The sequence below is a fragment of the Haloferula sp. BvORR071 genome, assembly GCF_000739615.1.
Classification (GTDB): Bacteria; Verrucomicrobiota; Verrucomicrobiia; order Verrucomicrobiales; family Akkermansiaceae; genus Haloferula.
On record NZ_BATP01000060.1, the window covers coordinates 230687 to 281435 of the forward strand.

Annotated in this window: 37 protein-coding genes (1 of these 37 only partly in view); 12 read left to right on the forward strand and 25 right to left on the reverse strand. The window is 63.5% G+C overall.

Annotated elements, in window-relative coordinates; all coding sequences use genetic code 11:
• The 3 genes from BV071_RS31310 to BV071_RS31320 all read left to right on the forward strand — a co-directional run.
• Positions 1–276 carry the 3' portion of a cyclic nucleotide-binding domain-containing protein gene (locus BV071_RS31310; RefSeq protein WP_035615980.1) on the forward strand. The gene continues 216 nt to the left of window position 1, outside the view, so 276 of the gene's 492 nt are visible here — the last part of the coding sequence; the start codon falls outside the window, past its left edge; its stop codon occupies positions 274–276.
• Complete coding sequence (locus BV071_RS31315; protein ID WP_052574103.1) at positions 273–632, forward strand: DUF3307 domain-containing protein; 360 nt, start codon at positions 273–275, stop codon at positions 630–632. The genes BV071_RS31310 and BV071_RS31315 overlap by 4 nt, the downstream gene beginning before the upstream one ends.
• 75 nt (positions 633–707) lie before the next feature.
• A complete protein-coding gene (locus BV071_RS31320; protein ID WP_052574104.1) occupies positions 708–1157 on the forward strand; it encodes a cyclic nucleotide-binding domain-containing protein in 450 nt (149 codons plus the stop codon).
• A gap of 13 nt (positions 1158–1170) precedes the next feature.
• On the opposite strand, the gene BV071_RS31325 is transcribed toward BV071_RS31320, so the two are convergent.
• Both BV071_RS31325 and BV071_RS31330 read right to left on the reverse strand, forming a co-directional pair.
• Complete coding sequence (locus BV071_RS31325; protein ID WP_052574105.1) at positions 1171–1890, reverse strand: metallophosphoesterase; 720 nt, start codon at positions 1888–1890, stop codon at positions 1171–1173.
• A 46-nt stretch (positions 1891–1936) separates the two neighbouring features.
• The gene (locus BV071_RS31330; protein ID WP_035615981.1) at positions 1937–3649 is read right to left on the reverse strand and encodes a cation:proton antiporter; all 1713 of its coding nucleotides are present in this window, start codon (positions 3647–3649) and stop codon (positions 1937–1939) included.
• 137 nt (positions 3650–3786) lie between these two features.
• Here BV071_RS31330 and BV071_RS31335 point away from each other — a divergent pair, with 137 nt between their 5' ends.
• Complete coding sequence (locus tag BV071_RS31335) at positions 3787–4146, forward strand: cyclic nucleotide-binding domain-containing protein (RefSeq protein WP_035615982.1); 360 nt, start codon at positions 3787–3789, stop codon at positions 4144–4146.
• Positions 4147–4155: 9 nt separating this feature from the next.
• Here BV071_RS31335 and BV071_RS31340 read toward each other — a convergent pair whose 3' ends face one another.
• Both BV071_RS31340 and BV071_RS31345 read right to left on the reverse strand, forming a co-directional pair.
• Complete coding sequence (locus BV071_RS31340; RefSeq protein ID WP_052574106.1) at positions 4156–5187, reverse strand: hypothetical protein; 1032 nt, start codon at positions 5185–5187, stop codon at positions 4156–4158.
• A 188-nt stretch (positions 5188–5375) separates the two neighbouring features.
• Positions 5376–6224, reverse strand: a complete 849-nt coding sequence (locus tag BV071_RS31345) for a hypothetical protein (RefSeq protein ID WP_075091058.1) — start codon at positions 6222–6224, stop codon at positions 5376–5378.
• A 166-nt stretch (positions 6225–6390) separates the two neighbouring features.
• Here BV071_RS31345 and BV071_RS31350 point away from each other — a divergent pair, with 166 nt between their 5' ends.
• Together BV071_RS31350 and BV071_RS34030 are read left to right on the forward strand one after the other, a co-directional pair.
• Positions 6391–7041 (forward strand): response regulator transcription factor, encoded by a 651-nt coding sequence (locus BV071_RS31350; protein ID WP_035615983.1) that lies wholly within the window; start codon positions 6391–6393, stop codon positions 7039–7041.
• A gap of 6 nt (positions 7042–7047) precedes the next feature.
• The gene (locus BV071_RS34030) at positions 7048–8655 is read left to right on the forward strand and encodes an ATP-binding protein (RefSeq protein WP_052574107.1); all 1608 of its coding nucleotides are present in this window, start codon (positions 7048–7050) and stop codon (positions 8653–8655) included.
• 53 nt (positions 8656–8708) lie between these two features.
• Here the strand turns inward: BV071_RS34030 and BV071_RS31360 are convergent, their stop codons facing one another.
• The 5 genes from BV071_RS31360 to BV071_RS31380 form a co-directional block, all read right to left on the reverse strand.
• A complete protein-coding gene (locus tag BV071_RS31360; protein ID WP_035615986.1) occupies positions 8709–9662 on the reverse strand; it encodes an ROK family protein in 954 nt (317 codons plus the stop codon).
• 49 nt (positions 9663–9711) lie between these two features.
• On the reverse strand, positions 9712–10449 hold the full coding sequence (locus tag BV071_RS31365; RefSeq protein WP_035615988.1) for a type III pantothenate kinase: 738 nt from the start codon (positions 10447–10449) through the stop codon (positions 9712–9714).
• Between the two features lie 11 nt (positions 10450–10460).
• Positions 10461–10940, reverse strand: coding sequence for a hypothetical protein (locus BV071_RS31370; protein ID WP_035615993.1), 480 nt, complete (start codon positions 10938–10940; stop codon positions 10461–10463).
• A gap of 112 nt (positions 10941–11052) precedes the next feature.
• Positions 11053–12561 (reverse strand): ammonium transporter, encoded by a 1509-nt coding sequence (locus tag BV071_RS31375; RefSeq protein ID WP_075091059.1) that lies wholly within the window; start codon positions 12559–12561, stop codon positions 11053–11055.
• 299 nt (positions 12562–12860) lie between these two features.
• Positions 12861–13775: a hypothetical protein gene (locus tag BV071_RS31380; protein WP_035615996.1), complete on the reverse strand. Its 915-nt coding sequence runs from the start codon at positions 13773–13775 to the stop codon at positions 12861–12863.
• Between the two features lie 162 nt (positions 13776–13937).
• On the opposite strand from BV071_RS31380, the gene BV071_RS34035 reads away from it, so the two are divergent.
• Together BV071_RS34035 and BV071_RS31390 are read left to right on the forward strand one after the other, a co-directional pair.
• Positions 13938–14696: an N-acetylmuramoyl-L-alanine amidase gene (locus BV071_RS34035; protein ID WP_052574108.1), complete on the forward strand. Its 759-nt coding sequence runs from the start codon at positions 13938–13940 to the stop codon at positions 14694–14696.
• Positions 14697–14700: 4 nt separating this feature from the next.
• Positions 14701–15126 (forward strand): YkgJ family cysteine cluster protein, encoded by a 426-nt coding sequence (locus BV071_RS31390; RefSeq protein ID WP_081886365.1) that lies wholly within the window; start codon positions 14701–14703, stop codon positions 15124–15126.
• Positions 15127–15195: 69 nt separating this feature from the next.
• Here BV071_RS31390 and BV071_RS31395 read toward each other — a convergent pair whose 3' ends face one another.
• The 6 genes from BV071_RS31395 to BV071_RS31420 form a co-directional block, all read right to left on the reverse strand.
• Positions 15196–15996, reverse strand: a complete 801-nt coding sequence (locus tag BV071_RS31395; protein WP_035615998.1) for a hypothetical protein — start codon at positions 15994–15996, stop codon at positions 15196–15198.
• 399 nt (positions 15997–16395) lie between these two features.
• Positions 16396–16938 carry an acetolactate synthase small subunit gene (ilvN, locus tag BV071_RS31400; RefSeq protein WP_265595133.1) on the reverse strand — a complete coding sequence of 181 codons (543 nt, stop codon included), beginning with the start codon at positions 16936–16938 and terminating at the stop codon, positions 16396–16398.
• A 14-nt stretch (positions 16939–16952) separates the two neighbouring features.
• A complete protein-coding gene (locus BV071_RS31405; RefSeq protein ID WP_035616001.1) occupies positions 16953–17768 on the reverse strand; it encodes a hypothetical protein in 816 nt (271 codons plus the stop codon).
• On the reverse strand, positions 17765–18613 hold the full coding sequence (locus BV071_RS31410) for a hypothetical protein (protein ID WP_035616003.1): 849 nt from the start codon (positions 18611–18613) through the stop codon (positions 17765–17767). Before BV071_RS31410 ends, BV071_RS31405 begins: the two co-directional genes overlap by 4 nt.
• A 71-nt stretch (positions 18614–18684) precedes the next feature.
• Positions 18685–20412 carry a biosynthetic-type acetolactate synthase large subunit gene (gene ilvB, locus BV071_RS31415; protein ID WP_035616006.1) on the reverse strand — a complete coding sequence of 576 codons (1728 nt, stop codon included), beginning with the start codon at positions 20410–20412 and terminating at the stop codon, positions 18685–18687.
• Between the two features lie 203 nt (positions 20413–20615).
• A complete protein-coding gene (locus BV071_RS31420) occupies positions 20616–22361 on the reverse strand; it encodes an alkaline phosphatase (protein WP_265595134.1) in 1746 nt (581 codons plus the stop codon).
• 315 nt (positions 22362–22676) lie between these two features.
• Here BV071_RS31420 and BV071_RS34040 point away from each other — a divergent pair, with 315 nt between their 5' ends.
• Positions 22677–23117 (forward strand): hypothetical protein, encoded by a 441-nt coding sequence (locus tag BV071_RS34040; RefSeq protein WP_052574109.1) that lies wholly within the window; start codon positions 22677–22679, stop codon positions 23115–23117.
• 82 nt (positions 23118–23199) lie between these two features.
• Positions 23200–23829: a DUF4272 domain-containing protein gene (locus BV071_RS31430; RefSeq protein ID WP_265595135.1), complete on the forward strand. Its 630-nt coding sequence runs from the start codon at positions 23200–23202 to the stop codon at positions 23827–23829.
• Positions 23830–23843: 14 nt separating this feature from the next.
• On the opposite strand, the gene BV071_RS31435 is transcribed toward BV071_RS31430, so the two are convergent.
• From BV071_RS31435 to BV071_RS31445, 3 genes are all read right to left on the reverse strand, one after another.
• On the reverse strand, positions 23844–25286 hold the full coding sequence (locus BV071_RS31435) for a hypothetical protein (protein ID WP_035616012.1): 1443 nt from the start codon (positions 25284–25286) through the stop codon (positions 23844–23846).
• A 161-nt stretch (positions 25287–25447) separates the two neighbouring features.
• Positions 25448–26203 carry a glucosamine-6-phosphate deaminase gene (nagB, locus tag BV071_RS31440; RefSeq protein WP_035616014.1) on the reverse strand — a complete coding sequence of 252 codons (756 nt, stop codon included), beginning with the start codon at positions 26201–26203 and terminating at the stop codon, positions 25448–25450.
• Positions 26204–26280: 77 nt separating this feature from the next.
• Positions 26281–28521, reverse strand: a complete 2241-nt coding sequence (locus tag BV071_RS31445) for a tetratricopeptide repeat protein (protein ID WP_265595136.1) — start codon at positions 28519–28521, stop codon at positions 26281–26283.
• Between the two features lie 745 nt (positions 28522–29266).
• On the opposite strand from BV071_RS31445, the gene BV071_RS31450 reads away from it, so the two are divergent.
• Complete coding sequence (locus tag BV071_RS31450) at positions 29267–33508, forward strand: PVC-type heme-binding CxxCH protein (RefSeq protein WP_052574110.1); 4242 nt, start codon at positions 29267–29269, stop codon at positions 33506–33508.
• A gap of 373 nt (positions 33509–33881) precedes the next feature.
• On the opposite strand, the gene BV071_RS31455 is transcribed toward BV071_RS31450, so the two are convergent.
• Complete coding sequence (locus BV071_RS31455) at positions 33882–34742, reverse strand: SDR family oxidoreductase (protein ID WP_035616019.1); 861 nt, start codon at positions 34740–34742, stop codon at positions 33882–33884.
• 138 nt (positions 34743–34880) lie between these two features.
• Here BV071_RS31455 and BV071_RS31460 point away from each other — a divergent pair, with 138 nt between their 5' ends.
• Positions 34881–35276 (forward strand): helix-turn-helix domain-containing protein, encoded by a 396-nt coding sequence (locus BV071_RS31460; RefSeq protein ID WP_035616021.1) that lies wholly within the window; start codon positions 34881–34883, stop codon positions 35274–35276.
• Here the strand turns inward: BV071_RS31460 and BV071_RS34045 are convergent.
• The 6 genes from BV071_RS34045 to BV071_RS31490 form a co-directional block, all read right to left on the reverse strand.
• Entirely contained in the window at positions 35243–35767 is a 525-nt protein-coding gene (locus tag BV071_RS34045; protein ID WP_052574111.1) for a type II secretion system protein GspG, read from the reverse strand. The two genes, BV071_RS31460 and BV071_RS34045, sit on opposite strands and share 34 nt — an antisense overlap.
• Positions 35768–35883: 116 nt before the next feature.
• Positions 35884–44706: a Calx-beta domain-containing protein gene (locus tag BV071_RS31470; RefSeq protein WP_035616024.1), complete on the reverse strand. Its 8823-nt coding sequence runs from the start codon at positions 44704–44706 to the stop codon at positions 35884–35886.
• A 457-nt stretch (positions 44707–45163) separates the two neighbouring features.
• Positions 45164–48295, reverse strand: coding sequence for a hypothetical protein (locus BV071_RS31475; protein ID WP_265595137.1), 3132 nt, complete (start codon positions 48293–48295; stop codon positions 45164–45166).
• A 278-nt stretch (positions 48296–48573) separates the two neighbouring features.
• Positions 48574–49023 carry a hypothetical protein gene (locus tag BV071_RS31480; protein ID WP_035616028.1) on the reverse strand — a complete coding sequence of 150 codons (450 nt, stop codon included), beginning with the start codon at positions 49021–49023 and terminating at the stop codon, positions 48574–48576.
• Positions 49024–49035: 12 nt separating this feature from the next.
• On the reverse strand, positions 49036–49599 hold the full coding sequence (locus tag BV071_RS34050) for an RNA polymerase sigma factor (protein ID WP_265595138.1): 564 nt from the start codon (positions 49597–49599) through the stop codon (positions 49036–49038).
• An 89-nt stretch (positions 49600–49688) separates the two neighbouring features.
• Positions 49689–50465, reverse strand: coding sequence for a hypothetical protein (locus BV071_RS31490; RefSeq protein ID WP_035616030.1), 777 nt, complete (start codon positions 50463–50465; stop codon positions 49689–49691).
• Positions 50466–50749: the final 284 nt, after the last annotated feature.

The following is a 50749-nucleotide window of genomic DNA, read 5'->3' on the forward strand; positions in this document are numbered from 1 at the left end:
GCCACCCTTGGCGCGGGAGATTCCTTGGGCGAGGTTAATGTTTTCGATCCCGCCACCGCCAGCGCCTCGGTCCTTGCCCGCAGCGAATGCCTGATTTGGCGGATTTCAGCTTCGGAACTGGAAGGCTTCTTCGAGAGCGATCCAGTGGCGGGCGTTGCCTTCATGAAGGGCCTGCTCCGCTTGGTGGGGCATCGCATTCGCGCCATGAATTCCAAGCTCGCCGAGTCGGAAGAGAAATCGACCGCGCTGCATAGCTTCTGGAAGCCCCACGCGTGAGCATCTTTCTCCAGCACGGCCCGCTTGGCCTGTTCTTCGCATTCGCGATTGCACATGCCTTGGCGGACTTCCCACTTCAGGGGGATTACTTGGCTCGGACCAAGCAGCGCAAAAATGCGTCCACGACCTTCGAGTGGATCGCCGCCCTCAGCGCCCACTCGCTGATCCATGCGGGGGCCATGTGGATCGTCTCGGGAAGCATGGTCATCGGTGCGATCGAGTTGGTCTTGCATTGGCTGATCGATCTCGGAAAGGGCGAGGGGAGATACGGCTACGCCACGGATCAAGCTCTCCATCTCTCTTGCAAGGTTGTCTACACCATCGCGTTCGCGATGCGGATTGATGGACTGTATTGAAGGCCGCCCTGCTATTCTTCCCGTGCTGGCCTCCGGCCTGCTGCACCCGATGGTGAACCTCCCGCGCTTCTCGCCATGAATCCCTTTCTTGAGATCGTTGCAGGACATCCAGTCCGCGAGTTCGCCGCGGGGGATTACATCCTGCGACAGGATGGTCCCTGCGACGAACTTTACGTTTTGCTTGAAGGCGAGGTGGAAGTAATGCGGGACGACGTCCGGGTGGCGAAGATCTCGGAATCGGGTTCGGTTTTCGGCGAGATGTCGCTGCTGCTGGGTGGGCCCTGCACCGCCAGTGTGCGTGCCTTGGGGGCCGCCCGTGTCACCACGGTCTATGAACCACGCGCCTTCCTCGCTTCATCACCGGTGGCCAGTCTGCACATCGCGGAACTGCTCGCTCACCGGATTGATGCCCTCAACCGCTATCTGGTGGACGTGAAGCACCAGTATGAAGGCCACGATCACATCGGCATGGTGGATGATGTGCTCAGCACCCTCATGCACCGCCAACGGAAAAAGAAGCACTGAGGGGCGCCAGACCTCAGGCGCTCAAGCTCTTCTGCTCCACCCCGGTATCGGAATACCAGGTGACCTCCTGCTCATCGAAATCGAAGAGCAGCGCGGTCGGGCTGCTTCCGATCTGCCGCCCAGGATTGAAGGCCCACGTCTGGCCGAGGCGATCAACCCAAGCACCCTTGTCATAGAAGGGCGCGTTGTGGATGTGACCGGAAAGGACGATCCGCGGGGAGAAGCGATCGATCCACCCGGTGAGCGTGGCATCTCCGGCGAACTGCTTGCCAGTCCAGCTTAGGGGGCCTTCCGGTGCTGCATGATAGACCCACAGCCACGGTGTGCCCTCTGGCGGAATGGCGGCGCTCAGTTGCTCTTCGACCTCGGCACATGAGACCGGGCCATCCCACCACGGACAGATGGTGATGCGCATGCCCGCGAAGTCGATCGACTCGCCATCCACGTGAAGGCGCTCGTTCTTCACATCGCCCAGCCAGCGGGCCCGCGACTCGCCGGCAGCATCGCGATGATCCCCGTCATGATTGCCCGAGCTGACGATCACCAGGGTCAGCTCGCGCAGCCGCCGCAAATACTTTTCGATCACCACGATCTGGATGTCGATCTCCAGTGCGCTGCCGAGGTCGAGCAGATCCCCGCCGATGATGATCGCATCGCAGCCGCTCGCCTGGGCGGTGAGCCAGTCGAACTGCTTGAGCGTATAGTGCAGGTCGGCGACGAAGAGCAGCTTCATGCGAGCGAGGGGAGCACTCCGAAGCTGGAGTGTTCCGCGCCAAGTTTCAAGGAATCACCTCGCGGCGCTCCTCGAGCCGGGCCAATTGCTCGCCGCGCTTTTGGCCGGTCAGGTCCTTGTCAATGGCGTCGAGAAGACCGAGCAGGTCACCGGCCTCCAGCAGGCGCGGGGTGATCACGTAACTGGCCCCATCGGCATACAGGGCGTGAACATCGCTGATCTTGTCCGCGTGGACGACGACTTCCGCGTCCGGATTGAGGGCGCGGAGTTGGAGCAGCATTTTGCGGTTGGTGGAGCCGCGCAGCACGCCGTCGCCCAGCGAGCAGATGATCACCTTGGCGTGGGAGATCCCCGCGTGTTCCAGGACATCCGGACGGCTGATGTCGCCATACATAACCTGGATGTCGCGGTCGCGCAGCTTGTTCGCAGTCTCCGGGTTGAAGTCCACCACCATCAGGCGCGGCAGCAAGGTCGGCTTCTCCCGGGTGATCTCTTCCAGTAGCGAGCTGGCCGTCCAACAGAAGCCGAGGATGAAGACATCCGGCGCCTCCTCACCGTGGCCCGCATCGTGGGTGCCCGCCGGTAGGTCGGGGAAGCCCAGTTTGTCCAAGATCGGACCCGCGCGGCGCACCACAGAATCGCTGCGCAGGATGCCATAGGTCGAGAGCACCGCGAGGAAGGCGAAGGCAAACGCAGTGATGCTGATCGTCTTGTCCGAGACATCACCGGCCGTCTTGCCAATCGCAAGCAGCACCAGCGAGAGCTCGCTGAGCTGCCCGAGATTGACCGCTGGAAGCAGGCTCATTCGTTGGCCCAGTCCCATGCGGAAGAGGGTGGGAAAGACCGTGATGAAGCGGGTCAGCAGTAGCACCGCGCTGACGACCAGCATCCAAAAGAGGTAATCCCAAGTTGGCATCGGGATGATCATTCCCAGCGACACAAAGAACAGCGTGACGAAGAAATCCCGGATACTCGTGACCCGCGCCACCACGTCCAGAGTATAGGGGAAGGTGGATACCATCACCCCGGCGAGCAGTGCGCCCATCTCCCGCGACAGGCCCAGATAGCTGGCGAAGCCCGCCATCGCGAAACACCAGGCCAGTGCGCCCACCAGCACCAGTTCCGGCCGACGAGCGACCAACTTGAACACTGGCGGCAGGATGAAGCGGCCAGCGAAATAGGCGGCACCCACCAATTGGAGCACCCGGCCAAGCGCCTCCACCAGCGGTCCAAGGGCAGGCTCCTTGAGGGTGGGTTGGATCGCTAGAAAGAGAATCGCCGCCACGTCCTGGATCACCAGGATGCCCATGGTGACCCGGCCGGCCAAGGTCTCGAGCTCGCGCTTCTCGTGCAGCAGCTTCACGATGATGACCGTGCTGCTCATCGCCGCGGCCACCGCGAGATAAAGCGCTTCCAAGCTGCCACCGGCGGGCCCCACCGAGCGGAAGATCAACCAGCCTAAAGCAATGCCGCCGCTGATCTGGACCAAGGCCGTGACCGTAATCGCTCCGCCCGACCCGAGCATCTTCTTCAGGTCCATTTCCAGACCGATCATGAAGAGCAGCAGGGCCAGCCCGATCTCGGACATGGTCCGGATCGAGTCCGCATTCGTTACGACTTCAAAGCCTTGCGGCCCGATCGCGAAGCCCGCCACCAGATAGGCGATCAGCAGCGGTTGTCGCGCCACCTGGCACACAACTCCGACCACCCACGCGGCGATGATGCACCATGCGATGTCCGTGACGATTCCATGATCCACGCGTGCGGAACCTATCAGCCCGGACCTCGGCGTCGATGCGGGAGTGATGGCGCGGTGGCGGAATTGTCACCTCTTCCCCTTGGCTTGACCCGTCAAGGCCAGCTTGCTAAGGCGAGGTCAATTCCGCCCCCTTTTTCATGAAGTTGCCGAATCTCTTTACCGATCCCTCACGTCTGCGAACCTTCAAGGTCGGAGATACTATCTTCAAAGCCGGCGATCCGGGTAACGAAATGTTCATCGTCGACGAGGGCGAGGTGGATATCGTTATCAACGGGACAGTTGTCGAAACGGTCGGCCCGGAGCACTTCTTCGGCGAGCTCGCGCTGATCGATGAGGCGCCGCGCAGCGCCGATGCCGTGGCCCGCACGGACTGTAAGCTTGCAGCGCTCGATCAACGCCAGTTCACCTTCCTGGTGGACGAGATTCCATTCTTCGCGCTGCGGGTCATGAAGGTGCTGGCCGACCGCTTGCGGCGCGCCGACCGGGCTAGCAAATAGGGACCTGTCTCACGGCATTCCTGTATTCGCCCCCGGCACCCGGAACGAGACTTTATAGAATCCCTTCTCCGCGGCAGCAGCGACATAAAGGCTAAGGCTGCCCTCCGCGGTCGCCACGTGCTTGTGACGGTCGATGCTGCCGGTCTGGCTCAGCGAGAAGGGCAGCGCCTTCCACTCCAAGTCTGCCATGGTCGGATTACCATAGATCTCGTAGCAGTAGTTCGCGTAGGCCGGGATGGTCAGCTTGTAGCGCACCGTGCCATTCGGCCCGGCCACCGGTTCGCCCTGTGCCAGGAAGCCACCGGGGGCAGGGTAAGTAGGTTCGACTGGGGTGTAGCCGCTGACGAAGTCCCAGTTCGCTGCGACCTCACCCGTGGTGGTGCCAGCGACGGGCGTGAAGTCCAGCAGGATGGACGCCTTCTGTGCCGCAGAGAGCGGGGAGAAGACGTTGTCGTTCGAGTTCTGCGTGGCCCACACCGCACCGTTGTTCCCGTAGGCGACTTCATTCCAGCCGGTCTGTGTGCAGGTACGCGTGGTTTTCCCGGGAATCGTCACGCCCCAGTGGAAGTGCCGCGTCCGTCCGGTATAGAGTCCGGCCTTGATGGTGCGGAAGCGGAAGGCTCCCGTGGATCCTGTTAGAAACTGGCCGAAGCCCGCGAAGTTCGCGTCGCAGGCGCTGTTGCGCCCGGTGCCGGTGGAGTAAAGGTAGTCGCCTTCATTGTCAGCATGCCAGCACTCGACCAGCGCGTTCCTGATCGGATTGCCGCTGCTATCCAGCACGCGTCCCGTGATGTAGGTCACGATCCCGGTGGCCGCGGTGAGATTGTCGCCGAGTTGGACCAGGTCATTGTCCTTGTCCAAGGGGATGTCATCGGACAGCGGATAGTAGGGACCTTGGGTGACCACGGGTGATGCGGTCAGGGTCAGGGCTTCGGCCAGGAATCCCGGCAGCGTGAAGCCTGCGGAAGCCGCGGCCATGCTCTTGAAGAAGCGGCGGCGGTTCACCGGTATGTAGACCGGCAGCGGTTTGGACTCTTTCATGTTGGCAAGAGAGGCGGGTTGATGCCTCCGGAAAAGAGCTTCCGGACTCTAACAGATCCTGTGCGGGGCAGGCTGTCGGTCGCGTCGTTGGGGAAAAGGGGAGCCCGCCTGTTCCTCCGCCGTCCGTATCCTCACGTCCGGCCAGGCGGGCCCCATGGTTCCTGGAAATCTATCAGTGGGAGAACCTGCTACTCGGGCGGCGGGCTCCCGGGTGGACGGCCTCCCGGCGGTGGGGGAGGAGATCCGCCTGCTCCTCTGCCGGGGCTAGGGCCCCGGCCAGGCGGACCTCCGAATCCACGGGCACCGGACTTGCCGATGCCGCCTAAAAGCTTGTGATCGTCGCCCTCTTCCAAGGTGCGGCCGATGATCAGGTCGAACTTCGCGGTCAGCTCACCGAGCGGCGAGCCCGGGACCGGCAGGAAGTCGACCAGGATGGTGTTCCGTTCCGCTGCGTCCTCGATCTCGCCGAGGACATGGTCGCGGGTGTTGTCGGCATGACCCTTCACCATCATCTGGGTGGTGAAGATCCGGCGGCCATTGCGGCTCACCGCGAAGTGAATGTGCGGCGCGCGGAACATGCCATTCAGTTCGTAAGACACCGGCTTGATGGTGCGGAACTGGTAGCGCCCGGTAGAATCCGTCTGGTAGCGGCCGTAACCTTGGAAGTTACCGTCCAGGCCATTCTCATTGCGGCCGCGGCTGTGGATGTAGGACGACTTGCTGTCGCACTGCCAGATCTCTACCGTCGCGTTGCGGATCGGTTGGCCGGAGGCATTCATCACGCAGCCGCTCACCCAGGAGATCTCGCCCACGGCGGGAGTGATCGCATCATTGATGATCAGAAGATCGTTGTCCGTATCCAGCGGCATCTTGTCGGGGTAGTAGGGCCCCTCGGTCATTTCCGGGGTCAGGATGCGCTTGGTGTCGGCGAGCTGCTCGGCCATCAGACCCCGCACGCTGAAGAGCGAGGCACTCAGGCCTAGGCCCGTGAGAAAACCGCGGCGGCCGGTGGATGCTGGATGGATGATGCGGCTCATGGATTGCTGGATCGACTTTCGATGGGGGCACCTTAGCCCGCGGTCGATTAAGCCCGCGTTAAGCCGGGGAAAATCCGTGGGAAATTTCGCAGCCCTGCTTTCATGTTCGCTTAATCTAGGCTCTGCTAACCTCGTCTCCGGGCACCGCGCGCGCCCGTGAACCCTCATGAGATTGCTGATCGTCGAAGATGAACCCCGGCTCCTGCGCTCGCTGGCGAAAGCCCTGCGCGAGGAAGGCTACGCCGTGGATACCGCAGAAGAAGGCGAGGATGGTCTCTTCAAGGCCACGACCTGCGACTACGATGCGGTGGTGCTCGATGTGATGCTGCCGAATCTCGATGGTTGGCAGATACTCAGCAAGCTGCGCGAAAGCAAGAGCACGCCGGTGCTAATGCTTACTGCCCGCGATGCCACCAGTGACCGCGTGAAGGGCCTTGATGGCGGGGCGGATGACTATCTGGTAAAGCCCTTCGAACTCGATGAACTCTTCGCCCGCATCCGCGCCATCATTCGCCGCCACGCTGGCAAGTCCCATCCCACCGTGGTGGTGGGTGACGTGGAGATCGATACCCGTGCGCGCCGCGTGACCATGGGTGGCAAGGCGGTGACCCTTACCGCCCGCGAATTCTCGATCCTCGAATACCTCGCACTGCACCGTGGCGAAGTCATCAGTCGCACGGAACTCTACGAGCACCTCTTCGATGAAAATGAGGACACCCTTTCCAATCTCCTAGACGTCCACGTCCATGGCATTCGCCGCAAGCTCCGCGCGGATCTGATCGCAACGCGGCGCGGCGAAGGCTACATTATCCAGTAAGAAATCATGTTCACGGACTCCATCCGCTGGCGCATGCAACTGTGGCTGGGCATCCTGCTGCTGGGGCTGCTCGTGGCCTTCGGCGGAACCTCGTGGCAGTTGGAGAAGACCCAGCGGATCCGGCGCTTGGACGATGAGCTGGCCAAGCGCGCTGCAGCCCTCGGGGTGGGAGTGCGTGGTGGTTCACAGCCCTTCGAGCCGGGACGGATGAATCGCCCGGACGGGGGACCCGGCGGTGGGCCGGATGACCTCGCCCCCTTTGTCGATTTTGGCCCAGGTTCGGATTCCGGGCCAGGACCAGGGCCAGGCCCGGGCAGTGGCCGTGGTGGCCCGAACAGCAAGCGCCCGCCGCGGCCGCCGGAGATGGACGATGAATATCGCGGCGAGTTCTCCGAGGACTTCGGCGATAGCGGTCGGCGCGGCCCATCGCGGAGCTCAGGGAAGAAGATCCCTACAGAAGTGGAAGCGATGTTCCCGGCTGACGGAGCGGAGGGGTATTACTATGCTGTGTGGATCGGAAGGTCGGGCACGCAGAAGAATTCCGCCAATGCCCCGGCGGGCATCCCTTTGCCAGCCTCGGACGGACGCAACACTCAGACCCAGTTCCGCGACCGCGCTGGCGTGCGCGAGGCCTTTCACTTCACCGAGCGTGGTGAATGCGTGCTCGCGGGACGGCCGGTTCACAGTGACTTGGCCGGAATGAAGGCCTACGGGCTGAGGCTCTCAATTACGGGGCTCGCCGTACTTGTGGTAGGTTTGGGCGGGGGCTGGATCTTGACCAGCCGCTCGATGCGGCCGATCCAGCGGATCTCCGCTTCCGCTCGCAGGATCTCGGAGGGCAATCTTTCCGAGCGCATCCCGGTAGGGAGTTCGGGCAACGAATTGAACCAACTCGCCGGGGTGCTCAATTCTACCTTCTCTCGCTTGGAGGATAGCTTCGCTCAGCAGAAGCGCTTCACCGCGGATGCCTCCCACGAACTGCGCACGCCGTTGGCAGTGCTCATCACCGAGACCCAGTCAGCCTTGTCGCGCGAGCGCAGCGCGGAGGACTACCGCGAGGTGCTCACGGGAAACCTCGAGACCGCGCGCCAGATGAAACGGCTGGCAGAGGCCCTGTTAGAGCTGGCGCGCGTCGATGCCGGCAGCGATCCCTCCGGCGGCCTTCCCTTCGATCTCTCGGAAGTTGCCACGAGTGTGGTGACCAAGCTCAAACCCCTGGCCGAGGCGCGGGCGACCAAGCTCTCCACCAGCCTGAAGGCTGCCAACACGAGCGGCAGCCCCGAGCGCCTCACCTTGGTCGCGTCCAACCTGATCGAGAACGCCATCCACCACGGCAAGCACGGCGGCCACATCGATGTCGCTACTTTTGAAGAAGATGGCCGCGTGATCCTCAAGGTGAGCGACGACGGTCCCGGAATCTCCGCGGAGGACCTGCCGCATCTCTTCGAGCGCTTCTACCGCGCGGACAAATCGCGCACCGGTGCGAACGGCCGCTATGGCCTGGGCCTCGCGATCTGCAAGGGCTTGGTCGAAGCGGAAGGGGGAACGATCTCGGTAGAGAGCCGGAAGGGCGAGGGTGCCAGCTTCACCGTGAGCCTGCCGCTCGCTTCATAGGTCCTATAGGATTTATAGGACCTATGACTTTGAGGGCGGCTCGAAGCGGTTCCTCACGGCTGCAGCACCACGCCAGCCTCTTCCAAAGCCATCGCTGCTGCTCCCACCATCCCAGCCTCGTTGCCGAAGCGGGCGGGCAAGATCATCAGGTGCTCCTTGAAGGGCGCGGAAAGTTGCGCGTAGAGGTGCGCGGTTAGCGGATTGAAGAGGATGTCGCCGGCCTTCGCCACACCGCCACCGATGATGATGGCCTGCGGGTTGAGCAGCCAGCAGCAGTTCATGATCGCCGTCGCCAGCTTCGCGCCGATGCTGTCCCAGATGCCAAGGGCGATCTCGTCGCCCAGCATGGCCGACTTTGCCAAGGCTGCGGGGGTGCACTCCGCCAGGTGGCGCTCGATTCCAGCATCCAGATAGACCTGTCGGGCATCCGCCGCGATCTCGTTGTTGCCGGTGTAATCTTCCAGCGCACCGAGGTTGCCGTAGGCACCGCGTCGGCCCTGCCAGTCGATCGACATCTGGCCGACCTCGCCGGCACCGAATTGGGCGCCCCGGACCATCTTGCCATTCGCCACCACGCCGCCGCCGACGCCGGTGCCGAGGGTCAGGGCCACCAGGTGATTCAGCCCGCGGCCCGCGCCGCGCTTCCACTCGGCGTAGGCCATGCAGTTCGCGTCATTCTCCACCACCACCGGCAGGCCGGTCGCGTCCGCCAGCTTCTTCTTCAGCGGAATAGCCACCCAGCCGGGGACATTTGTCAGGTTATGGACAATGCCCTTTTCGAAGTGGACGAAGCCGGGGACGCCGACACCGATGGCTTCGATTCGGGGGTGTCGCTCTCGAAGATCCTCGATGACCCGCAGCATCGCATCGATCAAGGCATCCGGACCATCAAAGTCCGGTGTCGAGACCGGCGGTGCCTGGTCAATGATGTTGCTCCGATAGAGAACGCCGAATTTGACGGAGGTTCCGCCGAAATCGACACCAATTGCGAGAGGGGTATCTGCCATGGCTTAGCAACTACTTTGTATCCACTTCAAACGGTCTTGGCACGTACTTTTATGCAAGATTTCTTAAAGCTACGAGTCTCAAGCCTTCCAAGGTGAGGTCTGGATCGACCGTAGCGATCTCCGGAAGGCCCCTCGCGATCAGCGCCGCATCGCCGCCCGTTGCTACAATGGCGGGCTTTCCGGCCATCTCGTCAGACAACTTTGCGAGGATCTCCCGGACCAGTCCGCGATACCCGTAGACCGCTCCGGCGCGCATCGCCTCCACGGTCGATTTTCCGATCGCCGAGACTGGTTCCTCCAGCTCGATCTGGGGTAGGAGAGCTGTTCGCTTTCCCAAATAATCCTGCATCGCTCCGAGGCCGGGGGCAATCACCCCGCCACAGTAGGCTGGGCCGGCGGCCACCACGTCGAAAGTCACCGCCGTGCCGAAATCAATCACGATCGCCGGGGCTCCGTGGCGGGCACTCACGCCCACCGCATTGGCCAGACGATCGGCGCCAATCTGCTCGGGATTCGGGTAGTCGATGGTCAGCCCCATGTCGCTGCGCCAGGAGAGGGGATGCAGCGGCCCGCGGGTCACCAGATGATCGCGCAGGATCCGCGCCTTCTCCGGCACCACCGAGCAGAGCAAGGTGCCCTCAAACTCGAAACCCGCCAGCACCCGGTCCAGCGCCGCGGGGGAGATCTCTGCGGTCGGTAGCCAGGCGCGCTGCTCTAACAGAGACGCCGCATCGCCCAGCGCGAACTTCGTGCGGGTGTTGGAGTTATCGACCAGCAGCCAAGCCATCGGAATGTGTTTTACCAGTTCGTGGAATTGAAGACCCGCACGCCGCCGTCGGCCACTTGGGGAAGAGTATTGTTGCTGCGGATCTGCAGCGTGCCGCCATTGAGTTCCAGCTTGAAAGGTCCTCCGAAATCCGAGGTTTCCAGCCAGAAGCTGAGGACCACGGCATCGACCGGTCCGGGTCCGGCCTTGTTAGGATCGGTTTGGCCCGGGGCATCGCTGTCCGCATTGTCTCGGCCCATCTGGTCCATCTGCGCGGGCTCGAGCTGCCTGCCTGAGCCCGTGGTCAGGCGGATCGGCTTGAGGTAGTCCATCTCCTGGCCGTCGCGCGGCTTGAGGAAGACGCGCAGCCAGAGGTTGGCATGGTCGCGTTCCACCATGCATTCCGTGACCCTGTAGCGGGCCGCCGGATCCGGGCTCCACTCGTAGGGCCGGAACCACTGCCACCCCGCAAACAGCACCGACACCCCGAGGGCAAGGAGGAGAAGCTTCATGCGGCGCGTCACGGCCGCAGGCTGTAGCGGACCTCTACCTGTGGGCAAACGAAAACGGGCGGACCCTTCCGGATCCGCCCGCTGTGAGATGTTGTTGGGAATCTTTCGGTGATTAGTGCTCGTAGCCCGCTTCGCCGTGGTCGGCGAGGTCGAGGCCGGCGGTTTCGGTCTCCACATCCGGACGGAGGCCGAAGATCACCTTCACGATCGTCGCGATCACCGCGGTGGCCACCACGCTCCAGACGATGGTCAGGCCGACTGCCTTGAGCTGGTTCATCACCAGGCCATCCATCAGGTTCATGCCCTTGTCGCCGAGCACCGGGTTCACGTTCGGATCGGCGAAGACGCCGGTCAGGATCGCACCCATGGTGCCGCCGATGCCGTGCACACCGAAGGTGTCGAGCGCATCGTCATAGCCAAGAGCCTTCTTGAGGTAGGCGCAGGCGGAGAAGCAAACCACACCAGCCAGCACACCCATGATCACCGAGGAGGTGAAGGAGACGAAGCCGCAAGCGGGAGTGATCACCACCAGGCCGGCCACGATACCGGAGCAGAAACCAAGCACGCTCGGCTTGCCCTTGATGACCCACTCGGCGAGGGCCCAGAAGAGGCCCGCGGTGCCAGCGGCGAGGGTGGTGGTCACGAAGGCATTCGAAGCGATGCCGTCAGCAGCAAGAGCGGAACCGGCGTTGAAGCCATACCAGCCGACCCACAGCATGCCAGTGCCGACCATGCAGAGAACCATGCTGTGCGGGCTCATCGGCTCCTTGCCGAAGCCGTAGCGCTTGCCGAGCATCAGGCAGAGGACGAGGGCGCTCCAACCGGAGGTCATGTGCACCACAGTGCCGCCAGCGAAGTCGATCGCCTTGATCGCGGCATCCTTGTTCAGCGGACCGCACATCAGGCCGGTGCCGCCCCACACCATGTGGGCGAAGGGGAAGTAAACGGCGAACATCCAGATGAGGATGAAGACCATGATCGAGATGTACTTCATGCGCTCGGCGATCGCGCCAACGATCAGGGCCGGAGTGATGATCGCGAAGGTCAGCTGGAACATGGCCCAGATGCCGTCGGAGATCCACGCGAAGCCAGCCCCCACGTTACCCGGGGAGATGCCCTTCAGCATGAAGTTCTCCTTGATGTCACCGATGATAGCACCAGCAGGAGCGGCTGCATTCGAGCCGAAGCACAGCGAGTAACCGCAGAGCCACCAGAGCGGCGTGATCAAGCAGGCGCAACCGAGACACTGGGCCATCACGGAGAGCACGTTCTTGCGGCGGACCAGACCGCCGTAGAAAAGAGCCAGACCCGGCAAGGTCATGAAAAGCACCAGCGCGGTGCTCATCATCTGCCAAGCGTTGTGTCCCGGACCGGGGCCGGCCACCAGGGAAGCGGCTCCGCTCTCCATCTTCGGCCGGCTGACGTTGTTCATGTAGGCCTCGATGTCGGCAAGGCGCTCTTCCACGGTTGGCGTGGGGGCGGCGGCGGCGGGGGCCTCGGCTGCTGCCGGGGCCGGAGGTGGTGTCTCCTGCGCGCGGGCACTCTGTGCCAGTGGCAGGACCATCATTGCTGCGGCAGCCAGTGCAAATGCACCGCTTGCCATTCGTGTTTTCAGGCTCATGTCGACTCGGTTTCGGATGGATTGGGGCGAGCTGGGCCCGATCCGGCCCTAACTGCTTGGAGACCGCGAAAAGCAGACGCCGTGCCAATGCCGATTTGAGTCAATTCATCGTTGGTGATGAATGAGATGTGAAAATTGAGGTCGCAATTTCGCGGAGCTGCGAGCCACTCCCGTCTCAGCAGCCTCAAGGGGCCTTGGATTCCATCGCCCAATGGCACGAGGCGCTGAACGCAGGGCGTTCGCCGCTTGTCTCAACGCCTTCCCTCCGACCTTGGAAACTTGGTCGATCCGCCGGCCCCTCAGGGCCCCACCGGGGGAGTGACGAAGGACGTATAGATCGGATCGTAGCTCACCCGGAAGATCTCGCGCACCTGGGTTGTGTCGATCGGAGTGCTGTAGGTGAAGGGTGTCGTGCCGGTGACGTCGAAGGCCTCGGCGATGACGCTCCAACCAAACAAAGGCGCGGGATCTTGTTTCTCGACTGAGCAGGTAACTCCCTTGCCGGGTGTGAAGCTCATGGAGAAGTTGCCGCCCGTGGTGGCGGTGGTGATCGGCGGCGGGGTGAGCTTCGGCTCCAGCTTGATGTTGTCGATCGCTGCCACCAACTCGCCCGTGGCGCTCGTCTTGGGAAAGAACCGGAATCCGACGACCTCAATGTTTGCGAGCATCTGCGGTGTCACGCTTACCGCCGTGAAGGCTCCGAGCGTATTGATGTAGTACCATTTGTCGGTGAAGCTGAATCGCAGCGAATACCAGCCGCTCTCCGGGAAGTCCGTGTCGAAGAAGACTTCGCTGTAGTAGACCCTCTCGCCCGCCGGGCCGTTCGCGTAGACGATGCAGTCGACGCCATCGAAGTCTGGCAGCGAGTCGATCAGGATATCCGCGTGGATCGCCGCAATGTTCTCGGTCAAGTAGTTGCCCACCAGTTTGCCACCACCAGCGTTGTTTGCCACGTCGGTGAAGAAGATCAAAGGGGCGTTGTTGGTGTGATAAAAGTACGCGAAGCCGTCGCCTTGATCGTCGAACCACTGCGGGTAGAAGAAATCTCCGTCAGGCTGCACGGAGTAGTCCAAGACAGTCCAGGCGTCCGAGTTGTCCTTGGAGGGAAAGGCTTCCCAGGCACCCGCTTCAGCAGCGCGGGCGGGACTGGCGATCAGGAGGCACAGGCAGGCAGAGGCTATGGCCTGCGGGAGGGCAGGAAGTCGGGAGACCATCCCTTGTTCTTAGCAGGAAATGCGCCTTCGTGAAATGCATAAATGTTCCACACCACAATTGCCGGCAGGTGGGCCTTCGGGCAGCGTTGGCGGGCCGCATTCTTAAGGATTGCTGACTCTTCGGGCTTCACGCGGAAACCGCTCCATGCTAAGAGCCGCGCCATGAAGTTCCCGTTCGTGGTGGCCATGCTGGCCTTGTCGATGGTCTGCTTCCACTGCACCCAAATCGAGCCGCTGCCGGGCTACCAGGATGGGGCGGTGGGCATCCGGGGCGGCGCGCCGCTGGTCTCCGGCGGCTCGCACACGGTCTCCGCGCCCTCCGGTGGCGGTGGCGACATCGCCCGGAAAATCAACCTGAAGGTGGACATGGTCGCGCGCGGCACCCACGGGCGGAGGGTCGTGAGGCCGATGAGGCCCCAGTACATCACCATCCACTCCACCCAGAATTACAGCGCGGATGCGGAGCGCCATTCGCTGGCGCTCAAGCGCGGCGCACTGCGTTCGGCGATGCGGCCCGGCGGCAACCGCATCGGCTACTTGATCTGGCACTTCACGGTGGATGACCACGTGGCGATCCAGCACATGCCAGTGACAGAGCAGGGCGAGCACGCCGACTTCGCGGGTCCCGGCAACCGTCTCTCAATCGGTATCGAGATGTGCGAGAACCGCGGCAACAACCGCGCCGTGACCATCGAGCACACGGCCATGCTCACCGCCAAGCTGATGCACGAGAACGGCATCCCACTGAGCCATGTGGTGCCGCACTACCACTGGCCGCGCGCCGGCAAGAATCCGCCGAACAAGAATTGCCCCCACTTCCTGATGGACAACGGTCGGCCGGGCGCGAAGTGGCGCTGGTTCCTCAGCCGCGTGAACTTCTACTACAAGAACGCCTACCAGGCGAGCTATGCCTCCCGCTGACGCCATGGATAGGGAGGGCGGGCCGCGGCGCGAACCGCCGGCCTCGCACGGCAGTCCGGGCAACCGCGACACCTTGTTAGACCCGGAGCGCTTCTACGTCTGCCAGCGCTGCACCGCCTGCTGCAAGTGGCCGGGCGACGTGCGGCTGGAGGAGGATGAGATCGCGCCGATCGCGAGCTTCCTCGGCATGGCTGAGGAAGAGTTCATTGCCACCTACACCCGCCTGCGCACGAATCGCAATGGCCTCTCCCTGATCGAAAAGGATAACCACGAGTGCATCATGCTGGAAGCCGGCGGCTGCCGCATCCACCCGGTCAAGCCCGAGCAGTGCCGCGGCTTCCCGAACAAGTGGAACTTCGCCGGCTGGCGCGAGGTCTGCGAGGCCAAGCCGATCCCGATGGCCGAGGCGCGGGCGAGGGGACTGGTCTAGTCGGAAAAAAGAAACCCGGACCGCGAGTTGCGAGCCGGGTCTCCCGCGGAGCTTGTTTGGAGCTTCGGTTCAGCGGCGGCGGCGCAGTAGGCCCAGCAGGCCGAGGGCCCCCAGGAGCGCGGCAGCCGGCTCGGGGACGACCGTCGTGAAGCTCACCGTCATGTTGTCGAGAGCGAGACCTGCGTCGTTGCCTGCCTCATTGGCATCCGTCCAGCGGATGAAGAATGACTCGCCGGGAGCAATGTCGAGACCAGTGATGGTTGCGAGGTAGCTGCCCTGGTTGGTGGCATTGTTGCCGTCCAGCGCGCCATTGCTGGCGACGAAAGCCGGGCCATTCAGCGTGGTGGTGGCAGTCAGGCCCGCCGCAGTGAGGAAGTTGGCCGAAGTGACGCCAGCAGAGTCGCTGCTTCCCGCTGCCGCCACGAAGACATTCTGGGCGCTGGTGGAGCTCCGCCAAAATTCAGCAGTGAGCGAAATCTGGACCTCGGTGATCGTGAGCGTGCTGCTGTTCGTCACCTCGAAACCGAGAGCCATGATCTGGGTGCCTGAGGCAAGCATGCCCAAGGCTCTCTCGGTGGTGGCCGTCGTTCCATAGCTGTAAATGGCCCCGCCGTTTCCGCTGCCATTGTCCGCAGTGAAATTGGGACCGGTAGTCGCGGTTCCTCCAACCTTGGTTCCGACGAAGCCAGTTCCCGTGATCGCTGTCTGCACCCCGACCGTTCCGGAGAAAAAGGTGGCAGTGCTGGTGGTCGGCAGGGCGTCGAAATTCTCGGTGATCGTCGCTCCGGTGAAAACGTAAGCGGCGTTTGCCAGGCTTGGCAGCAGGAGGCAGGCGGTAGCTATCAGCGGGGAAATCCTTCGGGCAGTCATCGCGGGGAGTTGGGGAGTGGGTTGCTGGGGTGGCAAAAAAGCGATTGATACTGGTGTTCAACAAAGCAGTGCCGGTGCCACGGGGAAGGAAAAATAGGCTTTGTGACGAAACCGTTGGGGCCTTCAGTCCGCAAAGGAAGCCCTCCGGCTCATGGCGGAAAAACCTTCGCGAACTGAGTGCAAAGACGCCCAAGCCGGCTTCACGCCACCAGGGCGGGACGGCCCGCGGATCGCTCCGAAAATAACTTGTTCGAGTTGCGTCTTCTTATCTAACCAAATCGCCATGGTATTTTCCATGGAGCGCGTGAGAGCAATTTGCCGCTCGTATTCGCACATAAAAACGGCCTTCCGTCGGAGACGGAAGGCCGCATGAGAAAAACGGACGCCAACCAGGCTGGATCAGGTCGCCTGCTCGCCGCGGGCCATCACCACCTTGCCGGTGCGCACGGTCTCGATGATCTCAAACTGCGAGAACATGCCGACTGCGGCGTCCACCTTCGGGCTGTCGCCGGTGATCATCACGATCATCGAGGAGGGGGTCAGGTCCACGGTCTTGCCGCCGAAGTGCTCGGTGATCTGCAGCGCCTGGGAGCGGTCGTCCGGGGAGCACTTGATCTTGATCAGGATCATCTCCTTGGTGACCGAGTCCGCCGAGGTGTGCTCGAAGCAGTGGATCACGTCGATCAGCTTGGAGACCTGCTTGATGATCTGGTCGAGCCCCTGTGGATCACCGCTGATGCCGATGGTCATCCGCGAGAAGTTCGCGTTGCGGCCTTCGGAGACCACCAGCGAGTCGATGTTGAAGCCGCGGCGCGAGAAGACCTGGCAAATCCGCATCAGGACGCCGGGCTCGTTGTTCACGAGGATCGAGAGCGTGTGCATGGCGCCGCGGCGCGGGATCATGCCGCTGCCGGGGGCTTCGGTGGTAACGATGGTTTGCATGGATTCAGATCAGGTCAGGATTCGGGCGTGACCGGGACCGCTTGGTCCTCGGCAAAGGGTGGAATGAGTAGGTCGGCCTTGCGGCCATCATTGAAGACGATCGGCGCCTGCTTGGGCCTGCCGCGGATGATCAGCATGTAGTCGGAGTGCCCGCGCAGCCCCACGATCATCGTCTTCTTGCCTTCCATATCGATGCTGCGGGCCTGGATGACGGCAAGATTCCATACGTCCTTGATCAGGGCGCTGCGCGCCTGCTCGGACTTGAGGTTGATCAATTCCGGCACGTGGATCAGGAAGACGATGAAGTCTTTGGCCTCGTGGCAGTAAGTCAGGAACTCGCCATTGTTCTCCGGCTCGACCATTTCGTCGGCACCGCTGCGCTTGTTCATTGCGCGGTTCATTCGGATGGTCTGTGAGAAAACGTGGGCGGCTGCTTCGGCGGGCAGGGTATTGCCGTGGGCCTTGCCCTGCTTGAGATCGTCGATCTTGTCGTCCGCGGCCTTGAAGGCGGTATAGCCCGGCAGCTTCGACTCCTCCCACTGGGCATGCCAGCCCACCGCTGCCATTGCCAGTGCCGGTGCGAGCAGCCCGGTGTAAACCCAAGTCCACAGCGGCAGCGGAATGAAGAAGGCGACGTGGCGGGTACCCGGCGGACCCTTCCGTTCGAGCTGCTTGTGGAAGGACCAAGTCAGGCCCGCCGCCGTGGCCAGCCCCGCGCACAGGGCCAAGCCTTTGTTCTCCGTGACCCAATAGAGGATCCAGCACGCCACCATCACGCCGGCGAAGCCAGCCGCGAGGGCGAGGATACCTTGTCCTTTCCAGAAGGTCATGGGGATGGCGGTGTTGGCGGAGTGAGCGCAGCCACAGGAGCGGTTTCCGCGAAGATGCGAAACAGCATGTCGGGACGTCCGGAGCTGTCAGCGCGGGCCGGGGTTTCGTCGGAAGCTTGGCCGTGGAGGATGAAGCCGTAGGTGGTGACACCCCGCAGGCCGACCACGACCCGTGGATTCTCGTTGCCGAGGTGTGGTGCGATCGTGCGGGCCATGGCCCAAGCGATCTCCACCAGAGTATTCTTGGTGTCCGCGTCCGCATACTTGCGGAGATCCGGGACATGGCAGAGGAAGAGAACGGTGTCCTTGCCCTGATGGCAGTAGGTGAGGAATTGTCCCTGGGTCAGCAGCGGCTTCTTGCTGCCACCGCTGAAGGCAATCTCGCGCGTCATCCGCATCTGCTTCGAGAAGTCCTCGGCCGCTTGGATGGCCTGAGCGTTGTTGCCATGCGCGGTACCGGATTTAGCGGAGAAGATCTTGTCGTCGGCGGCCTTGAATTCCGCATAGCCCGGGGTGGCGGCGAGTTCCCTATCTGCGCTGGCGGCAAGGTATTCAAGCCCGATGGCGGGCAGGATCATGAGCGCGAAGATCCAAGTCCATGCTTTCGCCGGGATGAAGAAGAGGCTGTGCCGGCGCGGTGCTTGCAGCGGCGGCGGGCTGCCTGCGAGCCTGGGCTTCGGCCCGAAGCGCTGCCATATGGCAGCGTTCAGCAGAGCCGCCAGCGCGAAGCCGAGCACGAAGCCACCGGGAATCTTGAAGGCTGCCCCGGTCACAAGTCCCAAGATCATCGCCAGTCCGAAAACCGGGATGATCAGGATGCCGAATCCTCTCCAGATGACGATCATCGCGACGAGATGTGAAGGTCAGAGGGTCCGGGCGAAGCAAGGCTGTCGCCCGGACCGAAAGCAAACATACCTCACGTGGAACCCACCGGCTTCTCCATCTTGGTCTTCGGCGCTTCCGTGATCATATCCTCCAGCGCAGCGCCGGCGGGGATCATCGGGAAGACGTTGTCCGTCTTCACGCACTCGGCGTGGATCAGGATCGGACCATCGTTGTAGGCCAAGGCCTTCTCAAGCTGCTTGGTCACGTCGGCCGGGCGCTTGATGAAGACGCTGGGGATGCCGTAGGCGGCGGCCAGCTTGCAGAAGTCCGGGTTGCCGATCAGGTCCACACCGCTCTCGCGGTTCTCGAAGAAGAGCTCCTGCCACTGGCGCACCATGCCGAGGTAGTGGTTGTTGAGCACCACGATCTTCACCGGCAGCTTGTGGATCGCTGCGGTCGCCAGTTCGAAGAGGGTCATCTGGAAGCCACCGTCACCGGAGATCGAGATCACGGTCTTCTTCGGGTGGGCGAGTTGGGCGCCGATCGCGGCGGGGAAGCCGAAGCCCATGGTCCCGGCTCCGCCGGAGGACAGCCAGTGGAAGGACTCGCTGTTCTTGTAGAACTGCGCGGCCCACATCTGGTGCTGCCCCACGTCGGTCGAGACGATCGCCTTGCCTTCGGTCAGCTCATAGAGCTCGTCGATCACCTGCTGCATGCGCAGGCCGCCCTGCTTCTTGTAGGTAAGCGGGAACTTCTTCTTGTAGCCGTCCAGCTTGGCCAGCCAGTCGCCGGTTTCAATCGGGCCGATCTTCTCGTTGATCTCGGCCAGCGCGGCCTTGGCATCGCCCACGATCATCACGTCGGGCTTCACCATCTTGTTGCCTTCCGCGGGGTCGATGTCGATGTGGATGATCTTGGCATCCTTGCAGAATTTAGCCGGGTTGCCGATGATCCGGTCGTCGAAGCGCGAGCCGATGTTGATCAGCAGGTCGCACTCGACCATCGCCTTGTTGGCATAGGCGGTGCCGTGCATGCCGAGCATGCCGAGCGACAGCGCGTGGGTCTCCGGGAAGACGCCCTTGCCCAGCAGGGTGGAAGTCACCGGTGCGCCGAGGGTTTCGGCCAGGTAGCGCAGCTCCTTGTCGGCACGGGCGATCATCGCACCTTGGCCGGCCAGGATCACCGGGCGCTTGGCCTTCATGATCAGCGCGGCAGCTTCCTTCACCTGCTCGCGGTCAATCTTGAAGGCTCCGCTCGGATCGTAGCCCGGCAGGTTGAAAGGCGGATTCATCGGGCCGTTGAAGGGGCCTTGGGAAATGTCCTTCGGGATGTCGATCAGCACCGGGCCGGGACGGCCGGTGGTGGCGATGTGGTAAGCTTCGCGGGCGATCCGCGGCAGCGAGTTGGCGTCCTTCACCAGGTAGTTGTGCTTCACCACCGGCATCGTGATGCCGAAGATGTCCGCCTCTTGGAAGGCATCCTTGCCGAGCATCCAAGTCACCGTCTGGCCGGAGATCACGATCATCGGCACGGAGTCCATCATCGCGGTCATCAGACCGGTGACGGTGTTGCCAGCGCCGGGTCCGGATGTCACCAGCACCGCCGCCGGCTTGCCGGTCGCGCGGGCATAGCCATCAGCCATGTGGACCGCGCCTTGCTCGTGGCGGACGAGAATGAACTTCATCTTCGTCTTGACCGTCTCGAGTGCATCGAAGATCGGGATGGCTGCTCCGCCGGAGTAGCCGAAGATGTACTCGATACCGAGGTCATCGAGTGTTTTGATCAGGGCCTGGGCACCGTCGAGTTTCTCTTTGCTCATGGTGAAAAACGGGTTGGGAGAGGGAAAGTGGGGTCTTTTCGTCTGTCGGGCAATGCGAAAATGGCGATTTCTGGGGTGAATTTGCGAAATTTTCAGAAGTGCTCTCTCAAAAATGGCCGTTTGAGTGACAAAACTAACTCATTGGGTCAAGTTGCGCCGGAGAAAATCCCACCTTGGTTAGCCCCGCCTTCCGCCTTCCTCTATCACTCTCCCTCCCCATAATTCTGCCCGACGATCTTCAACCTCGCCCGCTCCTTCTCCAGTCGGTCCAGCTTCGCGGTATCCGAGTCCAGCACCCGCGCCATTTTAAAGAACAGATCCGTCTGGTCGTACATCCCGGTAAAAAGACCCGCCCCGGGGCCCTCGGCCGTGATCGGCACTGCGGAGCCGGTGTGTTGGTAGCTAAAGAGCCCCACCTGCAACTGGAAGCGGTTGTCGTTCCGCGGATAGCCGGTGGCGGGATCGATGCTGTAGTCGGGGAAGAGCCCCGCGCCCGGGGGGATCGGGCTGCCGCTGGCGAGATCCTTGATGCCTAGGATCTGCAAGGACTGGGTGTGGTCCGCCGTGACCAGCACAAGGGTCTTCCGCTTCGGGTTCGCCTTGGCAAAGTCCCGGCCCACGCCCACCGCCCGGTCCAGCTCGATCACATCCCAGATTGTCCCCGCGGCTTGCCCGGCATGCGACTGCTTGTCGATCGATGCCCCCTCGATCATCAGGATGAAAGGCGCATCGCCCTTCGATAGAGTCGCGATTGCCTTCGCGGTCATCTCTTCGAGGAAGGGCTGGTCAGGAAGATCCGACTGATAGGTGGAGGACTCGTCCGGCGGCCGCTGGTAGCCCAGCTTGTCGTAGGCCACCGTCATGTTGCTCTGGCTGAACAGCCCGAACAATTTGCCCGGCGGGTTCGCCGGGCTCAGCGCCTTCAGCTCGCTGCGCGTTCCCACCTGCGTGAAGCCCTTCGCCACCAGCTCCTGGCTGAGGTTCCGCCCGTCGCTGCGCGACTCGAAGAATTGCCTGCCGCCACCGAGCATCACATCGAAGGCCGGGCCGCCCGTGAAGACGCCATCCACGTAGTGCCGCGCGATGTCTTCCCACCGTCCCCGATCGGCCACATAGGCCCCCTCCGCCGCTGGCGTCGCATCAGTGATGTAGGCCGTGGTCACGATCCCGGTCTTATAACCGTGCAGCCGCCGCAGGTAGCTCCACAGCGTCTCCACCCGCGGGTTGTCCAGCGGATCGCTGTTATTGTCCGGGAAAACATTCAGCGCGCTGGTCACCGTCTTGTTGCCCATCGCCCAAGCCGTCGCGGTATTCGCCGAGTCCGGTACCACCGCGTTCTCCGCATGCGTCAGGATCATCCCCGCGTAGGGCATTCGATCCATCTCCATCAGCTGATCGTAAAAGCCTCCGCGCAGATGATCCCCGGCGCTCTGCGCCACCAGCCGCCCCGCATCGCGATGCCCCGCGCTCATCGCATCGCCGATGTAGAGAATGATACTCTTATTGCCACCGCGCTTCGGCGTCCGGAAGCGCTGCACTCCGATCTCCTGCAGCGCACTGCTGGCCGTCGTACCGGCTCCCGGATCGCGGACCTCTGCCACCAGAGTCTTCACTCCCTCTGTGGCAAAACTCCGGCGGCGGAATACCCAGGCCTTATCACCATCGTTGGTGTTCCAATCGTTGTTCGTCGTCACCTCATCCGCCTGGCCGAATTGCGCCACCAGATCCTTGCCATTGGTATCCCGCAGCACCAGCGAGGCCGCATTCGCATCCCTCAGCCCCGTCACCTCCACCCGCAGATCGAAGTACTGCCCCGTCAGCAAACGGCAGCGCTCCGGCAAATCGATCCGCACCTCCGGTGCCGCAGACAGCGGCAAGGGGGCGGCCGCCAGCGTCAACAGGGCAGGGGAGAGCAAGCGGCGGAAGCGCAGCGCTCGGGATAAGGCCAAGGGCAGAGACAAGGACCAGGGCATGACAGGTTTGGGTTTTGGTCCGCACGGATTGGCTTGGGTTCCCAAACCACGCGATGGATCAGCATGCGCCCCCACCGGCATCTTGCCCATCCGAAAACCTCCGCATCCAGTGAACGCCCTCCCTGCATCAGACCTCCACTTCGAAAGGGCCAAAGGCCCATTCCATACCAGCCTATGGGCGCAAGCCCTAGGACCCGGACCACCGAAAACGCGGAGGGCTGAAGGCCTGTCCCAACTTGCTCCGGTTCCTTCCATGCTGACTTCACCACCGCCGCCTGCTAGCAACACCCCATGGAGCGCCGCTACGAGAAGATCCATCCGGTCACGGAGACCGAGGTCCTCGCGGCGATCGCGCGCGACGATGTCGAGCGCCTGCGGCTGATCCCGATCGAACTCGGAATGCATCACCAGAACTGGAAGTTCATCCAGGACATCGCGGTGAGACTCTCCGAGCACCCGGATCCATCGGTCCGCCACAACGCCTTGCTCGGTATCGAATACGCGGCACGCTTCCGTGGTCGGGTGGAGAAGAACATCGTGAAGCCCGTCCTGCTCCGAGCACTCCGCGATCAGGATCCGATTGTGGTCGCCCAAGCGGAGACCGTCGTCGCCTCCGTCAACCGACTCATGGGCTGGAAGATCGGAGGCGCGAAGGCGCAGCGCGAACGGGAGGCGAGATATGAAGCTGCGCGGCCTTGTCGACAGGAGGGTTTGCCACCGGAGTTGGGCTGATACCGCCTGAGTGCAAGGCCTGCCGAAACTTTCCGGCTTTTGGATTCTCCATCCACCGGCGGCTCATCACGTTCCCGCCAAGATGATTGATCGCGAGCAAGTCAAAGCCGACAACAACGCGCTGTTGCACTCCTGGGGCTTTCCGGTGAATGAGGCCCTCCCCTTGTTAGAGGAGGAATCGGAACTCAATCCGCGCGGTGCCGCGGATGTGGCGCGACGCTGCATGGTATTGGGCTATGTCGTCGGCATCGGCTTTGGCGCGGATACAGCCGACTTGAAGGCCGCCCTGGAGGAATGGGGGCTGTGGCCCTATACCTCGGGGCGGGAACGCGAGCTCTTGAGCCGGATCAAACACAGCAAGCAGGAGCGGATCGATATCACCTGGCTGGAGGAATGTCTGCAGAGCTTTGCTTGGTGCCTGGGCCTCGACGAGTTGCCGCGCCTTCATTGCTGCGGGGAGGAGCTCGCTTCCAAATTCCCTGAGCCCTACACCGATCCTGCGGACTTCATCGCCGCGGCCAAGCTCCGTCCTTTTGAGGAGATCTATCGCGAGGCTGACTTCCATTACCGGCTCCACTGGGCCACCCGCGACGCCCGCTTGAAGAACGAGGAATTTCCAGTCTCCGAAGGCCTCATCCGCGAAAGGCGCAAGGCCCTCGATTGGGCTCTCGGAGTGGAGGCCGATTGGGACGAGGTGCCTGCGGATACGTGAGGCTCGCTCGCCTCTTACTCGAAGAATTTCTTCAGCGCCTTCTGCTCCGCGGGATCCAGCGAGTCCTTCCACACCCGGTCACCACCTGCACCCGTTGCTCCCGCAGCGCCACCGGCGCGGGGACCGACTGCGCTCTTGTCCACGTCGTACTCGCCGTCTTGAAGCTGCAACAAATCGCCGGGCAAGGCGCGGCTGAGATCCTTGGACTCGATGCCAGTGAGCTTGCCGATGTCGACCTTGTCCTTCTCCTTGCCAAGCACACCCGGGGAGTGGCCGGGGCCACGGTTCACGCCGCCCTTGCCGCCGGGGCCATCGCCGTCGGGGCCATTTTGATCACCCTCGCCGTCGCCGCTGCCATTGCCTTCTTTGCCCTGGCCTTCCTTGTCGCCTTGGCCATTGCCCTGCCCGTCGTTGAGCTCGTCGTTCCACTCATCGCCCGCACCTTGGCCCTTGCCCTCACCGGGGCCTGGGGGGCCGTCGCCCTTCTCGCCGCCTTGGCAATCTTTGCAGGCTTGGGCGGCCTTCTTCATGGAGTCTTTGAGCTGCTGGAGCTGCTCGGGATTCATCTGCCCGAGATCCTTCGGATCCAGTCCCTTGAGCTGATCCATCAGCTTCGAGTTCGGCTTCAGCGCGCCGTTCTGCAGGCCCTTCAATGCTTGGTCGAATTGATTGAGCAGCTTGTCCTTCTCCTGTGGCGACATGCCGGCGGCCATCTTTTCCAAGTTGCCCATCGCCTTCTCCGCCCGGCCGAGTTCGCGCTGCATCTGCTCCACCTGCGAGGCGTGCTCTTTCTTGAGCGTGTCCGTGGCTTCCAGCGAGGAGTGGCTGAACCAGTCCTCCTCCTTCTGATCGCGGAGCTCCTCGACCTTCTTCTTCATCTCCTCGATGTAGGTCTCATCAATGACGTCCTCCTGCGCGAGGCGCTCAAGGTCGGTCTCCAGATTGGTCCAAGCCTGCGGTTGATCCGGATGGTCTTGGACCCGCGTGGTGCGTGCGTGGACCGGGATCAGCAGGCCCGCAGCAAGGAAAGTGATCGCGGCGATCGGCGGCACCAGCACCCGCTGCCACGCCCAATCCACCCCCGCATCCACGCGCGGCGGCAGCTCCGGCCACGGCGCCACTCCGGCGCGGGCGGCGGAGAGCGCATTGCGCATCCGCATCGAGGCCTCGATCCGGACCATCGATTGCTCCGGCATTTCAAAGCGACGGCGGGCGACCAGCCAAGTGATGCCCGCCAGCAAGGCCACCGCACCACCTGCTCCACTCCACAACGCCCACGGCTGCGCATCCGGTACCTCGCGGCGTACTAGCAGCAACACACAGGCTCCGACCAAACCGATCGTCACCAGCGGTACGGACAAGGTCTCAATCCACCATGCCAGGTTGATCTTGCGCGCAACCATCGCCGCCTGGCGGGTCCACGCGCTGCGCAACTTCTCGGCTGAGGGAGTGTCCATATTCCGGCTGGGATACTAACTCCACAGAGCCCATCCGCGATGCGAAAATTCCGTGAAAATCGCATAACCCTGCGGAGGGCGGACATTCCTGTCCGCCTCCGAACGGGAAGATCCGACCCACTCGCTTGATCTCCAAGGCACCTTTCAGCGCCCTTCTCCACTCACAAGGCCGAGCCCGCTTCCGCGTCCAGATAGAAGGTCGCGTCCGGGTGCTCTTGCAGGAAGGAGGCGCTCACCTGATCGCTGATCGGTCCGGTCAGAGCCTCGCGGACGATCGCCGCCTTACCCGCGCCCCACGCCAGCAGGGCGATCTTGCGGGCCTCGAGGATCGTGCCACAGCCCATGGAAATCGCATGCGTCGGGACCTGCTCCAGCCCGCCGAAGGACGGGGCGGCATCCTGGCGGGTCACCGGATCCAGCTCCACCATCCGGGTGCGGCTCTGGCGCGGAGAGCCCGGCTCATTGAAACCGATGTGACCGGTGCGCCCGATCCCGAGCAGCTGGAAATCGATACCGCCAGCGGCCCGGATTGCCTCCTCATAGGCCCCGCAATGGCCCTCCAAGGCCTCGCCCGCGACCATGCCATCCGGGATGTGGACGTTCTCGGGAAGGATATCGACCTGAGCGAAAAGCTCGCGCTGCATGAAGGCCCGGTAGCTCTCCGGGTGCGTGCCCGGCAGGCCTAGATACTCGTCCAGATTGAAGGTGATCACCTTGGAAAAGGACAGCTCGCCCTCGCGGTGCAGGCGGATCAGCTCGGCGTAGAAGGGCAGAGGCGTCCGGCCCGTCGCCAGACCGAGCACGGCGGGACGGCCGCTGTCGTTGATCCGGCGGACCAGCGAGGCGACTTCAGCGGCGAGCGTACGGCAGGCGTCGGAGCGATCCGCAAACACCCGGACCGAGAGGGATTCAGTCATGCGGGCGCAGTCGGCCAGAGACGCAAGCTCGCGTCAAACGCAAAAACCGCAGGAAATGGCGACAAAAGTCAACTTTGTCACTTCTTGCTCAGAAGCAACTCCAGATCCAAGTCGGGTGCCGCCCCACGCTGCTGCGCGTTCATGTAAGCTTCCAAGCCCTTCTCCTTCTTGCCCTGCTTGGCGTAGAGGTGGGCCAGATTCAGGTGCCCGTAGTACGAAGCATCGTCATACGCGATGGCCGACTTGAACTGCTCCTCGGATTCCTTCTCCTGGCCGACGTCGAAGTAGAGCTTACCGAGAATCACGCGGCCGTCGGCATTGGTCGGGGCCAGCCTCACGCTTTCCTCCAGTGCCTTGATCGCCTCGCCGAGGTCGTTGGTCTCCATCAGCGAGAGACCGAGCATCCGCCAAGCATAAGGATTGGTGGTATTCAGCTCGGTGGCGCGGCGGAAGGTGTCCGCCGCCATCATCGGATCGTTCAGGCGGAGTTGCACCACCCCCAGACGACAGCGGGTATCGGTATCGCCCGGGTTCCGCTCCAGGATCAGCTCGAAAAGCTCCCGGCAGGACTCGAAGCGCCCGCCCAGGAAGGCCCGCTGGGCCGCGCTGGTAATGGGCAGGTTCTCCTGCTCCAGGCGGGCCACTCGCTCGCCGACCTCGCCAGCATTGGCGGCCGTCACCGGTGAGGGAAAGATTCCATCCAGCCTCTGCGGTGGATTCTGTGCCAGTGAAAGCTCCTCGGCAGTCATGGGCAGGTCGGCACCCTTGTAGGTCTCGATCGCAGCCTTGATCTTGGGATCCCCTTGGGCCTTGTCGTCCAGTGCGTCCACCAACATTTCGGTGGCTTGGCGGCGGCGGTCTTGCAGGCGGATCTGCTTCTGCAGGGACTCGCGCAGCATCTTGACCTCCTCCGGGTCCGCGCCCTTGCTTTCGGACAGCGCTTGGTCCTCGTTGCGCAGCCGCTTCTGGAGTTCGTCAAGCCGTTGGTCCTGCGCCACCCGCTCGCGTCTCAGGTCGTTGATGTTCTGCTTGGCGATGGCAAGGTCGCGGGCCGTCTCGGTCATCTGGTCCAAGTTGGCGTTGTTCTCCTTGCTCATCAGCTCCAGCTGCTCGGTCTTTTCGCGGAGCTCCTTCTGGAAGCTCATCGTCTGGTCGATCAGCGTTGTGATCCGGTTGCCCTCATCCTTCTGGAGCAGGGTCGACAGCTGGTCGCGCTCGCGCATCAGGTTGTCGCGCTGGAGCTTCATGTCGTCGAAGTCCTTACGCACGGCACCGAGAGTGTTCTCCAGCGAGGCGATGCGCAGATTGGCTGTGTTCAGCTTTTCGTCCGAGGCTTGAAGCTGGCGCTGATATTCCATCTTCTGCTTCTGCAGGCCGGCGACCACCTCGTTGGTGGTCTTGCGCTCGGCATCCAGATTCCGGTTCAAATCGGAATTCTCCTGCCGCAGGCGGGTGCGCTCGGCCTGCAGGTTGGCGATGTCCTCCTTGGCGGCGCGGGTCTCCTCTTGGCTACGGCTGAGGGCCTGCGCTTGCGCGGCCCGCTCGCGGTCGAGGGTCTCGATCCGGTTGGTCAACTTTTGCATCTCCTCCTGCACCGGGGCGGCGGCGAATTTCGCCCGCAGCCTGCCCATTTCCTCTTGGGCGCGAGAGAGTTCCGCTTGGGCGAAGTCGCGTTGCTTGGCGATGTCCCGGGCTCGGTCGGCATCGCGGCTCGAGCCCTCCGGCGGCGGCGTGTTGGCTTTATTGCCGGAAAGTTCCGCCTGCAGCTTCTGGACCTTCTCCTCCAGCTCCTTGATCCGCTGGGTATCCAGCGACTCTACGTTGCGGGCTGGACCTACGGGAGCGGCGGGCTGGCCGTTGTTGAGCGGCTTGGGCGGGGAGCCCTTCAGGACGCCGCCTTCAAGCGCTGCCATCTCGTGGTTCTCCTTCTCCTTCTCCTTGAGCGCCAGCGGTGCCACCTTGTCGATCGCCTCCTGGGTCTGGACCCGGCGGCCGCCGACCATCTCGCGCTTCCACATCGGGAAGTAGGTCGCCACGCTGTCGAAGAGCTCACGGGAGCGCTGCAGCTTCTCCAGTGCCTCGCTGTGTTTACCCTCCGCCTCCAGCTTGTCGGCGTCACGGGACAGCAGCCAGCCTTGGAAATACACGTCCGCGGGGTCGAAGTTCACCGGCCCGTTGCCCTTGCGCGGCGGGGCCAGCGGAATCTCCTTTTCCTTCACCTGCGAGAAGGCCTCGCCCGGGCACAGCCCGATCACGCAGGCACATGCACAGGCCAGGATACCGGCGCGGCCGGTGAAAAGGGATCGGCTCCGGGACATAGGGCGCGCACGCTAGGGAACTGCTGGCCCCGCCGCAAGGGCAAAGGAGGCGTGGTTAGATGCTCGTTATCAGCGGTAATCGCGGCGGGTGGACAGGGTGAATACAGCGCCCTGACAAGAGCTGGGAGGGGCGGCTGCCAGGGCAGAGCTTTAACAAAGCTTTACACTTCATTTCTTGGAAACGCAGGCCGGAAGGAGGATGATCCAAGCTGAATCGAATGAAGCGGAAGATCCTAGTCCACCTGCGCCGTCACTGGCTTGAGATCCTCGTGATGCTCGCCGTGATCGCCCTGTGGGTGGGCTACATGTCCAGTCACTGGGAGAGTGCCTGAGATCGCCCGCTAGTTCCGCTAACCACGGCTTTACCCCGGAAACGAACCACCCCCGCGAGTGAGAAGCTCGCGAGGGTGGTCTCTCCGCCGTGGGGCCTCCGGAGAGGACTCGGCGGAATTGGGCAGCCATTTGAGAGCTATCGCGGAGTCCCCCCGGAATCCGGATCGCAGGCTGGGGATTGTCTAACAGATTTCGAGGGGCCGGTCAAGCCTTCCTTTGCATGGTATTGCATTCCGCTTTTCATTGTCATGCAAAGGAATGGAGGGGGTATAAGCAAAACTGCGCGAGGGCGCCATTTGTCGGGCAAGCCGCCGCCAAGTCGCGGAGTCTTTCAGTCGGGTTTCATTTTCCCGCCCCCTATTAATGATAGTTCCGGGGATCTGCGGGACGTGTTAGGAGCTTCCGCAAATCCATGAGCCGCCTTTCCTCCTTGTTCCTCGGTCTCGCCCCGCTTGCTGCCTTGCATGCTACCGCGGATGCCGCCGCACCCGCCTTCGAGTTCAAGGACGGGGATGTGGTGGCCTTCCTGGGGGATGGCTTCGCGGAGCGCGAGCAGTACGAGGGCACGATGGAGGCGGCAATTATCGCGCGCCTGCCCCAGCTCAACCTGCACTTCCGCAACCTCGGCTGGAGCGGGGACACCCCGGCCGGAGCCTCCCGCTGCGGCCTGAGTCTCGGCCAAGCCGGCACCGAGCCGCCGGAGGAGGGCTGGAAGCAGCTTCAGAAGCAGCTCGCGACCTATAAGCCGAGTGTGCTGATCACCGGCTATGGCATGGCCTCTTCCCTTCCGGGCAGCCAGACTCCGGAAGAGTTCCGCCGCGATCTTGAGCGCTTGCTCGATCATGCAGCGGCGATTCCGGGGCTGCGCGTCGTCGTGCTGGGGGCCCCGCCGCGCTTCCCGCGACCGGGCGAGACGAACGAGACGCCGCTGCTGCGCCAGCACCGCGAGTCGCTCGCGGCGATCAATAGCGTGCAACAGGAGCTTGCGACCAAGCGCGGGCTGCCATTCGTTTCACTCGACTCGCTGGACACGCATGGCGGAAAGCCCGTCGCCGGTAGCGACGGAATTCATCTGGGTGCCGAGGACTACGCTGCCATCGGAAACCTGATCGCCAACCTCTGTGGGGTCTATACCGGTGATATCGGTGGCCCCGTTCTCAATGGTCCCTTGATCGATGCCATCAAGCGTAAGAACGAGTGGTTCTTCCATCGCTCGCGTCCGGCGAACATGGCCTACATCTTCGGCTTCCGGAAGGCGGAGCAGGGCCGCAATGCCGGTGAGATCGAGGCCTTCGACAAGCTGGTGGCGGGCGAGGAAACGCGCATCACCGCGATTCTCAAGAAGGAGCCGGTTCCCGCCGAGCCGCCGGTTCGCACCGAATCCCAAGTCGCCGCGCACACGCCGCAGCCGCATCCGGAATTCACCGTGGCGGATGGCTATGAGGTCACGCTGTGGGCGGAGAACCCGATGATGCACAAGCCGACTCAGATGAACTTCGACTCAGCGGGTCGCCTCTGGGTCGCGAGTTCGGAGACTTATCCTCAGGTGGAGGTGGGCCAGACTGCGGACGACAAGATCGTGGTGCTTGATGATACCGACGGCGATGGCAAGGCGGACTCCTCCAAGGTCTTCACCACCGGGCTGCTGATGCCCACGGCGGTGCTGCCAGTCACCGGTGGCTGCTACGTCGCGCAGAGCACCGACTTGCTCTATTTCCCGGATAAGAACGGTGACCTGACAGCGGACTCGAAGCAGCGTGTGCTGAGCGGCTTCGGCACGGAAGATACCCACCACAATCTCCACACCCTGCGCCGTGGGCCGGATGGCAAGCTGTGGATGAACCAGAGCATCTATACCCGCAGCGATGTCGAGACCCCGAACGGCGTGATGCGCCTGAGGAGCGGCGGCATCATGCGCTTCGATCCGGTGGCGGACAAAATCAAGCCGGTCTTCTACGGTTGGTGCAATCCTTGGGGCCACCAGTTCGACCAGTGGGGCCAGTCCTTCGTCACCGATGGCGCGGGCGGGCAGGGGATCAACTGGGCGGTGCCGGGTGCAATGTATTTCACCTATGCTGGCGCGGACAAGGTGCTCGATAGCATCAGCCCCGGCTCCTACCCGAAGTTCTGCGGGCTGGAGATCATCGAGTCGCCGCTCTTCCCCGCGGAGTGGCAGGGTAGCATGATCACCTGCGACTTCCGCGCGCATCGCGTGGTTCGCTTCAATGTCACCGAGAGTGGCTCCGGCTACGCTGCGCAGGAGGCGGGCGACCTGCTCCGTACGGAGAGCGTGAACTTCCGCCCCATCGACGTGAAGATCGGCCCGGATGGCGCGCTCTACATCGCCGACTGGTCGAACCCGATCATCAATCATGGCGAGGTGGACTTCCGCGACCCGCGCCGCGACCGCGAGCATGGCCGGATCTGGCGGGTGCAGAAGAAGGGGAGCGCTCCGGCCCCGCGGCAGGATCTCGCCAAGCTGGATCAAGCGAAGCTGTTAGAGAAGCTCACCAGCGACCAGCGCTACGAGCGTGAAGAGGCCATGGCCGTGCTGGTGGAGCGCGAAAAATCGCCGCGCCTCGATCAAGAGATTTCCAGTTGGGAGAAGGAAGCGAAGGACGGTCGCAAGCTGCTCGCCGCGCTGTGGCTGAACCAAGGGCTTGCCAAGCCGGATGCCGCTCTATTGGAGAAGGCGCTGGCCGATCCCGATGGCAAGGTGCGCGCCGCCGCATTGCGTTCTGCCGGTGATTCGGCGGATCTGTTAGGCAAGGACAAGGTGCTGGCATTGGCCGGACCTCTTGCAGGGGACGAGCATCCCCGCGTGCGCTTGGAAGCGGTGCGCGTGCTCGCCGGGCTCGGCGTGCCAGCGGCCACCGATGCAGCTCTACAGGCCGTCGCCAAGCCACGCGACCGCTTCCTTGACTATGCGCTTTGGCTCACGGTCCGCGACCAAGGGCAGTCCTGGTTGAATGCCGTCCTTGATGGCAAGCTCCCGCTCGACGGCCGCGACACCGCCTTTGAATTCGTATTGGGAAACCTGCCGAAGGGCGGTGGCATGGAAGGCATCCGCAAGCTGATGCCGCAGCGCCTGTCCCGCGATGGTTCCGGCCCTTGGATCGGACTGGCGCTCAAGACCGGCGATCCCCAGCTCTTGAAGGCGGTTTATCTCCAGTCGCTCGATCCCAGTGGCTTCGAGCCCCTGGTCACCGCGAAGGCACTCGATGGCTTGGCCGCTGCCGTGAGCGCGGGCAAGCTGAAGCCGGATGCGGGCAATACCGCGCTCGCCGCTTACTTCTCTTCGCCGCAGCCGGAACTCGCCTGCGCCGCACTCCGCTTCGCCGGTGCCTTGGAAGCCGAGCCCCTGTTAGGCTTCATGAAGGAAGCCGCCGCGGATGCGAAACGTCCGCTGCCGGTGCGCCTCGCCGCAGTGGATGGGATGTCCCGTTTCACCTCGGCAGCCGGCAAGGACGCATTGCAAGCAGTCGCTGCCGGCGATCTGCAAGCACCTGTCGCCTTGGCCCTGTCTCGCAACCATCGTGTGGAGTCCTTGCAAGCGATTCGTCCGGTCTTGGCTGGACTGGGTGACTTGACCCATGCGCGCGCTTTTTGGCAGCAGGCACTTGCCGTGAGCGGACTCTCCGCCGATCTCGCCAAGTCCTTCCGCGAGCAAGCCCTGCCGGCCGCGGTGGCCGCTGCGAATCTCCCCGCGGTTGCCGATATCGATGAGAATGCGGAGCTGATCAAAGTCCTCCGTGCGCAGGCAGGTGTCGCTGCACAGGGCATGCCCGGCACGGAGTCGGTCGCCAAGTTGGCCAAGCTCGCCGCGGAGCAGGGCGATGCCGCGCGCGGCGAGATGATCTACCGCCGGGCCGAGATGGCTTGCTCCGCTTGCCACTCGATCGGCGGGGCAGGGGGCAAGGTCGGTCCCGACATGACTTCGATCGGTGCCAGCGCGCCGATGGATTACCTTGTCGAGTCCGTGCTGACTCCCGGAGCCAAGGTGAAGGAAGGCTACCACGGCGTGGTCTTCGAGACCAAGGATGGCCGCACCATCATGGGCCGGCTGCTGCGCAGCGGGGGTGGCAGTGTCGTCATCAGTGATGCCGCCGGCCAGGAACTCACTCTCAGCGAGGATGCGATCCTCAAGAAGACTGATACCGGCAGCCTGATGCCCGCCGGCCTGATCAATTCGCTGAAGGAGCAGGAGCAGGCGGACCTCTTCAAGTTCCTCTCGCAGCTCGGCAGACCGGGTGACTTCGATGCCACTAAGAGCCGAGCACCCCGCACCTGGGCGGTGCTGCCAAGCGCCGGCACGGATGCCGCCGCCGCGATGGCCGGTGAGCCCGCGCTGCCATGGGTGACTGTGAATGGCACGGTCAATGGAACCCTGTTGGCCTCCGATCTCGCAACGGCCGTTCCCGCCGGCGGAGAGATCTTCGCCGCCACCAAGCTCCAACTCGCGCAGCCCGCTGAGCTGACCCTGAACTTCCCGGACAGTGGTCCTGCTTGCAAGGTCACCGTGGACGGCAAGGAAGTCAGCGGCGGCCAGATCTTGCTGCAAGGCGGTCTTCACAAGATCGTCGTCCGCTGCAACCCGGGCGGAAAGAGCCTCCGCTTCGAAGCTTCCGACGGGACCTTCCTGCCGGTGTGGTAGTGATCCTTCGTGATCCCCGATAAAAGCCGTAGGCCCTCGGACTGCTGCGGTAATCCGCAGCTTTCGAATGCAAGGCGCGTGCCGCTAGTTCTAGAAGCTTGAAGCGATCCCCCGGTGGCTCTGCATCGTGCCGGAGCATGCAGGAGCATCTCGCATCCAGGGCATCGCTTTCTCATCAATCCGCCTCTTACGCCCCGAAGGGGCACCCTATCGCAGCTCCGGGCATCGCCCGGGGAAACCCGCGGCAAGAATTCCTGAGCCCTGCAAGGGCGCCCTAATCCATTGCGTCGTCCTGTTAGATTCCGCCTTCATTCCCCTTGGTGCCGGGATGGGATTTTACCGACGATTTCGCCTACTCGGCATCACTCTTGAATCAAGCCTCCAAGGCCACCTTCACCGACTCAGCCAGCGTCGTCGTCGCCCGTCCGATCCACTTGCCCAGCTCACCGCGGTCATCGAAGAGAGCGCCCTTGGCCGCGCCCGCATCGCTATCCGCCACCAGCTCGGCGAGCGGGGCAGGAAGACCAATCTGCTTCAAGACCGCCGCATACTCGGCCTGCGGCAGATTGCGATAGGGAATCTCCTTCCCGCTCTGCCGGGATAGCTCCGCAGCCAGCCCGGTCAGCGTGTAGGAAGCATCCCCGGCAAGCTCCAGAATGCGGGCCTGCTCGATCGGGCGTGTTAGGACCAACGCCGCAGCTTCGGCATAGTCTTGTCGCGCGGCGGAAGAAATCCGGCCCTCGCCCGCGCTGCCTAACAAAGCACCATGCGCGAGTGCGCCCGGCAGGCCCGCGGTGTAGTTCTCCGTGTACCAGCCATTGCGCAGAAGAGTATGCGGCAGTCCCGATTCCTGCACCAGTCGCTCGGTCTCGCGGTGCTCTTCCGCGAGGCCCAGCGGCGAAGTATCCGCATGCAGCACGCTGGTGTAGGCAAGCTGCCCCACTCCAGTTTCACGCGCTGCGGTGATGAGCGCGGCATGCTGTGCCACCCGCTTGCCGAGGTCATTGGACGATACCAGCAGCACTCTTTCCACGCCGGCGAGCGCCGCAGTCAGCGACTCGGGCTGGTCGTAGTCTGCCTTCCGCACTTGGACTCCCAGCGCTGCGAGGTCCGCCGCCTTCGCGGGATCGCGGACCAGCGCGGCCAGATTCCCGGCTGGAACGCTCTTCAGGAGCTGCTGGACGACGAGGCGGCCGAGCTGGCCGCTGGCTCCGGTGATGGCAATCGTGGACATGGTTTCAGTGGTTGGTTTCAGAAAGCACTTCCAGTATCGGATTGATGCTTGGTTCCGATTTGATACCGTGAGCTCCGTCGCCCCACAAGAGGGGTTCTTTTTGTCACCCGGTAACCCCACAGTAACCGACTTCGTGCCATGATCCAGCCACCGCCACCCGTCCAACGCGGCACGGGCCTTGCCGAGAAGTGCCCGGTCCGCGACGTCCTCGATTGCATCGGCAACCGCTGGAGCTTGTTGGTCCTGCTGAATCTTTCCCCCGGCACCCTGCGCTTCTCGGTACTGAAGCGCGCGATCGGGGATATCTCGCAGCGGATGCTCTCCCAGACTCTGCGTTCGCTGGAACGTGATGGCTACATCTCCCGGACGGTCTACCCCACCGTGCCGCCGAAGGTGGAGTATTGCCTCACGGATCTGGGGCACTCCTTGTTAGAGAAGATCGAGCCCTTGCTTCGCTGGGCGGACGAGAACCACGCGCAGGTCAGGGCCGCGCGGCAAGCCTACGTCCCACCGCCCGCGCCAACGGCTTTGTGAGGGAGTCGTCGCGCGGACAGTCTGCCGAGATAGAAAGCCATGCAAGCAGCCGCGGCACTGCCGGCGATAAGCTTGAGCCTCTGTCCGGCCTCAGGGTCCGGATCGTCGAAACTCTTCTGGTCCCAGGTGTTGTGGTCGTCGGGATCGTTGCCGGCGCTGCTGGTCCTGCCGTCCTTGCCACAGCTGTAGAGTCCGAAACCGTCCTCGAAGCCCTCGCCCATGACGTAGTGATAGGGATGGTCCCACGGGTCGAGCGGGATCTTGCGCAGCACCTGAACCCATGGCGCGCCCTCCGGCAGCGAGGCGGGGCGGGTGATTAGCGCTTGGAGTCCCTGCTCAGGCGGCGGGAATGTTCCAGTGGTGATCCTGTAGGTCTTGATCGCTGCTCCAAGCGAATTGAAGTCTGCTTCAACCCGGACGATGTGCGCGTGGGCCACAGTACTCCAGGCCAGCAAGCCGGCGAGCAATGAATGGCCAAGCAATTCCGGCATGCCCCAGTAATGCCGGAATTCCCGGCATTTGCCGGTGAAATGCAAAAGCAAGGGCCGCCATCGCGCGGATGGCGGCCCTGCTGTTCTCGATTCGGTTTTCTATTCCGGGAGGATGGTCAAGGGGTCACCGACACATTGCTGAACTGCGAGGTGTTCAGCCCTGTGCTGGTGCCGCTGGCGGTGACCAGACCGATGTAGCAGTTGGCAGGGAAGCTTGCGCTAAGGCTGCCGACCTGCGTCCAAGTGGTGCCGTTGGCACTCTTGTAAGCGGTGATCGTCGAGCCGCTGCGCACCAGCCGGACCCAGGTATTCGGCACCGTGCCGGTGCTGCTGGTGGTCGTGGAGGTGTTGCCATTGGTGCTGGTGCGGCGCACCCAGCGGTAGTCGTTGTCATCGGTCATGCCCATGAAGACATGCCGCGAGTTCGTGGCCAGGGTGTCGCGGATCATCACGCCCACGCGCGATGAGGTGCCGGTCGCCTGCAGCGAGCTGATCCGGGCAATGATCTCTCCGTCGCCGCTCAAGGTCTGCCACACGAAGTGGAAGGCATCGTTCTTGGAAGTGAGGAAGCCACTGCCCAAGGCACCCGCGCCGGAGACGGTATAGACGCCGGCATTGTGGGTGGCGGAACCGGCGGTGATCCCGGTGCCCACATCATCCTCATCCCATGGCAGCGGCAGTCCATTGCCGGCGATGGTGATATTCACGACCGCCTCGTCGAAGGCGCCGCTCACATCGGTGGCACGCACGGTGAAGGCATTGCTGCCGGCGCTGCCCGAGGGCGGAGTGCCACCCAGTGTACCATTCGCCGCGACCGTCAACCATGCCGGCCCCGCGACCTTCGAGTAGGTGATGCTATCGCCCGCATCGGCATCCACCGCGCTGCCCGCGAGGCTGGTGCCGGTGTAAGCGACTGTCTCGCTGCCTGCTTCACGCGTCATTGGATCGACCGTGAAGACCGGAGCGTCGTTGACGTTCGCCACGCTGATGTTCAGCACCGCGTCGTCGAAGAGCCCGGCGGCATCCGTCACCCGGACGGTGAAGCTGTTGGCGCCCACGTTGCCATTGGCCGGCATGCCACTGAGCGCGCCATTGGCCGCGACGCTCAACCAGGTTGGGCCGGAGACCTTCGAGTAGGTGATGGTATCACCCGCATCCACGTCGCTCGCCGATCCTGCGAGGCTGGCCGAGTAGGCCGTGTCCTCGGTGGCTGCCGAGCCAGTCATGGGATCCGCAGCGAAGACCGGGGCATCGTTGACGTTCGCCACCGCGATATTCAGCACCGCGTCATCGAAGAGCCCGCCGCCGTCCGTCACGCGGACGGTGAAGCTGTTCGCTCCGACATCGCCATTGCCCGGTGTGCCACTGAGTGCACCGGTTGCAGCGACACTCAGCCAAGCCGGGCCGGAGACCTTCGAGTAAGTCAGGGTATCACCCGTATCGATGTCGCTCGCCGATCCGGCCAAACTGCCGGAGTAGGCGCTGTCTTCGGTGGCTCCGCTGCCAGTCATCGGGTCAACCGCGAAGACCGGGGCGTCGTTGGTGTTGGTCACGCTGATGTTCAGCGTCGCGTCGTCGAATAGCCCCGCGGGATCCGTGACCCGGACCGTGAAGCTATTGGCGCCGACATTGCTGTTGCCCGGTGTGCCCGAGAGCGCGCCATTTGCCGCCACGCTCAACCACGCTGGCCCCGAGACCTTCGTGAAGGTGAGCGTGTCACCGAAGTCCGGGTCCGCAGCATCGCCGCCGAGGCTGCCGGAGTAAGCGGCATCTTCCGTGGCCGCGGCCTTCGCGATCGGATCGCTGCTGAAGGCGGGCGTCCGGTTCGGCACCAACGCATCGTGGAGTTGGTCGACCTCCGCGGCCGAGAGCGCTCGGGAGTAAACGCGGACATCGTCGATCGAGCCCTTGAAGCGCTTGTTGTTGTCGCGGTTGTCGTAGCCGATCGAGACAGCGAGCGAGGCCAAGGTTTGCACCGTGCCCGTGCCGCTGCCCGCTTCGACGCCATCGATGTAGACCTTGCCATCGGTGCCGTTGCGCAGCGCGGCCAAGTGGTGCCACTGGCCGTCATTGATTGCGGCGGCCGTGGTGATGTCGAACTGATAGGCGGCGCTGGTGCCGTAGACGAAGAAGTTCACCGTGCCGTTGGCGTTCACGTTGAGCTGGTATTCGCCGAGGTGCCCGCTGGCACCTGCTTCGCGCTGCTGGATCACGGTGCCGAGCGGTGAGCCCGGAGCGACCTTCACCCAGGCGGCCAGCGAGAAGTTGCTGGTGCCCGTAAGCGCCGCGGAGTTGCCAACCAGCACGCCATCGTCGATGCCGTCGAGGGTGAGCGAATTGCCGGTGATGCCAGTGCCCCAGACTGCGCCCCCACTGACGGCACCATCCTGCGGTCGGCCGGTGCTGTCGTCGGCGTTGCTGCCACTCGCTTCATCCAGCTTCCACCAAGCGCGGAGGTTGGCGTAGATCGCGGGCGGTTGCGAAGCCGCGGAATTCGGATCCGTGCCGAGCGCAAGCTCGAGTCCGGTAGTGAATCCATCACCATCGGGATCCGCCGCTGGATCGGAGTTGGCCACCGAAATGTTGACCCCGGGCGAGCTGACACCGCCGCTGCTGTAGATCGCGCGAGCCGTCAGGGTGTGGCTCCCAGCCACCGGGCCGGACCACACGATGGTGTAAGGCGAGCTGCTATCCGAGCCAATCAAGGTGCTGCCACGGTAGAACTCCACGGCGGTGACGCCCACGCTGCCACCGGCGGTGCTGGCACTCAGCGTGATGTTGTCGCTGGTGTTGAAGCTGCTGCCATTCGCGGGCGAGGTGAGCGCGATCGTCGGTGCTACCGGCGGGTTGTCGAAGTTCACACCAGCGATATTCGGGAAGATCGCACTGGCGGGAATGGCCTGGCGGCTGATGCCGGGGCCTTGCCATGCGACCGAGACGTGGTCGCCGCCACCGCCTTCCACTTCCTGCGCTTCCAGCCAGTAAACCTTGCCGGCTACCAGCGGGATGATCACTGACTTCTGCGCTGCCTGCGAGTCCCAGGCCTGGAAGTTGGTCCAGCCATTGACCGTGGCGATCTGCACCTTGGTCGAGGGCGAGCCATTGGTACCGAGGTAGAGACGGCAATCGTCATCGCCTGCAATCCAGAAGGTGTAGTCACCGCTGGCCGTGGGCTTGAGATAGCCGGTCAAACGGCGCGAGTAATTGTCCGCCACGTTCTGGCCGGTGGTGAAGTTCGCCAAGGTGCCGGTGTAGGCAGCCGTGCTGCTCCAATCTTCGTTCCAGAAGGGATCGCTGCTGTTCCAACGCTGCTCCACCACGCCTTGCGCGGGCGCGTTGCAGATCACGTTGACCTGGCCGTCGCCGGTAGTGCCGGCATTGTCGGTGGCTCGCACCACCAGCTGCATGCCGCCGGGATTCGGCAGCGCGCCTGGCGTGGCGAGCGTGACTTGGCCCGCGGCATTGATCGCGAAGGCCGTGCCGGTGTTCCCGGCCAGAATGGTCCAGCCGGTGATGCTGCGTCCGGAGGCCGGTGTCGCGGTCACGGTGCCGAGCACGGTGCCAGCACTCATCGCCGAAGTCGCGCTGGCGAAGAGCGGCTCCACTGCCGGCGTCTCCGGATCCTTGATCGTGATCACGTGCGTGGCGGGGGAACTGAGCTGCGCGCCACTTGGATTGGCCAGACTCACCACGATCGCCTCAGGCTGCTCACCGACCGCATCGGCCAGGATCGTGAGCGGCAGGAATTTCGCCTGCTCTCCGGGAGCGAAGGTGAGCGTGCCAGGAGCCAGCGTATAATCGCTGCCAGCCGTCGCGGTGCCGCCCACCGTGTAATCCACGGTGACTGCCGTACTTCCTGCGGGACGGTCGAGCACGACCGCAAGCAGCGGCTCGCTGCCATCGGTCTCGCTACGGGTGGTGGCCGCTGCAGCCATGCGGACGAAGCGCGGGGCATTGTTCTGCGGCGCCGTCAAGGTGATCGGGGTGCGGCTGAAGCCGGGACCTTGCCAAGCCACCGAGACATGGTCGCCACCGCCGCCTTCCTGATGCTGGACTTCCATGTAGTAGGACTGTCCGGCGGTGAGGGTAATGTTCGCCGAGGCCTGCGAGGCATTCGCATCCCAGTTCTGGAAGTCGGTCCAGCCAGTCAAGCTGGCGATCTGGACCTTGTTCGCAGCCGTCGCATCGGTGCTCAGGTAGAGCCGCGAGGCATCGTCGGAGGCGACCCAGAACTTGTAGGTGCCGGTGGTTGGAGCGACGATCTTGCCGCTCAGGCGGCGCGAGTAGTCATCGGCCACATCGACTCCCGGAGTGAAGGAGTAGAGCACTCCCGCATAGCTCGGCGTGTTGGTAGCCCAAGACTGGTTGTTGTAAACCGTCTGGCCGCTCCAGCGTTCTTCGAGCACCATCGCGGACGGCGCGTCGTCGAAGATCAGCAGCGACTGTCGCGAAAGTCCGGGCGCGAGGCTGGCGAAGCGCGGGGCCCGCAGCTCAAGCATCGCCGTCTCCACCGGCTCCATCACGCCATCGTTCTTGATTCGAACGCGCAGGTTCTGCGAAGTCACGCCGGGCGCGAAGCTGAGGGTGCCACCGGGAATCGGGACATTGCCCGCGGTCACGAAGGCCCAGTCGATATCATCCCCGGAAGCGCTGCCACCGGCGGAAGTGTATTGCACCGTGACCGTGTCCGTGGAAGCGGCGGACAGCACCACCGGAATGTTGCGGTATTCGCCGCCGGCATCGGTCTCGCTGGTCGTGACCGTAGCGGCCTGGAAGCCGACCGTGATCGCCGGGCTCTCGTTGTCGATGATCTCGTAGGTCGCGGAGGCCGGGCGGTCTGGGCCGTAGCCGGAGCCGGGCAGCACCGTGACGGTGACCGTTTCCGTGCCTTCGACCGTAGCGTCATCGGTGGGTGTCAGGGTCAGATCCACGCCGCCTTGGCCATCGGGAATCACGATGCTGCCGGGCAGCGTGGTGTAATCCGTGCCATTGGTGGCAGTGCCGGAGACTGCGTAATTCACGGTGAGCGCACCGGTGGTGCCAGTACGGGAGAAGTAGTAGGTTCCGGTGCTGCCGCTTTCAGAAGGCGACTGGTTCGCGGTGGAGACCATCACGCGGTCGCCGCCGCTGTCGTTGTCGAGGATGATCGCCTCGGCGGAGGGCTCGTCGTAGACCTTGTAGGCGGCGTTCGGGGTGATCGTAACGACCACCGTTTCAGTAGGCTCTGCCGTGGCATCGTTGGTCACCGGGATGTTGACCGTCACATCATTGGTGCCGGTGGCCGGGATAACCACACTGCCGGAGAGCGCGGTGAAATCGCTGCCGGAAGTGGCCGTGCCGCTGACCGTGTAGTTCACGGTGACATTGCCACCGCCGCTGCCCACCGCGCGGAAGATCACGCTGGCATTGGCGCCCCCCTCGGTGCCAATCGCACCGGCGCGCACGCTGATCACGGGCACGTCGGCATTGTCGGCGATCGTCAGCGTGCCCTGGAAGGCGCTGCCGAGGCTGTAGCTATTGTTGAAGGTCGTCACCGCGAGGACCACCGTTTCCGGGCCTTCGCCCAGGTCGTCGTTGTAAGGCGTGATCACCACCGGCGCGCTGGTAGCGCCAGCCGGGATCGTGACTTCGCCATTGAGCGCGGCGTAGTCGGTGCCGTGAAGAGCCGTGCCATGGACGCCATAGTAAACCTTCAGCGGCGCGGCGGTGCTACCACTGCGCTGGATCATGAAGATCCCCGAGTCAGGACCGGCTTCGGACGCGAAGGCATCCGGCACGCTGACCGTGATAGTCGGCGTGTCATCATCGCTCAAGGTCACCGTGGCGCTCGTCCCGGCGCTATCGCGCAGGTAGGCGGCATTGGTGTTGATCGTGGCGATGATCGTCTCCGGCACTTCGATCGCGGTGTCATTCAGCGGGCTCACCGACAGCGTATAAGAAGACTGCCCGGCCGGGATCGTGACCGTGGTCGGCAGGGTGCTGTAGTCGCTGCCATTCGTCGCGGTGCCACTCCATGCGACCGAAAGATTGAGCGCGGCGGCGGTCGACCCGGTGCGCGTGAAGGTGAAGCTGCCGGGATCGACAGGTGCCTCCATCGCGTAAGGATCATTCGAGACCACGGCTGCCAGTGGCAAAGTGGTGTCGTTGTCGTTGATCGTCATCACCGCGGCGTTCGCGCTGGTGGAGAGATAGTTGCCGTTTGAGGCAAGCTGCAGCGAGATCGTCTCCGGTCCTTCCTGCGCGGTGTCATTCACCGCGGTCACTGTGACCGCGAGCGAGGCCTGGCCGGCGGGAATCGTGAAGCTGTAGTAGGAACCATCCGTCGCGTAGTCCGGAGCGAAAGTGTAGTCGGTCGTCTTCGTCGCGGTGCCTCCCACCGGCGAGACGCGCACCGTCAGCGCATTGGTGGTATCACCCGTGCGGGTCAACGTGAAGGTTCCGGTCGCGCCGCCCTCGGTCGGATCGGCGGTCTTGGTCAGGGTCACGAAGGTCGAGTTGCCGACGGTCCAGTTCGCGGTGTTGGTGCCCGCGATGACGTTGAGCGGGTTGGTGAAGCCCGGCGTGAAGGTGTAGCCGTTGAGCGTCGCCGTCAGCGTGTTCGAGCCCGTGCTCAGGCCGCTCAGCGCGTAGTCGCCGCTGCTGTCGGTGTAGGCGTACTTGCTGCCGTTCGAGACACGGACATTGGCCAGGGCCACGCCACCGGCAGTGATGTTGCCGGTCACCAGTTGCTTGCCGTGGCTGCCCACATTGATCACCACGTGGCGTCGGGCGCTGCCGCCCTTCATGTCGGACACCGTCAGCATTGCGGTCACCTGCGCGACGTTCGGGAAACTGCGGGTCACCACTGCGCTGTTAGAAGCGGTCGTGCCATCGTCGAATTCCCAGTAGTAGGCCAGCGCATCGCCGTCGGCATCATTCGCCGTGGCGGTGAAGGTCACACTGCCGCCCGCGGCGATGGTGGTCGCGCTGGCATTGAGAGCGAGCGTCGGAGCGTTGTTGCCGGGGAAGGGGCCTTTGAAGTAGGCGACATCCAGGGAAGGCGGCGAGGTCGCATTCTTGCCGACCACGGTGAAGTGCATGTCCGCCTCCAAGTCGGAGTAAGTCCGGCCGATCGCGATCCCGCCATCGGCCTTGCCACCGGAGCTGCCCGGCGTGGTGTCGAGCAAGTGGCCGGCATTGCTGCCCATGCCGCTGTAGAGCACCAGCGCGGAGTCCGCGAGCAGGCCGCCGCGGGCATTGTGATACTCCACGTTATACTGGCGGATGCTGTCCTTCGCCACCGTGAGCGCGTAGCGCTTGCCTTCCTCAAGCTGCGGCTGGTCGTAAGCGTAAATCCGGTAAATGCCGTTCGTCTTCGGCTGGTGGATGTAGGCATCCGGGAGCCAGCCGAGCGCGCGCTTGCTGATGGTGTTGTAGTGGGCGCTGAAGCCGCCACCTCCGCCCATCACGTCGAAGTCGTTGCCATACTCCTGGTTGGCGCCGTTGCCGTAGGCCGTGCCATCGGTAGTGTCCCAGTAGTTCGCGTGGTTGCGGCCGAGCGAGTGACCGCACTCATGGTTGAGCACATCCATGCCACCCCAGGTGATCCAGACGCTGGAGCCACCGCCCCAGGAAATCCCCTCCAAGCGCGGCCCGCCATTGATGCGGACGATGATGCAATCGTACTGGTTCGAATCGTAGCCGAGCTTGCGCGCTTCATTGCGCGACTCGGTGTGGATCAGCCCCAAACCATCGACCTGGCTATCCTTCGCCTTGTACCAGGCCATCGTGTGCGGCAGCGTGACCAGCGAGGTGACCGTGGTGGTCGTGGTCATCTTGCCGTAAGAGCTTTCGAGGTAGTAACGCGCGTTGTTCCGCATGTCGCTATAGGCCTCCTCCTCGGTGTTCGGGGCGGAAATCTGCTCGGGATAAGTCACGCGGATGTAGAGGCAACGCAGGTTGCCAATCGCGCGTGAGGACGTCCCCGGGAAGTTGTCCACGAAGAAGCCGGCACCGCCGGGTCCACTGGCCTGCACCCAGGTGCGGAACTCGTCCTCCAGCACCGTCACGTGCGACCCATTGCAGAGCGTGATGACACGGCCGCCGATCTCCACCGTCGGCGTTTCATCGGTCACTGCCACGCCGGTCGAGACCGCCTCGGTGGTCTCGCCGGAGACCGGGCAGGTGTTCTCCACTACAGTGCCGGCGGGAATGCGCTCGCCCTTCTCCAGTGGTCGCACGGCATTCTCCGCCACCGCCAGCTCGCGATCCACCGCCACGCCTTGCAGCGGCAATCCCTGGCGGGTCATCACATTGCTCAGATCGCCGTAGACCCGCGCCTTGTAGCTCACGCCATTGGCCTCGAAGTAGCGCATCGTGAGCTGCTCGGGCTTCACCTCCATGCCATCGGCAGGACGGCCCATGTAAACATTCAGATCACCCTTGGCCGAGATCGGCATCTCCAGCTCCGCGACGATCGCATCTGGCAAATCCTGGCGCAGGACCCGCGGCACCGCGCGCTCCAGCGCCCGGCGTGGATCGGTAGCGATCAGCGCCTTGAACTCCGTCCGGCGTGCGGCTGCCAGTTGCGCACCCGCCGCATTCAGCGCGGGGCGTGCTTCCGGGGCGGCATCCTTCCAGTCCGCCAGCCAAGCATCGAAGGCATCGAGCTTCGCCATATCCGGCTGGGCCTGTGGCTCCTTCAGCCAAGCGCCGAAGTCGGCCGGGACTTCGGCTTGCGCTGTGGCTTCTTGGCCTGCCGGTGCGGTCGCGGTCGCGGGCGCTGACGCTGGCGGCGGGGCAGGGGTGAATGGCGTGCCTGGAGTGGAGCTATTGGCCGCGGGCTGGCTGCCCGGTGTGCCGGTCCGCGCTTGCTCTTGCCCGCTAGGCCAGAGCGAAAGTGCGGTGATCGTGCCCAGCGTAGTCGCGCCGAGCAGGAGGAGTTTTTGGCGGGTTTTCATCGTGGGTTCTTTTGGCAATCGGGACGGTTTGCCTGAAGATCAGGAGGAACTTCGGGAATCCGGAGTGTGATGGGAGTGAACAGGAGGTACGCAAAAACGGCACCCATGGTATCTTACGGGCACTATTTGTGACGAATGATCCATTTAAAACCCTGAATAGACGCGAAACGTCAATACAATTCATTCATTCCCGAGTCCGCAGCCGGATAGGAATCGATTTCGCGCGCTGACCGGGCGTAGCCGGCATCACCGGACCTTGGTAGGGCGGCCCTGGCCTCAGGCCGCCGCGGGCGATCCCCGCCGACCTCAACCGACTCCTATACATCAAGATGATCCCCCCATCGCTCCCAGTGCGCTCAAGCCAGCGCACCCAAGTAGCGCAACTTTGCAAGTTGCGTAGCGGGCGGCCACTCGAACCTCCCATCGTCCTTCTCCGGAACGTGATCCCTTTGCTCAGTCAATCCTCGAACGTCGGCCCGATGAACCTCACGCGGAAGTATGCCTTAAGCGTACTGTCTTTTGGCGTGATCGTATAAATCTCCAGCTCATTGGTCGGCCAGTAGCCTTTCTCGATATCGAAGAGCTGGGGGGGAATCTGTTCCGTCCACGTCGCCAGATCCGCCGAGTATTCGATCGCCAGGCGGAAGGGCGCGAGCCATTCGGCGCTGCGGCGCCGGATGTAGAAGCTGGGTTTGCCTTCCCAAGTTTGGATCAGCACCGGCGGGTAGTGATCATAGGGGAAGTAATGCGCCATCATGTACTCCTGGATGGCATCGAAGCCATTGCGATCCGGATCGCCGATCGCGACCTGCGACTCGTACCACTCGGGGAATTGGGCCTGGCCATTGGCGAGCGTGGTGGCCTGCGGCATGCTGCCAGCGCTGCCACCCACCAGGGTGAAGCTGGAGAGCGCGGCATCGCCGCTGATCAATCGCCAGCCATTGCCTCCGGCGACGCGGTGGAGAACCAGCCAGCCCTCACCGTCCTTGGCGACATGGACCACCTCGCCGGGCAAGCTAAACGCCTTGAGGACTTTCCCTTGGGTATCGAAGGACGCCAGCAGGTGCTGGCCTCCGGAGTTCGTGCCACCGGCCAGCAGCACCTGCCCGTTCCAAGCGGCGTCCGTGGCCTTGATCGGCAGTTGCAGCAGCGGAAAGAAGTCCGGGTAGGTGGCGATGAAGCCCCCGCCGAAGACCGCGCGGCTGCGGTCCGGCGAGATCCGCAGGAAACCGCTGAACTTCTCGTCCTTCAATCCACTTGGCTCGCCGATATTCATCCCGAGGGCACGGTCCGATACTAACAGTTCATCCGCATACGGCTGATGATAGAGACGCTTGGATACCGGATCCCAAGTGGTGAAGATCGGCCGGCGGGGCGTTTGCAGCGGATAGGGCTGCCAGTTGACCAGGTTGTTGGACTGTTCTCCATCCACCGTCAGACCATAGCTGTGCGAGATCTCCAATAGATTCCCCGCGTAGGCCATGAAGGTCGCGGCCGTCGGCAATTGCCGGTCCCAGACAGGAGTCGGGGACGAGAGATTATGTCGGCTGACCAAGCCGCCGCTGGAGAGCAGGAAGAGAGCGTCGCGCTGCGGGTCGTATTCCCAGTCGACCATGCTGCGCTCGCTGGTCCGGGCGCTGCTGAAGTTCGCTGCCCCGGCAGCGCGGCTGCGCCAGGTTCCAGAGGCGCGGTGGATCAGGACCGCGGTGCCGTCATCACTTTCCTCCAGCCCGTCAGGCGGGATCGGGGAAGTCCAGAATCCAGCCTCATCACCGGCCGCGGGCAGCGGGAAGGAAGCAAGGGTCCAGCCCGTGGCCGCCAGCGGATCCGCTTGGATCGACCAGACCTTGTTGCTCGCCTCGCGCACGGCGGACTTGCCTCCTTCGCTGGCGATTGCCTGCTTGAGATTCCACCAGCGGTCGTAGAGGTGCAGCGAGTCCAGGCCGAGCACAGCGTGACCGCCATTCGGGAGTGAGGCGGTGTCGCGGATCTTGTCGATCCCGAGCTTGGCGATCGGCGCGCCCGTGGAGTCACCCACAGCCGTGAGCTCGCCGTCCCCGTTGATCAGGAACTTTTGCCCGCCGGCCGGGAAGACACGGGTGGAGCTACCGATCACCTGCGTGTTGTAGGGATTGGTCGCAGTCAGTGCGGAGAGCCGCACGCTGCTGACCCTAGTGCCGTAGGGAGAGCCCGTGGCAGAGCCTGAGATCAATACCTCATCCCCGTTGCGGCGGATCACCCGTGGATCGTAGAGGTTCGCCACAGTCGCCACCCCGGCATTCGCGATCACGGGACCGCCGGCGGCTCCCGGTTCGATCCCCAGGATGCTACTATTACCGCAGTAGTAGATGCGGCCCTGGTTGGCCACGAGGCTGCCGATGCCCAGCCCGCTGGCCAGGAAGGTCGAGTCGCCGGTGTCCGGGTTCACCCGGTAGAGATGAGAGCCCGAGCCGACGAAGATGTCACCCGAAGCAGAGACCGCGAACCGATAGGCGGGGTAGGGGACCTTCAGTTCGATCGGAGCCAGCCAGGTTTCGTTCGGCGTATCGAAGCGATGGATCTTCTTGCCGCCGGGATCCAGCAGATAGAATTGCCGGCCGATCTGCACCGGCTCCTGCCATGCCGAGTGGCCGAAGGGATAGGGGCCGGGCTGCGGGGATCCGAGTTCCGCGGACTGGGGTGCCGCCAGCCCGTTCACATTGAAGGGCACCGCGCGGTAGCCGGAATTTCCCAAGCCGCCCCAAGCCGGCGAGCTGCTATCCAGCAGCGAGCTCGTATTCAGGCCCACTCGCCCGACTTCCAGCCAGTAGTAGTTGAACTTGCGCTGGATACTGTAGCCATCGACGAAGCCGCTCGGGTCCGGCGTCCATGAGACCCGCACCGCATTGCCTTCCACCACCGCCTGAGCCGCGATCTCCGGGCGATTCGGCAGGGCATCGGCGGCGGGAGTCGGCACCCAGAGTTCGTAGGTGAGATCACCCACTGCCTTCTTCTTGCCGAGTGCCACGATGGTGTAGAAGTAGTTCTTCCCGGGCTGGACCGTGGTGTCGACCCAGCTCGCGGAGTTCTTCGGCAAATCGACCTCGATGGTATTCGTGTCAAAGCCCTCGTCGCGCCGGAAGATCTTGTAACCGGTCTCCTTCGTAACCGTGTCGTCCCACGCGATCTCCACCCGGTCCGGGCGCACGGAAACGGCGCGCCAATTTTGTGCGTAGCCGGGGGGCAAGGTCTTGGTCGTGGTGACCTTGAAGGGCGTGCCGGTCTCGACCTGGCCGTTTCGCACGGCGCTCGCGCGCCACTCGAGGCCTTGGCCGGGACTCAGATTATAAACGAGACAACCGGTCTTGCTCGCCGGAATATCGCTGTCCCAAACCGAGAAGCTGGCGTTCTTCGGCTTGAGCGGCCTGACCTCCAGGCGGACTTGGTCCACATCATCCGGCAGATCGCCCCAGTGGAGGATGTAGCCTTTGTTGTGCAGACGCTTGATTGTGACTGCGGGCGCGGCGGCCATGGCGCTGCCTGCTGCCGCGAGAAGCATGAGAGCGGGGGCAAGACGGCGGCGGCGCGAGGAAAAGAGACAGGAGAGCATCGGTCAGGAGATGAGTCCGAGAAGGGGGGAAGGACGGCTTATCTCCTCTTTGTGTCATACCGACAACCGGAATTGGATGAAGAAGGTGTGAAGTTGAGGGAGGTCGCATTGCAAAAAGCGCCAGCTTCTTCCGGGGAGCGCATAGCCCCGGCTCATAGGACGGTCCCCTGTGGCGTGATGCGATCAGGTGCCCGGAATGGATAGCGCCGTGAATGCCTCGGATCCTCAAAGCCTGCGAATCGCGAACCGTCTTCCCTCTGAAAGAAATCCTCCCGTTCTCAATGCGTCTTCTTCTGATCCAATAGCACCAGTTGCTTCGCATCCCCGGTACCGACTAGCATCGCCGGGCGGCCGCTGAATTCAGACAGCAATTCATCATCCCCGATGGTCTCCACCACTGCGGCCTTGGGCGGCTCTGGACCCTGCGGGAGAGCCACCGGATGCAAGAGCTCAATCGCAGGCCCGGTCTCGGCAATCGCTTCGGGCGAGGCACCAGGCTGCGAGGTGGATCGAATTGGAGAAGCTTGATCCGGCGTGCGATGGAACATCAACAGCAGGGGTACGATCAGCGCGGTGATGATCCCTGCCTTCATCGCCAGCCGATGCTGCCGGCGCCTGCGGGCACCACCCAGCATGCGCGCGAGCGACTCTTGGGCGAAGTCCGCCGGCACGCCCTCATCAAGCGTGTCGCGCCACAACTCCGGCTGATCCTTGTCGTTTGCTTTCATGGTGGCTGGGTCTTACTCGATAAGTCGGAAAATGATCGCCCGCAATTCCCGCCGGGCCCGGGCGAGCCGCGATTCAATGGCGGATTCACTGGCGCCCGCGCGTTCGGCCATCTGCCGCACACTGGCACCATCAGAGTACTTTTGCTGAAGCAGATCCCGGTCCTCATCCGCGAGCTGCACGAGTCCGCGTTGCAGCGTCTCATTCAAATCCAGCTCAGGCTCGGGCGCGGGAGTCGGCGCTTCACCGGACAACTTCTCTAACAAGCGCCGGTAGCGCGAGACCTTGCGCCCGTGGTCGGCCGCTGCGCTGCGGGCCAAGCAGGTGAGCCAGCTCCAGAATTCATCCTCGCCCTCGAAGGCCCGCACGTGCTTCACCACCCGCAGCAGGGTCTCTTGGCTCACATCACAGGCCGCGGCTTCATCGCCGCGCATCAGCACGAAGACATAGCGGAACAGCCGCTGGAACCACGCCGCGTGAAACTCCCGGAAAGCCTCCTCGCCACCGGCTGCCATGCGCCGCGTGAGGACAGCCAGCGACGCTTGCACCGGCAGCTCCTCCGCGGCCGGAGGGGCCACGGAAAGTGGAGGAAGGGGATGAATCCCTTCCTCCGTCGCGCTGCTGGGGGCGGCGTCCATGATCAGCGTCAGCGCGGGGACCACGATCCTCACTCTACCGGCACGCCCCCGAGGGCGCAAACCACCTGTTGGGCGATCTCGACTTCCTGCGCGTTGCCGGAGATGACCATCAGGCGCGTGGCCTGGTGGACCTTCAGGATCGGGTAGTGGACCTTGCCCTTGGTCGCCTCTTCGCGGGCCTGCAGTGCCGTGTTGATGGCGTCGGAGGCATCCTTCACCAGCTTCAGGAAAATCTCCGGAGTCACTTCGGCGGATTGGTTTTCTTCGGGGAAATATTGCAGGTTCCGCAGATTGAAGATGCGGGTGACGTTGGTCAGGACTTCCGGCGCGGTCTTGGCGGGCGAGATCACCCAGACCGCTTGTCCCTCGCTGGTGTCAGGCTCCATTTCGTTCACTTGGATGGGCACCCCCATATCCGCGATGGCGCGGAGCAAGCCCAGGCCGGTGATATTCCGCACCTTCACGTCCGGTACCGGCAGATCCTTCACCTCTGGACTGACCATCACGTTCGCATTGGCCTGCATCGCGAGGTAATCGACCACCTCGCCTAGGGTCGCGCCTTCGAAGCGGGCTTGTGGGATCAGGACCACGCCCCCCCGGGTTGTTGCGACGATACGGGGCTGGTTGACGTCACCGACTAAGGTCACCCCCTCGATCGGCGTTGGAGGAACCTCGCCCTCTTGGGCGGAAGCCTGCAGCGGCAAGCCGGCAAGCGACAGGGCGAGGCCCAGCACCAGCGGGCGCAGGCCGTGGCGGGAAGTGGACGTGGCCCGGACGGGGTAGGGAAGCGATGGATTGGCTTTCATCTCGCAAGGATCACGCCGCCCGCCACCGAATCCGTCGCCGAAACGAAGAAATTCCCCAACCGCGGCGCAGCCGCCTTGGATTGCTGCAACCCTGTTGCAGCTTTCAGTAGGGCTGTTTCCGGTAGGGCGCGCTGGCCTCAGCGCGCCGCGAGCGATGTGGGGATCATCCGAGAGCGTAGAAGAATGTTGAGGTCCCCACGGATCGCCCGCGGCTTCTTGGGGCCCGGCAGCCCTACCGAAAGCCGCCTCCACGGGGCCCGGGATTTCCAAGCCAGCGGAAGACC

Bases quoted from the DNA above. Each gene is read 5' to 3' on its own strand.
- BV071_RS31320 (WP_052574104.1), top strand. From the start codon at position 708: ATGAATCCCTTTCTTGAGATCGTTGCAGGACATCCAGTCCGCGAGTTC.
- BV071_RS31325 (WP_052574105.1), bottom strand. From the start codon at position 1,890: ATGAAGCTGCTCTTCGTCGCCGACCTGCACTATACGCTCAAGCAGTTC.
- BV071_RS31335 (WP_035615982.1), top strand. From the start codon at position 3,787: ATGAAGTTGCCGAATCTCTTTACCGATCCCTCACGTCTGCGAACCTTC.
- BV071_RS31340 (WP_052574106.1), bottom strand. From the start codon at position 5,187: ATGAAAGAGTCCAAACCGCTGCCGGTCTACATACCGGTGAACCGCCGC.
- BV071_RS31345 (WP_075091058.1), bottom strand. From the start codon at position 6,224: ATGAGCCGCATCATCCATCCAGCATCCACCGGCCGCCGCGGTTTTCTC.
- BV071_RS31350 (WP_035615983.1), top strand. From the start codon at position 6,391: ATGAGATTGCTGATCGTCGAAGATGAACCCCGGCTCCTGCGCTCGCTG.
- BV071_RS34030 (WP_052574107.1), top strand. From the start codon at position 7,048: ATGTTCACGGACTCCATCCGCTGGCGCATGCAACTGTGGCTGGGCATC.
- BV071_RS31360 (WP_035615986.1), bottom strand. From the start codon at position 9,662: ATGGCAGATACCCCTCTCGCAATTGGTGTCGATTTCGGCGGAACCTCC.
- BV071_RS31365 (WP_035615988.1), bottom strand. From the start codon at position 10,449: ATGGCTTGGCTGCTGGTCGATAACTCCAACACCCGCACGAAGTTCGCG.
- BV071_RS31370 (WP_035615993.1), bottom strand. From the start codon at position 10,940: ATGAAGCTTCTCCTCCTTGCCCTCGGGGTGTCGGTGCTGTTTGCGGGG.
- BV071_RS31375 (WP_075091059.1), bottom strand. From the start codon at position 12,561: ATGAGCCTGAAAACACGAATGGCAAGCGGTGCATTTGCACTGGCTGCC.
- BV071_RS31380 (WP_035615996.1), bottom strand. From the start codon at position 13,775: ATGGTCTCCCGACTTCCTGCCCTCCCGCAGGCCATAGCCTCTGCCTGC.
- BV071_RS34035 (WP_052574108.1), top strand. From the start codon at position 13,938: ATGAAGTTCCCGTTCGTGGTGGCCATGCTGGCCTTGTCGATGGTCTGC.
- BV071_RS31390 (WP_081886365.1), top strand. From the start codon at position 14,701: ATGGATAGGGAGGGCGGGCCGCGGCGCGAACCGCCGGCCTCGCACGGC.
- BV071_RS31395 (WP_035615998.1), bottom strand. From the start codon at position 15,996: ATGACTGCCCGAAGGATTTCCCCGCTGATAGCTACCGCCTGCCTCCTG.
- ilvN (WP_265595133.1), bottom strand. From the start codon at position 16,938: ATGCAAACCATCGTTACCACCGAAGCCCCCGGCAGCGGCATGATCCCG.
- BV071_RS31405 (WP_035616001.1), bottom strand. From the start codon at position 17,768: ATGACCTTCTGGAAAGGACAAGGTATCCTCGCCCTCGCGGCTGGCTTC.
- BV071_RS31410 (WP_035616003.1), bottom strand. From the start codon at position 18,613: ATGATCGTCATCTGGAGAGGATTCGGCATCCTGATCATCCCGGTTTTC.
- ilvB (WP_035616006.1), bottom strand. From the start codon at position 20,412: ATGAGCAAAGAGAAACTCGACGGTGCCCAGGCCCTGATCAAAACACTC.
- BV071_RS34040 (WP_052574109.1), top strand. From the start codon at position 22,677: ATGGAGCGCCGCTACGAGAAGATCCATCCGGTCACGGAGACCGAGGTC.
- BV071_RS31430 (WP_265595135.1), top strand. From the start codon at position 23,200: ATGATTGATCGCGAGCAAGTCAAAGCCGACAACAACGCGCTGTTGCAC.
- BV071_RS31435 (WP_035616012.1), bottom strand. From the start codon at position 25,286: ATGGACACTCCCTCAGCCGAGAAGTTGCGCAGCGCGTGGACCCGCCAG.
- nagB (WP_035616014.1), bottom strand. From the start codon at position 26,203: ATGACTGAATCCCTCTCGGTCCGGGTGTTTGCGGATCGCTCCGACGCC.
- BV071_RS31445 (WP_265595136.1), bottom strand. From the start codon at position 28,521: ATGTCCCGGAGCCGATCCCTTTTCACCGGCCGCGCCGGTATCCTGGCC.
- BV071_RS31450 (WP_052574110.1), top strand. From the start codon at position 29,267: ATGAGCCGCCTTTCCTCCTTGTTCCTCGGTCTCGCCCCGCTTGCTGCC.
- BV071_RS31455 (WP_035616019.1), bottom strand. From the start codon at position 34,742: ATGTCCACGATTGCCATCACCGGAGCCAGCGGCCAGCTCGGCCGCCTC.
- BV071_RS31460 (WP_035616021.1), top strand. From the start codon at position 34,881: ATGATCCAGCCACCGCCACCCGTCCAACGCGGCACGGGCCTTGCCGAG.
- BV071_RS34045 (WP_052574111.1), bottom strand. From the start codon at position 35,767: ATGCCGGAATTGCTTGGCCATTCATTGCTCGCCGGCTTGCTGGCCTGG.
- BV071_RS31470 (WP_035616024.1), bottom strand. From the start codon at position 44,706: ATGAAAACCCGCCAAAAACTCCTCCTGCTCGGCGCGACTACGCTGGGC.
- BV071_RS31475 (WP_265595137.1), bottom strand. From the start codon at position 48,295: ATGCTCTCCTGTCTCTTTTCCTCGCGCCGCCGCCGTCTTGCCCCCGCT.
- BV071_RS31480 (WP_035616028.1), bottom strand. From the start codon at position 49,023: ATGAAAGCAAACGACAAGGATCAGCCGGAGTTGTGGCGCGACACGCTT.
- BV071_RS31490 (WP_035616030.1), bottom strand. From the start codon at position 50,465: ATGAAAGCCAATCCATCGCTTCCCTACCCCGTCCGGGCCACGTCCACT.